Origin of the sequence: Granulicella sp. S190 (assembly GCF_009766095.1) — a bacterium.
GTDB lineage: Bacteria > Acidobacteriota > Terriglobia > Terriglobales > Acidobacteriaceae > Edaphobacter.
Map to the genome: position 1 here is coordinate 226,263 of NZ_LMUD01000014.1, position 55,425 is coordinate 281,687.

Genomic DNA, 55,425 nt, shown 5'->3' on the forward strand with positions numbered 1-55,425 from the left:
CGCGCTCATCTTTAATCTGCGCCGCCTGCGCAGAAAAGTTTGTCGCCACATGCGCCAGCACATCCACGCCCACCATATCGCCCAGCCGGAACGTTCCCGTCTTCGGCCATCCCAGTGCCGCCCCGGTCAACGTATCCACCTCTTCAATCGACAACCCCTGCTCCTGCATCAGCCGAATCGCATTCCCCATCGAGAACGTGCCGATCCGGTTCGCAATAAAGTTCGGCGTGTCGTGCGAGTGCACAATCGCCTTCCCCAACCGCAGATCGCAGAAGTGCTCCACCGCCGCAATATCCGCCGGGTCCGTATCCGGCGTAGGAATAATCTCAAGCAGCCGCATATATCGCGGCGGATTGAAGAAGTGCGTGCCAAACCAGTGGCGCCGCAGCTCCATTGGCATCCCTTCCACGATCTTGTGGATCGGCAGCCCACTCGTATTGCTCGTAAGGATCGAGTCCTTGCGGCGATGCTGCATCACCTTGTCCAGCAGCGCCCGCTTGATCTCAAGGTTCTCCGCCACCACCTCGATAATCCAGTCGCAATCCGCAATCAACGCCAGGTCATCGTCGAAGTTCCCGATCGTAATCAGCCGCGCACTCTCGGCGGCATAAAACGCTGCAGGCTTCGACTTCTTCAGTCCATCCATCGCCCCCAGGACAAACTTGTTGCGCTCCTGCTTCGACGCCCCGGCATCAATTCCAGGAGGAACGATATCCAGCAAAACCACCGGCAAACCGGCATTGGCAAGGTGCGCGGCAATGCGCGAGCCCATCGTCCCAGCCCCAAGAACGGCAACTTTATTGATCTGTCTCTGCTTGGTCGAAGGTGTTGCGGTGGTGCTGGAAGGCATGGTCGAAGGCTCCGGCGGGCAAAGTAGCCCGAACGATGCGAAGCATACTGAATGACCATTCATTTCGTCAAGTAAACAAGGGAACAACAGCCCAAACTCTTCATTTCACAGGAGAAAGCAAAAAGCCTCGATGACGCTCTAGACCATGCTTCCGTTCATCACCAGAGCCACCGCACTCCGCAGCCGAGCCGTATTACCTTCAAACGCAGGCCGCAGCCTCGGCACCTTCGAAAGAGCATTCTGCTTCAGCTCCGCCTCGACAATCGGACCAAACAGATACCACGCAGCCGTAATGTCGCCGACAATCACAATCTCACTCGGAGCCAGCGCACTCGCAATCATCCTCAGCCCGCGCCCAAGATACCCGGACATCCTCTCCAGCGCCTTCACCGCATGCCGATCGTTGTTCTGCGCCAGCTTCACCAGCGCAGCAAAGTTCACCGGAGACCCAGCGCCACCCAACTCCTCGTAGTAGCGCAGCCCCGCACGGTTCGAGCTCATCGTCTCCCAGCACCCGCGCCCACCGCAGCCGCACTGTGGCCCGTTCACCTCCATCTGCACATGGCCGAACTCACCCGCCATTCCGTTCGCCCCGCGCAGCAGCTGTCCGTTCGCAAAGATCCCCGTCCCAATTCCCTCCGAGACATTGACCACCACCAGGTCATGCAGCCCATCGCTGTCGCCAAACCACACCTCCGACAGCGCACACGCATTCGCCACGTTGTCCATCTCCACCCGCAAACCCGTAGCCTTCTGGATGCGAGACTTGATGCTCGCAATCGGCCAGTTCAGGTTCGGCGTAAAGATCGCCTCTTCGCGTAGCGGGTCCGCGCGTCCCGGCAGACTGATGCCGACGCCATCGAAAGACTTGTCGCTATGCGCCGCAACCAGCTTGCGAATCGCCGCAATAATCGGCTGAATCGCCTTCTTCGGATCGTCAGGCAGCTCCACTACATTCTGCGCCACAATCTTGCCGCCCAGATCCGTTACCGCCACCGTCGTCTGCGAAGGATGGATATCCAGCGCGATCACCGCACGCTGATGATTCAGCTCCAGAAACGTCGGCCTGCGGCCACGCGGCGGCCGGCCAGTCGACCCCTCAAGAATCCACCGCTCTTTAATCAAATCTTCCACAATCAGCGAAACCGTACTGCGTTGCAGGCCTGAGACTCGAGCAAGATCCGCACGCGACAGCGGCTGGCGCGTACGCACAAGGTTGAACACGAGATTGCGATTGATCTGGCGAGGCGTCTTATTCGATGCGCTCTGCCGGCGGGTAAACGTGAATCGAGACGATTGAGGAGTAGGCATCGTTAGCTTTCGTATCTCATAACATCACTGGTCCGAACCATAGCAAACCAAACATCGCATCCACGTTCAAGTACGTCTCGAAGCCGTTGCATTCTAATAGCTTCGCACGCGAGCCTTTATACCACCGCAATTCGGCATTTTGTAGATACTTTGAATTATTGCTGCTCAAAAAACATCTCTCATCTCGTAATGCAAAATCTTCTCCGGTGAGTTTCGTTATGTAATAACGCATGCTAGCCTTGAGCCGTGGCGACATACATAGAGCAATCGCTTACTAAATTGAAAGAGTTTGAAGGATGCGTACCGTGGATGTACTGCGACACGGTAGGCAAGGTAACCGTTGGCGTAGGCCTTATGCTACCCGACGTCAAAACCGCTCAATCTCTCCCCTTCCTCCACGGCACACGCCCCGCAACCCCGCAGGAGATCGCAGCCGAATACGCCCGCATCGACGCCATGCCGCTCGGTCGAGCCTGCGCCTTCTATCGATCTCCCACCTCCGTCGAGCTGCCGCAACAAGCCATCGACGCGAAGCTCACCTCGATCCTCCTAAGCTTCGAGGCCGATCTCCGCGCCCACCTCCCCGGCTACGACACCTATCCCGATAACGTAAGGATGGCGCTGCTCGACATGATCTACAACCTCGGCCCCACAGGCCTCTTCACCGGCTTCCCGCACCTCATCGCAGCCGTCGAAGCCGGCTCATGGTCTGAAGCAGCCATGTACTGCCTCCGTCGCGGTCCCAGCGAAGCCCGCAACGCCTGGACGCGCCAGCAGTTTCTCTCCGCTGTCGTCGTCACCATTCAGGCGGAAACAGACTCCTGGCTGAAGCGAATCCGCGATCTCGTACGTCATACAGGTGCAGTCCTGTTCGGCCCCCGGCTCTAAGCCCGGCCTCGGGCTTCGATATAGTGGAACTCTTGACTGATTTAGTCTGCGGAGGGCTTTGAGTGCAGGGAAAACGTAGAATCGCCGCGATGGCCATCTGTGCTATTGCGTTCATCGCGACAGCCGCAGAAGCGCAGGACCTCGCAAGCTTCGAAAAACGCACCACCGTCAAAGTCCTTCCCAATGGCCTCACCCTCATCGTCTGCGAGCGGCCCGAAGCCCCTGTCTTCAGCTTCTACACCCTCGTCGATGCAGGCTCAGCCGACGATCCCGATGGCGCCGGCGGCCTCGCCCACATGTTCGAGCACATGGCCTTCAAGGGCACCACCGAGATCGGCACCACCGACTACCCCGCAGAAAAAATCGCCCTCGCCAAAGTCGAAGCAACCTACGCAGCCTACGACGGCGAGTACCGCAAGCGCGTCGGTCAAAGCCCCGAAAAACTGGCGCAGCTCCATAAAGCCTTCGAGGACGCACAAGCCGAAGCGCAAAAATACGTCATTCCCAACCAGTTCTCTGAGATCGCCGAAGAGAACGGAGCCGTCGGCATCAACGCCAACACCACCGAAGACTCCACCCAATATTTTTGGAGCATGCCCTCCAACCGCCTCGAGCTCTGGGCCTACCTCGAAAGCCAGCGCATTGCCCATCCCGTCGAGCGCGAGTTCTACAAAGAGCGCAACGTCGTGCAGGAAGAGCGCCGCATGCGCGTCGACTCCTCTCCCACCGGCCGCATGGTCGAGCAGTTCCTCGCCACCGCCTACGTCGCCCATCCCTATCACCGCCCCGGTGTAGGCTGGGAGAGCGAGATCAGCCAGGTCTCCGCCACCGAAGCCACCGCCTTCCACGAGAAGTACTACGTCCCCGCCAATATCGTCATCGCCGTCGTAGGCGACCTCAAAGCCTCCGAGACTATGCCCGTCCTCGAGCGCTACTTCGCGCCCATCCCCGCCGCCCCGCGCCCCGAGCCCATGACCACCGTCGAGCCGCCGCAGGTCGCCGAAAAATCCGTCACCATTCGCGAAGCCACCCAGCCCTTCTATATCGAGGGTTACCACCGCCCCGACTACCTCGACCCGGACGACTCCGCCTACGACGCCATCTCCGATATCTTCTCGAACGGACGCACCGCCCGCCTCTACCGCTCCCTCGTTCGCGACCAGTCCATCGCAGCCGAGGCGCAGGGCTTCAGCGGCTTCCCCGGCGACAAGTACCCCGGCCTCTTCGCCGTCTACGCCGTCCCCATCCCCGGCCACTCCCCCGACGAGATGCGATCCGCCATTCACAAAGAACTAGACCGCCTCAAAAACGAAGACGTCACCGACGCCGAGCTCGAACGCTTCAAGACCCGCTCCCGCGCCGACCTCCTCCGCGGTCTGGCTGACAACGAAGGTCTCGCCCACGAGCTAGCCGAGTACCAAACCCGCTTCGGCGACTGGCGCGAGCTCTTCAATCAGCTCCACAAGATCGACGCCGTCAGCAAAGCCGACATCCGCCGCGTCGCCAACAAGATCTTCATCGACAGCAATCGAACCAGCGCACGAATCGAGTTCGTCCCCCCGCAACGCAAAGCCCCGCAAGCCTCTGAAGGCGCAGGAACAGGAACCCCAGGAACAGCCATGCTCACCGCACCCCCCGCGCAGACCACAGATAACGCCGGAGGTACGAAATGAACCACCTCTCAGAAGCTGCAAACAAACTTCGCGCCTCTTTGAACCACATTTTTTCGCCCCACCAAGAAATCGTCATTTCGACCGAAGCCGCGCAGCCTCATCGCATGCCATCGAAATCTTCTTCGTCGCCCCACCAAGAATTCGTCCTCTCGACCGAAGCCGCTCAGCCTCATCACACATCAGTGAAACTTCTGTCATCGCTTCAACAGAAATTCGTCATCTCGACCGAAGTCGCACAGCCGCATCACACGCCATTGAAATTTCTTTCGTCGCCCGACCAAGAAGTCGTCATCTCGATCGACGCACAGCCGCATCACACGCCATCGAAATTTCTTTCATCGCCCCACCAAGAAATCGTCATCTCGACCGAAGTGGCGCAGCCTCATCGCGCGACGCAGTGGAGAGACCCCCGCATTTCGTCTTTGCCTCTGCCTGTTCTAAATCTGCGTCATCCGCGAAGATCCGTGGTCAGCTGTCAGCCCTCACTCTCGAAGCTAGCCACACTCATCTTTTCATTCGCGTTAGCCAGCCTCAGCGCACACGCACAAACCCAGCCCTGGAAACAAATCCCCATCCCTCCCCTCCCGGCCTTCAAACCCGTACAGCCCCACCGCGTCGAGCTTCCTAACGGCGTAGTCCTTTTCCTGCAAGAGGACCACGAGCTCCCCTTCATCAACGGCACCATTCTAATCCGCGGCGGCAGCCGCGACGAGCCCAACGCCAAGCTCGGCCTCACCTCTCTCTACGGCGAAACCTGGCGCACCAGCGGCACCGCCACCATCGACGGCGACAAGCTCGACGACGTCCTCGAAGCCAAAGCCGCCTCCATCGAAACCAGCGGCGGCAGCGCCTCCACCTCGATGGCATGGAACAGCCTCAAAAGCGACTTCGACACCGTCTTCGCCTCCGCCATCGACCTCCTCCTTCACCCCACCTTCAAAGCCGATAAGCTTCAGCTCGCCAAGCAGCAGCTCGAAACCGGCATCGCCCGCCGCAACGACGACGCTGGCGGCATCGCCAACCGCGAAGCCATCCACATCGCCTATGGCCCGCACAACCCCTTCTCTCGCGAGCTCGAATACGCCACCGTCGACGCCGTCACCGTCGACGACCTCAACGCCTGGCACACCCGCACCATCGTCGGCAGCAACCTCATCGTCGCCCTCTCCGGCGACTTCGACTCCGCTGCCATGGAAGCCAAACTCCGCGCAGCCTTCGCGCCCATCCCTCGCGGCCAGCGCTTCCCGCCCTTCAAAGCCACCTTCACCGACCCCAAACCCACCGTCAACTTCGTCTCCAAAGATGACGTCAACCAGTCCAACGTCCTCATCGTCGGCCTCGGCACCGAGCGTAGCAACCCCGACTACTACGCCCTCTCCGTCATGAACCAGGTCTTCTCCGGCGGCTTCGGCTCGCGCGTCGTGCAGGATGTCCGTACCAAACTCGGCCTCGCCTACACCGTCGAAGGCAACTACGGCGCCTCCTACGATCACCCCGGCATCTTCGTCGTCGAAGCCGCAACCAAAAGCGCGACAACCGTAGCCGCAACCAAAGCTCTGCTCGCCGAAATCGACCGCCTCAAAACGGAACCACCCACTCCAGCCGAGCTCAGCAAAGCCAAAGACCAGGTCCTCAACTCCTTCGTCTTCCACTACGACTCGCCCGACAAAACCCTTAGCGAGCAGGTCACCCTCGCCTTCTACGGCTATCCAGCCGACACCCTCGAAAAATATAAGACCGGCATCGAACAGGTCACCTCCGCCGACGTCTCCCGCGTAGCCAACAAGTACATCGACACCAACAAGCTCGCCATCGTCGTAGTCGGCAACGAATCCCAGATCACCCCAGCACTCTCGACCCTGGGATTAGGCACCGTAAAAAACCTGGACATCACCATCCCACCCCCACCCGGCGGCAAACAACCAGCAGAGTAGTTCAAACGCACCATAAGCCTCCGCCATCCGCTGCGCTATCCTTGATAACGCAATCGTTCTGCGGAGGTTTGTCATTAGAAATTCGTCTGCGCTCCTGATCCTCGCTGCCTCTTCGCTCCTCACCGTTCTCCCCGCCTCAGCCCAGCAGCGGCCCCCGGCAACCCCGCTCATCACGCACGATCCCTACTTCAGCGTCTGGTCCACCACCGACAACCTCACCGACTCCGACACCACCCACTGGACCGGCACTCCGCAACCCATCACCGGCATCGTCCGCATCGACGGCAAGCCCTTCCGCTTCCTCGGCCACAACCCCGACACCATCCCGGCGATGCAGCAGACGGCCCACTCCGTCACGCCGACCCACACCATCTACGAGTTCCGCCAAAATGGCATCACTCTCCACTTCGTCTTCTTCACCCCCGCCATCCTCAGCGACCTCGACGTCCTCTCGCGCCCGGTAACCTACCTCACCTGGACCGCCGAATCAGCAGACGCCGCCCCGCATCAAGTCTCTGTCCTCCTCGACGTAGACCCAGTCATCGCCGTCAACGACCGCAGCCAGCAGATCAACTCCTTCCGCAATCAAACCGCAACCCTCAACGTCCTCTCCACCGGTTCGCAGGATCAAAAGCTCCTCAACCGCTCCGGCGACGATCTCCGCATCGACTGGGGCTACTTCCATCTAGCCGTCCCGAAGGACCCACACTACGCGACGTTCCTCGCGCCTCACGCAGCCAAAGCCTTTGCCGCGACCGGCCAGCTCCCCACCACCGACACCATGGACATGCCCGAGCGCGCCGACCACTCCGCCTCCGCGCTCTCCACCATCATCGACTTCGGCACCATCAACCCCCACGCCGTTACCCGCACCGAGCCAGTCACCCGCCACATCCTCCTCTCCTACACCGACGACTACGCAATCCAGTACCTCCAGCGAAACCTCCGACCCTACTGGCAGCGCAACAACATGCCCGTAGACCAGATGCTCGATCAAGCCGAACAGCAATACGCCACACTCGAAGCACGCGGCGAAGCACTCGACAAAGAGCTCACCGCCGACCTCATCAAGGTCGGAGGCGAACACTACGCCTACATCGCCATCCTCTCCTACCGTCAGGCCATCGCCGCGCACAAGCTCGTAGCCGACGCCAACGGCGACCCCATGCTCTTCGCCAAGGAGAACTTCTCCAACGGCTGCATCGCCACCGTCGACGTCCTCTATCCCTCCGCACCCATCTTCCTCTTCTTCAACCCAAAGCTCCTCGAAGCCCAGCTCCTCCCCGTCCTCGAATACTCCTCTCTCGCACGCTGGAAGTTCCCCTTCTCCCCCCACGATCTCGGCCAATATCCCCTCGCCAACGGACAGGTCTACGGCGGCGGCGAAAAGACTGAAGAAGACCAGATGCCCGTCGAAGAGAGCGGCAACATGATCATCCTCGTCGACGCCGTCGCCCGTGCCGAAGGCACGCCACAACTAGCCCAACGCTACTGGCCAACGCTCACCAAGTGGGCCGAGTATCTCAACCTCCACGGCCTCGATCCCGAGTTCCAACTCACCACCGACGACTTCGCCGGACACGTCGCCCACAACGCCAACCTCTCCATCAAGGCCATCGACGCCCTCGCCGCATACGCCGACCTCGCGCATCTCCTCAAACAGGAGACCGTCGCAAAGCAGTATCAGGCCTCCGCAAAAGAGAAAGCCGCAAAGTGGATCACCATGGCGAAGGAAGGCGACCACTACAAGATCGCCTTCAACAGCCCCAACACCTGGAGCCAGAAGTACAACCTCGTCTGGGACAAGATCCTCGACTACAACCTCTTCCCCAACAGCGTCCGCGACAGCGAAGTCGCCTTCTACCTCACCAGGCTCAACCTCTACGGCCTCCCCCTCGACAGCCGCGCCGACTACACCAAGCTCGACTGGTCCATCTGGACCGCCACCCTCGCCTCGAACCCCGTCCAGTTCAACGCCATCGTCGACCCCATCTACCGCTGGACCAACGAGACCCCAACCCGCGTCCCCCTCACCGACTGGTACGACACCAAAACCGGCAAACAAGTAGGCTTCCAGGCCCGCAGCGTAGTAGGCGGCGTCTTCATCAAAGCCCTCTCCGACAAACAGCTCACCGCAAAATGGCGCGCCAAATCCACCGCACCCGAAATAATCCAACTACCTGTAGTACGCTAAGCCCGATTTTGTTGTTGTGGCCCTTCTGTTGTTGCCTGTCCTTTGTTGTTGCCTGTCCTTTTGTCGTTGCCTGTCCTTTTGTTGTTGCCTGTCTTTTGTCGTTGCCTGTCCTTTTGTTGTCATCCCGTAGGGATCTGCGGTTGCATTTCTCTCGATGCACGAATGACCATCACCGCAAACCACCCTCATCCACAACCGCTATGAGACGATAGAACCCTATGAGCACCCCCGAATTCGCCATCGCCATCATGGCCGCCGGAAAAGGCACCCGCCTCAAGAGCAAGCGCCCCAAAGTCCTTCACGAGATCGGCGGCAGGGCTCTCCTCCTCCACGTCATCGCCGCCGCCGAGACCGTAGTCCCCGCCAACCACATCTTCTGCATCATCGGCCACGAAGGCGACCGTGTCCGCACCGCCGTCGCCTCCACCGGCGTCCAGTTCGTCCTCCAGCCAGAGCAGCGCGGCACCGGCCACGCCCTTCAGATGCTCAAAGCCGACTTCGAGCTCTCCGGCAGGCCAATCCCGCAGCACCTCCTCGTCCTCTCCGGCGACGTCCCCCTCATCCGTCCCGAAACCATCGCCGCCGTCCGCGACACCCACCTCCGCGAGCACGCCGCCATGACGATCCTCACCGCCGTCCCCGCCGACCCCACCGGCTACGGCCGCGTCCTCCGCGCATCCGCTGATAAACCCGAAGTCACCTCCATCGTCGAGCAGAAATCCCTCCGCCCCGACCAGCTCTCCGCACCCGAGATCAACTCCGGCATCTACTGCTTCGAAACCGCAGCCCTCTTCGCACGCCTTGACGCCCTCACCACCAACAACGCCCACGGCGAGTTCTACCTCACCGACGTCGCTGCCATGCTCGTCGCCGAAGGCAAACGCGTCGTCGCCGTCACAGCCGACTCAGTCGACGAGGTCCTCGGAGCCAACACCATCGCCGAGATGATGCATCTCGACGCAGCCATGCGCCTCGCCACCGCGCGCCGTCTCATGGCCTCGGGCGTCACCATCTTCCGCCCCGAAACCTGCGTCATCGACGCCCACGTCACCGTCGGCCCCGACACCACCATCGAGCCCTACGTCCAGCTCCTCGGCGACACGCACATCGGCTCCGAATCCCGCATCCGCTCCTACTCCGTCATCCAGAACTGCGCGATCGGCAACAACGTCACCGTCCTCAACGGCTGCATCTTCGACGACTCTGAGATCGCCGACAACGCCAACCTCGGCCCCTATGCACGCCTCCGTCCCGAGAGCCGCATCGGCGAAGGAGCCCACATCGGCAACTTCGTCGAAACAAAAAAAGCCACCGTAGGCAGAGGCACAAAAGCCGGACACCTCAGCTATCTTGGCGACGCCACCATCGGCGACGGCGTCAACATCGGCGCCGGAACCATCACCTGCAACTACGACGGCGTCCACAAGCACCTCACCACCATCGGCGACGGCGCCTTCATCGGCTCCGACTCCACCCTCGTCGCCCCCGTTACCATCGGAGCCGGTGCTTACATAGCCGCCGGCAGCAGCATCACCGAAGACGTCCCCGAAGGCGCACTCGCCTTAGGTCGCAGCCGCCAGACCACCAAGCCCGGCTGGGTAGCCGTACGCAAAGCCGCCGCCGAAGCCAAGAAGAGCTGCTGATCCGGACGAGATGTCATCGCTGAACGCAGCGAAGTATTCCTTCATTTGCCTCTGACGCGCTTGGCTTGCTGCCGCACTCAACAACGTCATCTCGACCGAAGCAGCTCACAGCTTTATCGTGAGCTGCGCAGTGGAGAGACCCCCGCATTTTGTCTTTGCCGTTGTCGTTCTCGCTTTAAAACAATCCGGCACCCGAAAATAAATCCGAAAGAGCTGGCACATTTTTATCATCAAATGAACGTCCACCAAGCGGCCATAATAACGACCCATTCCACCACAATCGCACCGCTCCTTCACCAACGAAAAAACACGAAACTCGCTACATACCCCTTCAACCCGCAAGCGCCCTCATGCAAACTCCACGGCTGCCGATAAACGGAAGAACCGCTCGAATCCTCCCGATGAGAGACCGCAGTTCCAAAGCCGAAAGCAGCCCATGCCGCAGCAAAGAATCCTGGTGGTCGATGACGAAGAGCCCGTCCGTGCAGTAGCAGAGGCTCTCCTTGAAAACCTCGGCTACTCCGTCGTCACCTCTTCCAGCGCCCAGGACGCCCTCACCCGTCTCCAGCAGGATCCCGACTACGACCTCATCCTCTCCGACATCATCATGCCGGGCACCGACGGCCTCACCCTCCTCGATCACCTCTGCGCCGATCACCCCGCCATCCCTGTCGTCATGTTCTCCGCCGTCAACGACGTCCACGTCGTCACCAGCGCCTTTCGCCGCGGCTCCATCGACTATCTCCTCAAGCCCTTCCAGCGCAGCGAACTCGAGAGCATCGTCCTCCGCGCCATCGAGCACGGCCGCCTGCGCAAGCAGAACGCCCTCTACCGTCACAACCTCGAAGCCATCGTCAACACCCGCACCGGTCGCCTGCGCTCCACCATGCAGGACCTCGAACGCAGCTACGACATCACCCTCGAAGCCATGGGCGACGCCCTCGATCTCCGCGACCAGGAGACCGAAGGCCACTCCCGCCGCGTCACCGCCTACACCAACGCCCTCGCTCAAGCCATGGGACTCGACTCCGAGCAACTCCGCATCATCTCCCGCGGCGCCTTCCTCCACGACATCGGCAAGATCGCCACCCCCGACGCCATCCTCCTCAAACCCGGCCGCCTCACCCCGGAGGAGACCGCCATCATGAAGCAGCACTGCGAGCGCGGCTACCGGATGGTTCGCAAGATTCCCTTCCTCCGCGACGCCGCCGAGATCGTCTACGCCCATCAGGAACAGTTCGACGGCTCCGGCTATCCCCGCGGCCTCCAGGGAGACGAGATCCCTCTCGGTGCCCGCGTCTTCGCCATCGCCGACACGCTCGACGCCATGACCTCGGACCGCCCTTATCGCAGAGGAACAACCTTCACCAAAGCCATAGAAGAGATCACGCAGCGAGCTGGAACCCAGTTCGACCCGCAGATCGTCGAGGTCTTTCTAGCCCTCCCGGTCGAAACCTGGCCACAGTTGCGCGCCGCAACTGAATCGCGCTCCCCCTCCCCGCCGTCTCCGGTTGCACAGACCCTACGAGGCAGCTAGGATCGCAAAGCGAGGAGATTCCCCCATGAAAAAGGCCATGACCGAGACTGAAATTAAGGACGCACTCAAGACCAACTCCGACTGGACCCTCAGGGGCGGCAAGCTCGTCCGCGAGTGGAGCTTTAAAGACTTTCTCGAAGCGATGGCCTTCGTCAACCGCGTAGCAGTCCTGGCCGAAACCGCCAATCACCACCCCGACATCGACATTCGTTACAACCAGGTCACCCTCGGCCTGGTCTCTCACGATGCCGGAGGAATCACGCAACGCGATCTATCCATGGCCGGCCAGCTCACCAAAGAGTTCCCACCCGCATAAATCGACACGGACTAACGCTGAACTCTTCGACTGCAACCTCTCCGGAAAAGATGGCGATGCGGCCCCGTTAGCTCATGCCAAGCGCCTGGGCAATCCTCTTTGAACTCAATGCTCGTGCCTCGGTCTGTGGCGCAGATTTCGACAGTCCATTGCGGGGTAATTGCCGTTTCGTTTTAGCCTTCAGGCTGTGGCCCGTAACTTATCCCTTTTTCCATAGTCGAATGACTACGCCATGTGGCAAAAGACGTACGTCTGCCGTAGGTTTGGGGATAGAGAGACGGCTGCTTATCCTTTATGGCAGTAGGTTTACATACAACGCACCGCGAACATAACGATCTACGTTTTAGGAGATGAATGAGCAGGATTCTTGTAGCAGTAACCCCTTTGGCTGGACATGTAAAACCAATGATGCCAGTGGCTCAGCAGCTGGTTAAAGAGGGACACCAGGTCTTCTTTCAGACAAGCGATATTTTTTCCGAGCAGATAAAGGCCGCTGGTCTGGAGTTCCTGCCGCTGATCGGCAACGCCAACTACGACTATCACCGTCTCGGGGAGTTCGTTCCCGAGTTGTTTACTGCGGCCTCCCCCATGGACCAGGCCATTCTCTATACCAAGCATCTCTTTGCGGACCGCATCGCCGACCAGTACCGTGGGCTCCAGCAAGTGATTGCGTCCAAAGATATCGATCTGGTCATGACAGATGTTCTTTTTCTAGGGGAGTTGCCCTTGCTGTTGAGCGGCGAACCTCGCCCCCCGGTCATAGCTTGCGGAGTCATCGCGCCATCGTGGATTGATTCCGCATCGTCCATCTTTTCCGGACCTGACAGTACCCCGGAGGGCCGGGTGCGCAACGTTGAGGAGAATGAGAGGTTCCTGTCCATGCGGCGCCCTGGACACAGGTATACAGACGCCGTTCTTGACGGATTGGGAGTAACGATCCCCGGCGGCTTCACCATAAACAGCATCTATCGTCTGCCTGACCTCTTCCTGCAGTTTGGCACGGAAGAGTTCGAATACCCGATGGAAGATCGGCCGTCCAATCTCGTCTATACCGGCCCGATCATCCACAAGGAATCCGGTGCGGAGGCGCCTCCGTGGATGGACCAGCTGGATCGTTCTCTGCCTATCGTCCTCGTGACTCAGGGAACGTTGGCTAACTTCGACTTCGATCAACTCATCAATCCCGCGATCAAAGGTCTTGCAGAGGAACCCGTACAGGTGGTAGTCACCGCCGGGGGCAGCAAGGAGGGAAAGACCCTGTCAGCCAAGAATGCCATCGTCGAACCCTACGTTCCTTATGAACGGATTCTGCCCATGACGAGCGTCTTCGTCACAAACGGCGGGTATAACGGGGTTCAGCAGGCGCTTAGCTATGGAGTACCCATTGTCTGCTACGGAGAGAGTGAAGATAAGCCACTCGTTTCGGCCCGTGTGCAGTGGAGTGGTACCGGGGTCTCCCTTAAAGCAGGAACTCCTATGCCGGAACAGATCCGTGATGCAGTGCGCAAGATTCTTCATGACTCCACCTACGCGGAACGCGCCAAGACCCTTGGCGCACAGATCGCAAAGAGCGACGCCTTGCAGACGATCAGTCAAGCTGTGGATGCCACGATCGAGAGACTCAGCCACCTGAAACATGAAGTCGGTACAAAAAGAGGATGATTCTTTCCTCCGCCTTCGATCAATCGGGTGAGTCAGCAACGACAAGCCTGCTGCTTCGTCAGATGAAGTTCGTATTTCGTATAAGCTGACACCTGCAAGTAGGTGCATGCAAATGCACCTGCTTGCAGGGTTGGCTGTCCTGGTCGATGCCCCGAGCTGTAGTCCCGCATTCACTAGCTGCGATCACGAGCGTCCGACAAAAGCTAACGCTTTCAGTAGAAGAAACTATTTTCCATAGACACTGAAAACCAACCTTATCTCCTGAACAAAAATTAAGTGGGAAAATAGCTTTATTTTTCAAATTACTGATAAATAAAGACTTGTATTGCTAATCCTCTACAACAAATGCTCCAAAAATCGCATTTCACCGTCAAACTTCTATGATGGAACATATTTCTGTTTCTTTTCCTCCATATTGTGGTATCTTCAATTCAACGCAAGCGTGAGTCTACCGCCCGTGAGATCTTTCAGCCCGCATCACCAACAGGCTGACACAAGTTGCGTCACTGGCCTCCCGGCACGAATCAAAACACCGTTCGTGCCGCATTTTTTTTGCCTGTTTCGCCCCATATTTTTGCCCCTTCTCGCCCCCACTCTTACTAGTTCCACGCCTAAATCCGTCATCTCGACCGAAGCAGCTCACAGCTTTATCGTGAGCTGCGCAGTGGAGAGACCCCTGTATAGCCTTTGCTCTTGCTGTGGCCTGTTCTCTTGTTTGTCATTCCGCAGCGGAGGAATCTGCGGTTGCAAATTCGTCTTCTACCGCTGTCAAGCATAGGAACACGCTAAGCCACTGCACCTACAAGAGATAACCACTGGCATATAAGCACCACCGACTCTCTATAATTAAGAGAGCGGCCACGAAAATTAAGAGAGCGGCCACGAAACTTCAAAGTCTCTTCGATCGCCGTGCAAACCATTCAAAACAAGTATTTTAGGCGTAACCCATTTAGACCTAATATTTTAGAGTGGGGCTCCGCATCCAAGCACAACAAAATAAACCATTTGCACCCAAAATACCCCACAAGGGGGAGGGGGGAGGGGTCAATACCGCTAAAACAATCGAAAAACAGCCGTAGTGATCTAAAATAGCGACATGAAGCGGATCCTCGGATGCATCGCGTTAGGCCTCGTCACCATGGTGGCCTCGGCTCAGTGGTCAAACCCAGCGGAGGATATCCCGGCCTACAACGCCTCTGCTCCGACAAAGCCTCTGCCCCCCGTACTGAGCGGAGATCAACTCACCGGAGTCTACTTCTCCCATCCTTACCAGGTCACTGCCTACAAGATGGCCGCAGCCATCCCCAAGGTCCTGCATCAACAGCCCTGTTACTGCCACTGCGACCGCGAGATGCGTCACAACAGCCTGCATAGCTGCTTCGAAGGCACCCACGGCGCCGCCTGTTCCACCTGCATGCGCGAAGCCGTCTACGCCTATCAGCAAACCAAAAAGGGGCAGACCCCAGCCCAGATTCGCGCAGGCATTGAGCACGGCGACTGGCAGCAAGTCGATCTCGTAAACGCAACCATGTAGCTTGGTGAGCGCAGTTCGCGGAAGACCTCTTCCCCGCGTATCCTGCATCTATGACTTGGCTCTTCTGGGCTGTCTTGTCGGCCATCTTCGCCGCAGCCACTGCGCTTCTGGCGAAGGTCGGCGTCTCGGGAATCGACTCCAACCTCGCCACCGCCATCCGCACCTCGGTCATCCTGATCTTCACATGGGCCATCGCCATAGCCTTCGAGAAGCACCACGCCCTCTCCCAGATCGGACGACGGAGCTGGGTCTTCCTCGTACTCTCGGGCATCTGCACCGGACTATCGTGGCTCTGCTACTTCCGCGCCCTGCAGATGGGGCCGGCCTCGAGCGTAGCACCGGTCGATAAGCTAAGCGTGGTGCTGGTTATCCTCGGCGCATGGCTCTTCCTCGGCGAACACCTCACTCCCCTCAAGATAGGCGGAGCGTCGCTGATCACCATCGGCGCCGTCATCCTCGCCTTCGCCTGACGCTGCACTTGCACTCGACGCTATAATGGAAGTAGTTCTTTGCAGCGCCCAATGCAATGTTGGTGCCAGCTCCAAGATGGGGGCGTCACGGCTTCGACGGGATTGCTTGTGGCAGAGAGGCATGCCGGGGTGTGAACACCCGTAATCGCTCACAAAACTATAAGTGCCGAACCTCAGTTCGCTCTTGCTGCTTAATTAAATAAGTAGCCGATCGCTCAAGCTTCGCCTACGGGCCTGTACCGATCGTCGCACAGTAGGCTGGTCAAAGCTGTTCCGTCTGGACGGCAATGACGAGATCAATCAGGCTGGTCGTCGTCGCATCTTCGTCCGTTCTAAGCGCCGATGACGAGACAAAGATGAACTGGAAAAAGCATGAATGCTCTCTGTTGGAAGTTTTTTCGGACGTGGGTTCGACTCCCACCGCCTCCACCATAGTTATCTTCTTCATTTACAACGACTCACGAACACCTTGAAAATGCCGCATACGAGACACGTGCTCGTGCGGATCAATACGAAAAATGATTGACTTGATTAGCGCTGATCTCTGGTAGAGGCTGCGCATGCCAGAACCTCTCGTGTGGGCGCTTCAAAGTCGCGGCGGCAGCAGCCCGCTCCCTATGGCAGGTGGGGCAGGAGTTGTTGCCCCCCATCGCAACTGAAGAGATGAGTGCATAAGTAAGCCCTTTGTTGTCCCACGTAGCTACGTGAAGTTCTCCGAGGTCCTTGGCATGGAAATTTAGCCCAGCTGAACGTGTAACCTTTCCCCCGGCGGCAGCGGCCAGCTTATCCGAGGAAACTAGCAGACTGATGCGATTGTTTGGCATTCGAAATTCTAGGAGAGCTGCGGGTTCGCCGCCAAATTTCACGAGGCGGCCGCCAGCAAGGGTGTAGTTCGCCCGGTCATCTGCGGCAACGCCCGCGTTGGGAATTCGAAACGGGAACGAGACGCGCTGCGCAAACCAGGTGGCGACCACATCTGGCGAATCGGATTGCACATCGAGCGGCCTGCCATCGCCAGCCCCACGGTGTTCGGCGACGGCTGCATCGACGAAGCTCTCTGCGCGCGCTTCACGTCGGAGATAGGAGATGGATAGAACGCCAGCAACCGTTACCAATACCATAGCGGCAGCAGCCAGCGGCCTCCAATAGGGTCGAACAGAATATCTTTTTTGTATCGGAGGGTACGAGGTCGCCTGTTGGGCGGGATTGCTCATGTGGCTCAGGATCTTTTCGCGCAGAGCTGGTGGCGCCTCGACTTGAGGACGCGCGCCTCTCACTCTCACGGAAAATGATTTCGCCTCTTCCAGCTCTTCCTGACAACGGGCGCAATCCTTGAGATGGGAGATCAGATCTTCCCGTTCCTGGCCTTTCAGTTCATCGTCAATGAAGAGTTGGATCATGATGCTGTAATCATCGTGATTTGTCATCAGCGCGAGGCCTTTCTGTAACTCAGAGGCTGACTCGACGTTTCGGCTAACAGAGTTCGCAATTTAGCGCGCGCTCTCCCCAGCCGCGACATAACAGTACCCGCTGGACAGTTCAGCACGACTGCGATCTCCTGATATGACAATTCCTCAAACTCCCGCAGCAAAATCACTTCGCGAAATTCTGCAGAGAGTCGGCCAATAGCGACCTGGACCTGTTCTGCATCTTCCTTGCCGATGAGAATCTCCTGCGAATTACGCGTATGTCCCGGTAGAAGATCAGCACCACCCTCCTCGCCGTCTACATCGACAAGGTGCGGTCCCGTCTTGCCCTTTCGAATTTCGTTAAGCCGGATATTTCGAAGAATAGTAAAAAACCAGCCTTTGATGTTGCTGTCTTCCCGGAGCCTGTGCTGAGCCTTCAAAGCTCGGACATAGGTCTCCTGCACCAGATCTTCCGCCTCAACACTATTACGAGTGAGCATAAGTGCATAGCCATAGAGCGAATCCAAGTATTCTATGCCGAAACCCTCGTTCTCACTATTTCGGCCGACTTTCTGAAACATCATTCTTGCATTCTCTACGGAATAAGATAATTAAACCAGTAGGCATATCGACCCGAGAAGGAACAATGAAATTTGACACAATGCGTCAATGACTGGCCTATCGTGACAAGACATAAAGTGCAAGCGCAACTGCTCTCGTGGTAGTTGATCGGGGAGCCCTAGTGAAAAGTTTGTGGAAGTAAGAAGGCTTTTTTGTGACGGACCTGGAGGGAACGGAATCCGGCTCATCCAAGATGTCTGAGTGCGGCGAATGGGGTGAGCTCTCTGGTGGGCATGACGATATGTTCTCGCGTCGTAGAAGCGCACTAATTATTTCGGGACCGATATAGGGAATCATGCTCTTCCTGCTTTTGCTCAAGATGGGTGCCGCAGTGCTGAAACACATCTGCTCATCTGTTGAACAAAACACGAAGCTGCTTAATTTATTCCTGGTCCGCCCGGTAGAAGGGCTATTCGAAGTCGCTGTCTCCAACAATTTAGATAAATCACTGATGCAAATGCCTTGCAGTTAGCTTTCGCAGCGCGCTGCACACTTACCGAATCGCGTGCGCCGCTCCTGTCGGTGAGAGAAGTTTAGCTGGGCGCATTCAGTGCCCTCGTCGGAAGACGATGCACTCCTTGTTGCCATAACGTTTGTCGCCTTGTGTTGCCAGAATATTCTTCTCAGAACTTTTCCCTAACAAGTCGAGCGTAGCCACGGAATAACTTAGCTATCCGCGTGTTTCTCATTGTGAGTGACCGCCGTAGCGGTCACTCACACCAATAAACCACAGACCTCCCCCTGTGGTTTATTACAGCCTTTGCCAACAACGTGTCGTTCAGAGAGGTAAAAAGCAATGGGGTTTTAGCAGTATGGAGATCTTGACATGAAGAACTTAATGCATCTTGTCGCCAGCATTTTGATGGCCTAGCTCTTGGCCCTGTCGCTCTGGGATATCTATAGAAGGCCTGTTCGCTGATCCCAACCTTCCGAATCACCTTACCACAGGCACTTCTAGCTCTGCCTACTACAACACAGCCACAATCTGCTCCACAGAAAAGCGCTTCTTCTTCATGAATCCTCCTTCATATTTTTGCCGAAGACTAACATTTGCTTTAGTTTAGTTTTACCGCAGCCCATCATGTATAAAAGGGTCACGAGCACTTCAGTGTGCCCGGATGATGTGTAGGTTGCGGTTTTAAAGGTTGTGGAAAAGTTCGACTCCCACGCCTCCGCCATTCTCCTCTTATCGACCGTAATCGACCTCGTTCGATATGGTCGAAGGGCTAAACGCACTCCCTTGCAAGCCACCTGTCCGGGTTTCTGGTAGAAGATAGAACACTCGTACGACTTAGAAAATAACACCGCAGTACTCGGGCCAGAACGGCAACCTCAAATCTCATTCAGTTCCTGATGACGAGCTAGGGAGACGCCAATGGCAGTCGGCCTCATTGCGTGGGGAAGATTCCTGCATGACGGGAATAAGGTCACAGTTCCTGCTCCACCCACAGATCCGGGCAAGCCCTGGTTGTGGGACTTTCTGCATACCGAGGCCGCCGCAATCGGCACGAGCTTCGACTTCGTGCAGCTCCCACCATGGTCGCTGGCCCAGGGCGGTGCAGCACCTGGTTGTGACGGCTACGGCGTCTTTCAGCGTCGCAATCTCAACGGAACTCGCTATGGTTCTCTCGAGAGTTTAATGGCTGCTATTGCCGCGCTCAATGTCAGCGGCTGTCTGACATATGGCGATCTCGTGTTGCACCAGATGAGCGGAGAAAATGGCGGTCCCGGCGTCTTCCGGTATCTGGGCGCAGATAACAAGACGATGAGTGGCCGCGGTCAAACCTCCCCGGGCTGGTTCCGTGGCGGCATGAAAGAAAATGACCCGATTCCTCCCTTCTGCCGGGAGGACGACGTGCCATCGCCTGCCGATGACTTTCCATTTGGCCGTGAGCTGAGTTATCAAAACTGCAATCCGCCTCACGTCACCGAGGCTGACGCCATCGACTATCTCATCTGGGCGCAGGCACACACCGGAGCAGTAGGGTTTCGCTTCGATGACACCAAAGGAACTCACGCCCCCTCTGTTCGTCGCATCATGGATGCGCTTCCTTCTGCCTCGTTCTACAGTGAGTACTTCGATGGAAATCCGGCGAATATCAACTCGTGGGCAACCTCTCCCCCAATGAGTGGACGATCGGCCGTGACCGACTTCCCACTTCACTGGCGCATTCAGGCGGCCTGCAATGGATTTGACGCAACGCAATTCGACGCAGGATCGGCAGGCTACTGGCAGTGGAACTCGGGACTCTCCGTAGGCTTCGTCGATAATCCAGACACCGATACCAGTCCGGGGCAGCAGGTTATTTCGAATAAGGGGTTGGCCTATGCTTACCTCTTATCGCTTCCTCTGCATTTGGCACTCATCTATGGAAAAGATTACTTCTCAGGCGCTGTATGGCCAGGATCTTACGGCCTCAAGCCACTCATCGACAATCTGTGCTGGATCAGCCGCACCTTTGCTATAGGTGCTTATCAGGTTCGATGGGTAGACCGGGATGTCCACGTTGCATCGCGTGACGGCAACGGTGGCCCGCTGGGCCAAAGTGGCGGGCTCCTGACCGCACTTAATTTCAATGTCTTGTCTCCACGAACTATCACCTGCTCTACGCCATTCGGACCGAACCGCTGGCTGCACGATTACACAGGCCATCATCCAGACATCTCGACCGATAGAAATGGAGACGTCACCTTCACCATCCCTTCGAATGCCTTTTCCAGCGGTCAATCGTACTTATGTTTTGCGCCAGGAGGGGTAGATCGTCCCTTTCCTCAGACTCCGCACCCCACAACTCAGACGTTCTTTGCGGCCTCTGATCTCGACATCATGCCAGCAACAAACATTTCACAGCAACTGTCTCAGCGAATCTTCTGCGCAAAAGATACAAAGATCTCTTTGAGATTATCGGCGAACCTTTCAGTAAAAGCATCACTCACTGCCTCTGTCAGTTCATCCGACAACAAACCAATCTCAAGACAGCGCATCGGCGCTAAACCCGAAGAAGCCTTTGGCATGGCTCCAGCCACAGGATGGTACACAATCTCCGTCGAGGGATCAGGCTTGCCAGAGAGCGGATCGGACTATGAGCTTGCAGTCACTTATTTAGGAGCAACCGCATGACGATTGTATGGAAGTGGATCACGCGCCGATGCATGATAGGAGCTTTGCTTAGCCTTACGCCCCTCACTCTAGCTGCGCAGACAATGGTTCCGTGGCTTACAAGATCAGTGGATAACTCAAGAAGCGGATGGAATCAGCATGAAACCCTACTAACGCAAGCCTCTGTTGCATCAAAGGGAATCCGGCGATTGACTATTATCCCCGTGACGGGCGATGCACGAGGAATGGAAGCGCAGCCCCTCATTCTGCCCGGTGTAAAAGTAGCCGACGGCACAACACACGATCTGATGGTCTTACCATCCATGGCAAATGTCGTGCGTGGCGTAGATGCTCATAGTGGCGCGGGCTTGTGGAGCGTTAGCTTAGGCGCGCCTATAAATGGCAACACGCCCACCGGCCCGAGGAAGATAAAACCTGATGGGTGCGTCGGTGACTTCCCGACGATCGATTGTCACGCCATCAATGACAAATGGGGTGTGTTGAGTACCGGTGTCATCGATGCTGAAACTCAACGTCTTTATCTCGTTGCATGGGTCTCACCCGATGGCACGCCGCAGAACGCAAAGCACTTTGTCTTTGTACTTAATGCCGCAGACGGAACTCGTGTTATCCCACCCGTCTTGGTTAGCGGTTCCAGCGGAACACAGTCCTACTCGAGTGCGATGCGCAAGCAGAGAAGTTCCCTGGTGCTAACTAATGTGAATGGTCGCAAAACCGTCTTTTGGGCTTCCGGCACTGTACAGGAGACAGGGCAAGGTGCTGCTGGTTGGGTCTTCGCTTTTGACTGCGCAACCAACTCGATCACCACACAGCTTGCACTGACACAGGGAGAGGGTGCTGGCATCTGGATGGGCGGACAAGGTCTTGCGGCAGACGAGCAAGGCTTTCTCTATGCAATCACCGGCAACGGCGACTTCGACGGTACATCTCAGTTCGGCGAGTCATTCGTTAAGATCAAATACACACCCACTTCGAGACAAACGCCTGCCACCTTGGTAGTCGTCGACCATTGGACTCCATGGGTCGACCTCGTCAGGTCCGGGCAGGCAAAGAAACCAGCAATGAAGATATCGGGCGTTAGTGCGCCCTCGGAAGCGCTTAAACCTGTTGGTGGCGGTATGAATATGTCCCTGAAAAAAGCCGCTCGGGTAACGAATGTTAATGAACGGGGAGAAAAAGTTGTTTTGGTCTTCCCGAAGATGGCCACCGGAAATTGGTCGGATGAGGATTGGGGATCGGCTGGCCCGGCATGCATCTTTGCTATAGGTGTCTGTGTTGCGGCCGGAAAGGATGGCATCGGTTACCCAATCAAGACCGCGAATCTTGGTGGAACAACTGTCGTTGATTTAGCCGACGCAAAATCCAACTGTGCAAAGCTCGCAGCGCCCCCGGTTTGGCTTACCATGAGTCCGGGCCCGGTAGATCCATGTCCGGCAAATCCACAGACGCTCAATTTTCTTCCAAATGGCGATACCGCTCACCTCCACATGACTCCCGTCCAATTCTTTGACCCTGTAATGAAGTCGTGGACTATCTTCGTTTGGGGGGAAAATTCGCAGCTGCACAAATGGGCAGTGAGTCAGACCGGAGCGTTGACCTACGTCGCGCAAGGCAACGAATTTGCAAGCGCAAACGTGCGAGGGAACAATCCCGGGGGAATGCCCGGCGGCTTCTGCTCCGGATCAAGCAATGGGACCGACCCCGACTCGGCCATACTTGTATGTACGATCTCGTACGGTGATGCCAATGCTCAAGTCGGAAACGGTCGCCTGCTCGTATACGATGCCGTGCACCTTGCCGCGGATAAATCATTGAAGGTTTTATGGGACTCGCAGAATGAAAACATTCAGTTTCTCTTCAACAAATTTGACCCTCCCGTGATTGATGGAGGGCAAATATATGTGCCTAACTACAATGGCGGAGTTGACGTCTACGAGCTCGCAATGTGAGGCCTTTTAGCTCTGCTCGTCTCTCCTAACGGAGCATTCTTGTCGAAGTTTGCAACCGTGTCACAGTAACTATTCAGACTGAACCGAAGACGCGAAGTCTTGTGAGACAACCGGCTGTCTCTGTGCAATGGCGGAATGTTATCATCCGAATACTTCCGATTTTCTAGCAGACGGTATGTGATCTCTGATGAAGCGACTTTACGTGCATCTTATCGCCACTTCGATTTTGCTAATTGCGGTGACGAGTTCCCCATCTCAGAGTGTGCCAGTCTCGCCAGAAAGGGCATGGGAGAGACCCCCTGGAACGCAGCTCGTCGTGCCGACAAGGTCGACTCCGGCTTTCGCTCCAGATCAATCGAAGATTTACACCCTCTCTGAACTGGTCAATCTAGCAGAGCAAAACAATCCCGAGACGCGTGTGGCCTGGGAAAATGCAAGGGCGCGCGCTGCCGAGCTGGGAATCTCCGAAGCAACTCTCTACCCGACTCTGGCCGCTGCCGCCGTAGCGCAAACTTCGCGCTACGATGTTCTTTTCTCCCCCCTCTTCTATCGACAGACGGTTGAGACCTTCTCCCCTACCTTTAGCCTTGATTACACAATCTTCGACTTTGGAAAACGCCTACAGGATGTAGCTATCAGTCGAAGCGATCTTTTAGCTGCAAATTTCCTCTTCAATGACACACATCGTAAGATCATCTTCCTAGTCATGCAGGCATACTACCGTCTGCTTAATAGCAAGGGACAGGAAAGCGCTGAAGAGGCAAACCTGAAAAATGCTCAAACGGTACAAGAATCTGCGGAGGCGCGCCTTCAAGAAGGTCTTTCTACTTTACCGGACGTCCTTGAGGCTCGCAGCGCCGCAGCGCAAGCGGACTATGATTTGCAGGCAGCGATAGGAGCAACGGAGATTGCGCATGGAGATCTTGCGACGGCTCTGGGTATCTCGCCGACAATCCAGTTTCAAGTGGAGAGCATTCAAGATCTGACTATTCCGGAGGAGCTTCCAAATACGGTGGAACAGTCTATTGATCGTGCGCTGGCTCAGCGACCCGACCTCATGCAACGAGTGGCGCAATTGCGCGCCGCAAGATCTGAGATCAAGGCGGCTAGAACTGACTACCTTCCCACTTTGAGCGTAAATGGAAGCGCAGGGTTAGCCCGCAGCTACGGAGAACAAGATCAATCTCATGGGGTTTACGCTCCTACTCAAGAAACATGGAGCGCAAAACTGAGTTTGAATTGGACCTTATTTGATGGGTTTGCACGCGAAAATCGTATTGCCAAAGCAAAAGCTGACCAAAAGCAGGCCGCAGCAGAGGTTGATGCAGCACGTGATCAGGTCGAGAATGATGTGTGGTCAGCATACTCGACGGCCAGGACCGCACTTCGCCAACAGAAGGCAGCTGCTGCACTGCTGGCTGCCGCATCTGAATCTTATAACGCAGCTTTGCAGTCCTATAACTATGGAGTCCGCAGTCAGATTGACGTGGTATCCGCACAGCGAGCACTTGCTGTTGCCCGTACTGCGGATGTAAGTGCACGCACTCAACTATTGACAGGGATCGCCGCTTTAGCCTTCCAGACGGGGGACTTGCTTCATGCGAAGAGACCTTGAGAGGACCACCATGACATCGCCTCATAAACGGTCCAGACTACCAGCGCCTGTAGTCGTATTTTTCTTTAGCCTAACGCTCCTGACTACTGGTTGCTCACGTGCACCGTCATTCAATATCCTCGGGTCATTTTTCCCCTCCTGGATACTATGTGGGATTATCGGCATCGTACTTGCCGTTGTCGTACGGCTAATCTTTGTACGCATCAAGCTGGAGGAGCGTCTTTCCCCTCTTATTCTTGTGTATCCCTGTTTAGCAGGATTCTTTACTTTCACGCTCTGGCTGCTGTTATTCCGCTGACTCCGAGAAGAGATACTATGCCTGAAAACGACACTGCACAGCAAAGCACGCGACTCGGCAGGATCGTGAGCATTTCGATCATCGCCGCTGCATTGATTACCGGTCTGATGGTGGTGTACGAGACAAATACAAATCCGCGCACCGATGATGCAGAAGTCTTCGCAAACTTTATCGGCATCGCTCCACAGGTAGACGGGCCTATTACGAATCTGCCGATACAGGACAATGCCTTTCTCAAACAAGGAGAGATCCTCTTTGAGATCGATCCACGGCCATACGAATATGCACTGCAAAAAGCGAAATCCGATCTTAATACACTGGAAGGCCAGATCGTAGACCAACGCAGGACTATAGCCTCCCAGGTGAGCGCAACAGGCGCTGCGCGCGCAAACACCGACAGCGCAGCCGCGAATGTTGACCGGGCCGCTGCCGCGGTTAACGAGGCAAAAGCCAACGTAGCGGCAGCCAAGGCTACCCTCGATAGCGCCAGCGCCGAACTTCTCTATCAAACAAACAACCTTCATCGCATTGAGCCGCTTTTGGCAAAACAGTTCGTCACCGTGGATCAGGTGGACCTTGCCAGAACCGCAGTAACGTCGCGGAAACAGACAGTTGATCAACAACGTGCGCAGGTAAGCCTCGCTGAGGCTCAGGTGCAATCAGCTCAGGCCCAATACGAGCAAGCAAAAGCAACGGTGGAGCAGAGTCACGCCCAGCTGGCTCAGTCGCAACATAGCGTTCTCACCATCGATCCACTAACTGCGCAACGGGAGGGACGCGCGTCAGCGATTCGGACTGCCGAATATAATCTGAATAACAGTAAGGTTTATGCCCCCTTTGACGCACGAGTGACCAACCTCACGATCTCACGTGGAGCATATGCGCACACGGGGCAGCAGGTATTCACTCTTATCGACACCCGCAGATGGTGGGTGGTGGCTAACTTCCGCGAGACTCAGCTCTGGCGTATACAGCCGGGGATGCATGCGGACGTCTACGTGCTCTCCAAGCCCTCGATAAAATATGACGGCATTGTCGACAGCGTCGGCTTCGGTGTCCAGCCTGATAGCACGCAGGTAGGAGCTTTTGCCACTGGCCTACCAGATGTTCAACGCTCTCTGAATTGGGTTCACCTTGCCACTCGATTCCCGGTGCGAATTCGTATTCTTGCACCTGAGTCAGAACCTTTTCGCCTCAGCGAGTCCGCGGTTGTTGTTATCCGTGGAAACGATGGGATGAAGTGACTATGGGTGTCCCAAGCGATACGTTGCCACGTCGCTCCACCCCGAGTGCCATCGATCAAGCTGGAACCTGGTTTTGGGATTTTCTCAAAAAAGAGCTGACACCTTATCCGGGAAGAGCTTTGGTAGTGAGCCGCGTCACCATCTCTGCGACTATCGTCATGCTTCTGGTGATGACCTTCCGTATCCCTGGCGGCTATCTGGGCGCGATCTTTACTTTCTTTCTGAGCAGAGAAAACCCAAGGGAAACGTTTCGCGCCGGACTTCGAACTATCATCGCGTTTTTGCTGGCTGCGGCCTATTTACTCGTCGGCGTCACGATGCTGATTGATGACCCGCTAACTCACTTCTTATGGGTTGCGATCAGCCTCTTTATCTCCTTCTATCTGATTCGTGTGTTCGCCGATTACGGTACCGCCGCTGCATTCGGATTCATGATTGCCGGCACGATCCCTCTATGGGACGAGGTGGCTCTCAACGTAAACGCCAGAGTTGAGAATACGTTATGGCTTGCGTATATCGTGGCGATAGGTGTGGCGGTGGCAACTTCCGTCGAGTTTATCTTCCGATGGATTCATCCAACCACCGATCTTACGGAGGGGATCGAGGATCGGATGCATACCGTGGAGAGCTTACTAAGAAGCGCAGCTGCAGACACCCCCCTTGATGATAAATCCGTAGAGATGCTTTCACTCTATGCGACTGTAGGGGTATCCAGACTCCGAAGGCTCATACTTCGATCTGAATATAATTCTCACTTCAAAGCTCAGATGAGTGCAGCAATCTCTCTTGTCGGCCGTTTAGTAGATATCGCAGACAGCTTCAGGCTTGCCCTTGATCAACGTATTGAGCCAACGGATTCAATTGATCGTGAACGGTGTCGGCTCCTCGCTGATGAAATAGCAGTGCTCGAAAAAAACTTAACATCCCGACAACTGCCTGGAGAGATCACACGGGCTTTACAGGCGGAGTCACCCCACTTCCCATTCCTCTCCACGATGGAAAAGACAGTAGCTCTTATTCCCAAAACGTTCACCGGATCTGAGTCCATACAGGAGTTCAGCTCAGCGCCTCTCGACGAAGATGCTCCAGCGCGACTATTTCTTCCCGACGCATTTTCCAATCCCGCGCACGCGCAATTCGCATTGCGGGGCACGCTTGCGGCAATGGTGTGCTACTTCACTTATACGGCGGTTGCGTGGCCTGGGATCAGTACGGCGATAGCCACCTGCTTCATTACAGCGCTTTCAACAATCGGCTCCTCACGGCAAAAGCAGATCCTTCGTCTCGGTGGAGCAATCGTCGGTGGCTTCATCTTCGGCATGGGAGCGCAAGTGTTTGTACTCCCTTACATCGACACAATTACTGGATTCACTCTCTTATTTGCGTTAGTGACGGTGATCTCAGCATGGATTGCAACTGCCTCTGCGAGACTTTCCTACTTGGGCGTTCAAATCGCGCTAGCTTTTTACCTCATCAACATGCAGGAGTTTACTATCCAGATTTCGCTCGCTACGGCGCGCGATCGCGTCGTTGGTGTTTTGCTTGGTCTCATCTCCATGTGGTTATTCTTCGACCGACTTTGGGTAAGAAATGCGCTCGATGAAATGCAGGCTCTCTTCGCACGCAACTTGGAGATGTTTGCGGAGATGGCGGAGCAGTTTCTAATAGAAGATCACCCTCAAGCAATCAAACAGATCCGACAGCTGCGAGATCAGATCAACGCTGGTTTTCAAGCCGTAAACGCGCAAGCTGATGCCGTTTTATTTGAGTTCGGCCCCTCCCGTCAACGAAAAATGGAGATTCGTGCAAACATTCGGCGGTGGCAGCCATCGATTCGCACTTTGCTTCAAGTGCAGATTACCTTTTCCCAATATCGTGCTCAGAGACCTACCAAGGATCTACCCGAAGCAATTGTGCGACCATACATTGCGTTCGAAAAAGATGTTGCCTTGGTCATGCGAGCAATGGCTACTGAAGTAAGCGGGAAACTTTCCGGCGAAGTACCAGACATTAAAAAGTCCGGGATGTCGTTCGAACAGGAAATACGAACTTATTATCGGGATCTCGGCACTCCCATACCTCCCGAGTCCTCCGATGTAATCCGGCTGACCGAAAGCCTTACATCGGTTCTTTCACCACTCTACCAAGATGTACACACCACGTTAGACGCTGCTAGAAGCAGTCACCAGTTTCAGCCCAACCTTCAAGCGAAAACTCAATTTGATTGAGTGGGATTTGCGTTCAACTGATAGTTAAATGCTACAGCTTGCAATAGTTAACCGTATAAAGCTGTATCCGTAGTCTACGGATACAGCTCTGACATTTAGTGCAAGATGAAGACCGGCGCGTTTGACGACTTCTAGTTCGAGTCACGAAACAGTGTCCTTACAGTTGCGTGATTCAATAGCTCCATGAGATTTCGCCGCGCCTTCCTCCTCTTGTTATTTTTTCCATTTTCGTTGGCTCTGGGCTGTAGTGCGCGGCCACCCTCTGCGGTAGAGACCAAAGTGGCCTACTGGACTAAACGTTATGTGACGGTTGGCGGCAAGAGAGATGTTAACCCAGAGCAAGCTTCGCCAGAAGTTATTGAAGATGGCAAGCAGATGTTCTCTTCTTATTGCATGGTGTGCCATGGTCTTGATGGGCAAAATACAGGTGTCCCCTTCGCTAAAGCCATGTCGCCGCCTATTCCATCGCTTGCCAGCCCTGAAGTTCAAGCCTACACAGACGGGCAACTAAAGTGGATCATCGAAAACGGGATCTATCCGTCGGGGATGCCGCCATCCAAAGGTGAGTTTTCAGACGACGACATGTGGAGCATGGTTGTGTATATCCGCCATCTGCCGAAAGCAGGCAGCCTGGGAGAGCCATCGATCTATGGCGGAAACGGAAGATAACTTACCCCTGAACATAGGTCTTTGGAATCTGTTCTAAACATAGTTCCGTGTAGGCAAGCTTCTCAAGCGGTAACCTTCACCGCTTTCGCCGGAGCCTAACCAGCAATGCCACTAATGGGTAATAGGGATATCAGATTTTTTCTATGGCGCATTTGAATTAGATGCGATACCTTCGTCGAGTAGTAAATGCATTGCCTGAACCGTTGGAAGCTGCAGGTCCGCTGAAATAGTGCGATGACGCTTCGTGAATCTCTTTCTCTAGAGCTCCGCCTCCAACCAAGTTTGTTTGCTGATGCTTGTAAATCAGGACCGCCTCTTCGGCGCTCTGGTGTGCAGGAACGTAGTCGCAGAGTAGTGCCTGTTCTAAGGAGAACTGAGGTTATGAAAAAAGCTTTGGCGTTGCAGCTAAGTGTAGGGCTGTTTTTCGCGACATTAGGGGGCCGCTCGGCCCTTGCAACCGATGCGACAGTCAGCGCGGATGCAACGATAAGCACCGCACATCCGACTCTGAACTTCGGGTCTCTCTCGAACCTATACGTCGGCAATGGAAGTACGACATTAGTTCAGTTCGACCTCTCCTCACTCCCAGCAGGAACCCCCGCAACGCAGATTGCTCACGCCGCTTTGAAACTCTACGTGAACCGCGTGAATACTGCGGGATCCATCAGCGTGCAGCCCGTAAGTTCGTCTTGGTCTGAACTAGCCGTGACAGGTGCGACGCTTCCTTCGCTTGGAACATCCATAACCTCGTTTACAGCGAATATCGCAAATCAATATGTGGTCATCGATATCACTGCGTTAGTACAGGCCTGGGTGACCGCTCCAGCCAGCAACTTCGGCGTGGCCCTCTCATCGGCCAATGCAAACGTGCTGTTCGATAGTAAAGAGAACGATGAGACCTCGCACGCAGCACACCTCGATATCACACTGTCTGGTCCGATAGGGCCTCAAGGTCCAATCGGGCCGGCTGGAGCACAAGGAACTCAAGGGTCCGCTGGACTGCAAGGCCCAATTGGTCCGCTTGGTGCCACCGGTCCAGTCGGAGTTACCGGCGCTCAAGGTCCCGCTGGACCGACTGGAGCAATCGGCATCACCTACAGACAACAATGGAACAACGCGACGGCGTATGTCACCAATGATTCAGTAACTTTTAACGGCACTACATATATCGCTCTTAACGCCAGCATAAACCAGCAACCTGATCTGAATCCATCGATTTGGGGCGTGATTGCCGCAGCAGGCGTAGCCGGAGCAACCGGGCCTCAGGGACCTATTGGCTTGACCGGGGCGACTGGATCTCAAGGCACGACCGGCCCTGCTGGGCCTATCGGGTCAACCGGACCCCAAGGGCCTATTGGCGTAACGGGGGCGACTGGGTCTCAAGGCCCGATTGGTCCCGCTGGCCCTACGGGAGCAACAGGCGCACAGGGCGCGACCGGCGTAGCGGGCCCAACTGGCACCTTTAACTTCGCGTCCAACTACGCGACTGCAACCACCTATACGCAAGGTCAAATTGTCTTCTGCGCAACCTGTACGACAAACGGTTCGACCTATATCTCGCTAGGCAACGGCAATCAGGGCTTCGACCCGCCAACCAACAGCAGCAGATGGGCGCTGATTGCGCAGGCTGGCGCAACCGGAGCAACTGGAGCAATTGGACCTCAAGGCGTAACTGGCACGATAGGTCCGGCAGGTCCTATTGGTCTCACAGGATCCACCGGCTCTCAGGGGCCGGCAGGAGCCACCGGAGCATCAGGTGCAACTGGTCCTGCAGGTCCGATAGGCTTAACCGGTCCCACAGGGGCGACAGGTGCGCAAGGTCTAATCGGGCCAACTGGCCCGACCGGAGCGACAGGAGCTACCGGCACCTTTAGCTTCGCCTCAAACTTCGCCACGGCTACGGTCTACGCGCAGGGGCAGGTGGTCTTCTGCGCCACGGCATGTTCGACAAACGGTTCAAGCTACATCTCACTCGTGAATGGCAACCAGGGCTTCGACCCTCCAACAAGTAATGTCAAATGGGCTTTGATAGCGCAAGCCGGCGCGAATGGAACTAACGGCGCAACCGGAGCGGCAGGTGCGACTGGTCCGGCGGGGCCGACAGGACCAACTGGCGCTACGGGAGCTACCGGTCCGGCGGGCACTGGATCGCACATCTTTATGGCGAACGTGTCGCTAGGCGAATCGAATACGACTACCGAGTATTTTTCTCCGAACAGTAGCGGTGATCCATCAGTTACCGGAACTTTTCTCAACTACAACCAGTTTGCAACCACATTACCGGTTGCCTGTACGTTCGACTCAATGTTTCTGACAAGTAGCCTATCGGCGTTTGGAAACTTCTCCTCCCCTATCACCATCACTTTATTTCATAACGGCGCGGCGACCGCTCTTTCGAAGGGTATCACCCCCACCTCAACAAATACTCTTGCGTCGGCTCAGATAACTGGTCAGTCAATCTCGATTGCAGCCGGTGACACGATTGCTCTTCAAGCGACAAGCGCGTCTTTTTCGACGAATGCTTCATTCGTGCCGTTCGCAAACGTGTCCGTCTCCCTGCATTGCCAGTGATCCGCCTTGAATCCTGAATCATTAACTTTCGAACTCATGTCTCACTGCAAGATTTTCTCCCAGTTTACGAACCACGATAAGACGGCGGGCACTCAGAGCAACGACCCTAAAAAACAATACGAAGTACAACGCAGTTAGCTAGGAGAATCAAGTGGCACAGCCATATCTCGGTCAGATCATTATGTTTGCAGGAAATTTTGCTCCTAACGGATGGGCGCTCTGCAACGGACAGCTGCTTCCCATCGCACAGAACTCCGCTCTGTTTTCCATTTTGGGTACGACCTATGGAGGAGACGGTATCTCAACCTTTGGTCTGCCAAATTTGCAGGGCCGTGTGCCCGTGCATGCAGGAAACGGACAGGGACTTAGTCCGGTCACGCTCGGTGAGTCAGCCGGAAACCAGAGTGTCAGCATTTTAGTCAACAATCTACCGCAGCACTCACATCCCGTTACGCCGCCGTGCTCCAATGTAGCCGGAACAGCCACGACGCCAGTGAACAACTATCTGGCCGTCGATGCTGCCACTGGTACGTTCACTCCTCCCACCGTTCATGGCACGATAGCAGTTAGCACCTACGCTTCAGGTGCCGTTTCCGGTCAAAACATGGCGACTTATCCGTCCGGCGTAGCGGGCGGAAATGTCCCACTCAATGTACAGTCTCCCTATCTTGCCGTGAACTTTATCATCGCACTGGTGGGTATCTTTCCATCGCGCGGCTAAACCACGTATGCCGGCGGAGCATCGCCGGCATACCTCTCTCCCGTCGAGCAAGTAGGAGATCCGGCACGTGATAGATATAGCTCAACCCGATATAACTGATCTGACCCTCCGTTCAGCTGTATCCGAAGATGAGGGCTTCCTGCTGCATCTCTATCTCGCGACTCGGACCACTGAGTCACAAGCTTGGAGCGTTGATGCCATCCAGCGGGATTTGCTGCTGCAAATGCAGTTTCGCGCACGCAAGCTAACATACGAGAGCGAATACGCTGATGCTGAAGACGCGATCATCTGTCTGGGCACCGGACCTGAAGCAGGCACCCCTGTCGGTCGTCATCTGGTCGCGCGCAGGCAGGCCGAGATCCTTGGTGTCGATCTTGCCATCCTGCCGAAGTATCAGGGGCGAGGAATCGGCACTCGCGTCCTCCAGGATATCCAACGGCAATGTGCCGCAGACCGGATTCCGTTCAGATTGCAGGTCCTTCAAACCAACCCTGCGAGCAGGCTTTATACAAGATTGGGCTTTAAGGTCGTGAGTCAAGACTCCGTGTATCTCCAGATGGAATGGAACAGCGATTGGGTTTAGAGGCGGCATTGCGAAGAAAAAAGGCGGTACAACGTACATGACGGTATGGAAACCTAAGGATCTGTTCTCCCGGTGTAATAGGCATGGTCGGTTGGCACCGGCGCTGCTCCTTTTTTTCTGTGCGTCGGTATATGCCCAGACGGCAGCACAGCGGATCGCCCTCCAGCATCTCAACAGGGCTACGCCGCTCGCCTCACCCGCCTCCCTTACTGAGGCAACCACCGCGCCTCTCTCTCTCCCTACAGGAGTGACCTACGATGCTGCAGGAAATCTGTACCTTGCGGACTCGAACGATCATATTATCCGTGAAGTGAATCTGGCAGGCGTCATCAGTACGGTGGCTGGCAGCGGTGAGCAAGGATATAGCGGTGATGGTGGCCCTGCGACCAGTGCAATGCTGGACTTTCCGACTGGCGTCGCGGTAGACGGATCAGGAACTATCTACATCACAGATACGCACAACCAACGCATTCGAAAGGTCGTCTCGGGCATCATCACGACGATCGCGGGGAACGGCTCCACCAGTTTCTCCGGCGACGGCGGCCCCGCAACAGCAGCTACTCTCAATCTACCTACCGCCGTTGCGGTCGATGCTGCGGGCAACGTATATTTTGCCGACACAGATAATCATCGCATCCGCAAGATCACCGGGACAACAATCAGCACAGTCGCTGGCAATGGCGAACAGCTCTATCTTGCTGATGGAGTTGCTGCCACGCAAACTGGGCTCGACTCTCCGGGCGGCTTGGCCTTGGATGCCAATGGCAACCTGTTTATCGCGGACACCCACAATCAGCGCGTTCGCCTCGTCACTGCTGCCACAGGCCTTATCTCTACCGTCGCCGGGAACGGTTCGAACGGCTTTGCGGGAGACGGCGGGGCGGGTGGCTCGGCTGCCCTATCACGTCCTCGTGGCGTTGCAGTCGCCGGAACGGGAAACCTCTATGTCGCCGACAGCGATAATAATCGTGTCCGCAACGTCAATCTCAATACCGATACGATCACGACTCTAGCTGGCAGCGGAAGCCAAGGCTTCTCAGGCGACACCGGACCAGCAACCTCAGCGATGTTTGATACGCCCCGCTCGGTTGCAGTAAGTGGGTTGGGTACCGTCGCGATCTCCGACACCCATAATCAACGCGTACGCGAGATTCTCGGGGCTGACATTGAAACGGTGGCTGGCCAGGGTGGATCCGGAGCAGCCTCACTTGTGCTTTCGGGTCCAGCTTCGATTGTCTTCGGCAGCGGCACGCTGATAGCAACCCTGACCAACGGAGCGCAGACCGCAAGCGGGAGTATCGCGTTCGTCGACGTAACCAATGGAGCGAATCCTTTGGGAACGGGATCACTGACTCATAACGTCGCAAGGATCAGTCTTGCTGATGTATCGGTGGGGACACATCTGTTTGCTGCGACTTATCCAGGCGACGCGAATACGCCAGCTGTTACCAGTGGCGTCTTCACTGTGGTCGTCACCTCCACACAGGGCTCCAATGACTTCGCCATTACGGCTACCCCATCGATACAAGCAGTTGCCCCCGGAGGAGTGGCAAATTATTCCATCTCCCTTACTGCGCAGGGAACTACCTTCGGCAGCGCAGTTTCATTGAGGATCGCTGGCGTGCCCAGTGGCTCAACAGCTATCTTCACTCCAGCTTCAATAGCGGCCGGCGCCGCACCGTCTGCCTCTTCTTTATTGTCGATTCAGACGAGCAAGCAGGCCACTCTTCGCAGCAGCATGACGAGGCCTTTCGCTCTGCCCTTTGCGTTGAGCCTATTTCTGCTTCCGCTGTTCTCTCAACGGCGGCTTAGAGATACGCTGCGGAAGCCCGGAGGTGGGGTGAGACTGTTGGCCTTTCTGCTCTTAATGCTGGGTACGTTGTCTCTGTCGGGCTGCGGCTCGGGGGGCTTTTTCACGCAGGCGCCGCAGACTTACACCATCACCGTAACGGCTGCAAGCGCAGCTGTTGGGCCGATGCCGGCGGTGTCCCACAGCACAACCGTAACGCTGACCATTCAGTAGGAGACGCCTTTGAGGAAGATGATATCGGTGGTTGCGGTACTCGTTGCTATGGCGCTGCCTGCGGTGGCGCAATCGCGGGTTGAGGCGGGAGTTGGCTATCAGCTGCAGCGCTCGAATGGACCGACAGGGGCCTGTGGTTGCTTCAACTTACAGGGTGCTCGCGGGGAGCTGGCTTATCAGATATTTCCGGAGTGGTCGGCTGTCTTTGAGGTTGGGGGTGGGCGGGCGGCAAATATCAATGGGCAAGGTCTTGATTTATCTCTCATTACTTACCTGGGAGGGCTGCGCTATTCGCATTCTTTGGGGCATAGGGTTCGACCGTTTGGGCAGTTTCTGGCTGGGAGGGTGCATGGCTTCGACTCGCTTTTTCCTGCTTCGCAAGGAACATTCTCATCCTCTAATTCCTTTGCTTTCAGTGCTGGGGGAGGCTTGGATTACAGGGTTTCGAAGCATGTGGGGATTCGTATCTTCCAGGTCGATTACCTGAGAACCAATCTTCCGAATAACGAGAACAGCAATCAGAACAGTCTGCGGGTGGGTGCTGGTCTGGTTTTTTGATCGTTCTTTTACGAATTTAAATTTGCGTGGTAGATGGGCTGTTTTGCAGGGGTTTTTGCGAATTTCTGCGTTTTCGACGTGGTGAAATGCTGGTCTGATCGTGGTGGATTGCGTGGCTAACATGGCGCGCTAACCGTCACTTTTTCGGGCGGCAAAGATACGCCAGATTTTTCAAGTTTATTTTGCGGCTCCCGGGCTGAAACTACTCCTGGCCAATGTGCTTCCTCACGACGATCTGAGTCCAGCCTGCGCGCTTCGCCCCGACTCTCTTATTCCACGTACCGCTTCCTGGTTAGAATGCTGCGCGGCAGTGACAGAAGATGGAAGAGAGAGATGGTTTCGCGAGCTACGGAATTACTTCCGTAGCGGTCGCGAAGCTTAGCTGGTGGATGGCCATCCAAGTCTGGGAGTAGGCGCTGAGAGCGTCGGTTTCGACTGAGCGGGACTCGCGCAGCGCGTCGAGGTAGTCGATCAGAGCGAGGCCACCGTGCTGATAGCTGAACTGGGAGATGTCGAGAACATCCTTCGCCTCGTCGAGGTAGTGGCCGTTGTAGCGATCGGAGAGAACCTTGGCGTTGGCATAGCCTGACCATGCCTGATCGACATCGGCGACGACCTGATTTCGCGTTGCCAGCTCCGTGAAGCGGCTGGCTTGAGCTGTATATTTCGCTGTCTCTTTGTTGCCCTGGTTGCGGTCGAAGATGCGAAGAGGAATGTCGATGGAAAATCCTACGGAGTTGTCCGGACCGTTGCGATCGTACTCGGCTCCGAGGGTGGGGTCGGTTGTTCCATTCGCGTAGGCTAGCTTCGTGTTGGCGTCCGCGATGGCAACTCCCAAGTGGGCTGCATGAAGATCGGGGCGCGCCGCGATCGCTTTCTGCTCGAGGCTTTCCATGGTGTCGGAGACTGCAGGCGGAACGACGTCTCCGATGACGTCGAAGTCCGTACGAGGCCTGTCGTAGCCAAGGAGAGCCTGGAGTTGAATGCTGGCTTGCTGGGCGTTAGTGACTGCGTTGGACTCGTCGGTCTCGAACTGGGCGAGCTGGAGGTCGAGACGCTCATAGTCGAGCTTTGCCAGATCGCCAGCCTTGAAGCGCTCATGGCCGATGTCGAGCTCGTGCTTGAAGTCGGCAAGATTGCCATCGGCAAGTTTCTTCGCCGCCTTGGCGATGACGAAGCTGGTGAACGCCTGACGAACTGCGAGTACGGTCTGTTGCTCCTGCAGATGATACTGGGCATCGGTCTGCGCCGTGGTGGAGCGTGCACTATCGAGACGCCAGCGGCGCTTCTGTCCTCGCTCAAAGAGACGGGAGACGCCGAAGTTATAGTCGTACGGGTTGTTGGCCTGCGCGCCTAAGGTGACGTTCGATCCAGAGATATCGAGGCTGGGATTGGCGCGAAGCCCGGCCTGAATCTCCTGGGCTTTGACCGAGAGGAGATTTTGCTGGGAGGAGAGCAGGGTCGGATTCTTCATGCGGGCGATATCCACAGCCTGTTGCATGGTGATGGCGAGAGAAGCCGAGGTAGATGGCGGAGCCTGCGAGAGTGCGGCACATGGCAGAAGCATAAGACAGGCGGCCACGAGGAGGGTCTGATGCTTTGGCTTGATCATCTTGTGCATCGTGTTTTCAGAACCTCCTTTGGTTGGATGGACGCCATTCGATCGATTGCCTGTGCAGGGAAACAGCATTAGTTCTCAAACTCCGTCTCGGGGCTGGGAAGGACATCGTCCGGTCTTGCGATCCAGACGTACAGGGTTGGCAGAAGAAAGACGCTGATGAGGAGTGCGCCGATGAGACCGCCTACGATGACCATGGCAAAGGGACGCTGCGAGTCGGAGCCGATGCCGTGCGAGGTAGCAGCGGGAAGCAGCCCGAGGGTTGCAACGAGCATCGTCATCATGATGGGACGAAGGCGGAGTACTGCTCCTTCGATAGCGGACTCTTCGATCGAGTGGCCGCGAACCCTCATCTGGTTAATGTATTCGAGCATGATGACGCCGGTTTGAACGGAGACGCCGAAGAGGGCCAGAAAGCCCACACCCGAGGAGACGCTGAAGTTCGTGTGAGTAAAGAGCAGAGCGAGCAGACCGCCGACGGGCGCCATGGAGACGTTGAGAAGAATAAGGCTGGCCCATTTGCCGGAGTGAAACATGGAATAAAGAATGATGAAGATGATGAGAATGGTGACGGGAAGCACGAGCATGAGACGACGCGAAGAGCGCTTCTGGCTCTCGTACTCGCCTGCCCAGTCGATCTTGTAGCCGGGCGGGAGCTTTACCTGCTGGTTGACTTTGGCGATTGCCTCTTCGACGGTGCTGCCGAGGTCACGGTTTCGGACGCTGTATTTGATGGCGACGAACCGCTGGCCGCCTTCGCGAGAGATGGTTTCAGCGCCATCTTCCATGGAGATGTTGGTAAGCTGCGCCAGCGAGACACGCTCGCCCGAGGGCGACAGGAGCCGAATATCATCGATCGCCTCCTGCGTATTGCGGTACCGCGGAAGATAGCGCACGACAAGATCGTAACGCGCCTCGCCCTGAAGGACCTGGCTGACTGCGTTGCCCCCAACGGCGGTCTGGATGGCATCCTGGATATCGGCGACATTGATTCCGAAGCGCGCCGCAGCCTGCCGGTTAACGGTGTAGTTCAGATTGGGCTGGCCGAGGACGCGGAAGAGTCCAAGATCGCTGACGCCTTGGATTTTGCTCATGATGGAGACGATCTGATCACCCTTCGCCTCGAGTGTCTTGAGATCGTCCCCGTAGATCTTGACAGCGAGTTCGCCTTTGACGCCGCTAACGGCTTCTTCGACGTTATCGGAGATGGGCTGTGAGAAGTTCCAAATGACACCTGGCATCTTCTCCAACTCGCGGTCCATTGCGCCGATCAGCTCATCCTTGTTTTTCTTGAAAACAGGACGCCATGCCTCCTTAGGTTTCAAATCAACGAAATATTCGGTGTTGAAAAAACCCGTTACGTCGGTTCCGTCATCGGGACGACCAGTTTGACTGACGACCTGGGTCACCTCAGGAAAAGAAGAGAGGAGGATACGTGCTTGATTCATCACGCGCAGGCTTTCCGTTGGTCCGGTGCTTGGAGCGAGCGTGCCACGTACCCAGATGGCGCCTTCGTCAAGATGGGGCAAAAACTCCGAACCGATGACGCCACTGAGGCCGAGAAAGAGTGCCAAAAGGAGCGCAAAACCCGCTCCGCTGAAGGTCACCCAGCGATGCTCGATGGCCCAGCGCACGGCGTGCCGATATCGGTCGGTGAGCCACTCCATAATCGGGTTACGCCATTCGGTAGCGCCACGAGGAAAGAGCAGGCTGGCCAGCACCGGGGCGATAACGATGGAGAAGATGAGTGCGCCGAGAAGAGCAAAAGCTACCGTCCAGGCCATGGGTTGGAAGAGACGACCTTCCACTGCCTGGAGGGTAAAGATGGGAAGGTATGCCGTGATGATGATTCCGATGGCGTAGAAGACAGGGCGCTGTACCTCGTGGGCGGCCTCTCGGATCTGCTCGGCGGCCGTCAAGGAGTCCTTACGCTGATGACTGAGGTGACGGACGATGTTTTCTACCATCACGACAGCTCCGTCGACGACCATGCCGAAGTCCAGCGCACCGAGCGAGAGGAGGTTTGCGGGGATGTGCCGAAGGTCGAGGCAGATGGAGGCGAAGAGCAGGGCGAATGGGATGGTGAGAGAGACGATGAGAGCGCCACGGACGTTTCCTAGAAACAGGAAGAGAATAATGACGACGAGGATGATGCCTTCGGTGAGGTTATGCAGCACCGTGTGAGTGGTGTAGTGAAGAAGGTCGCTGCGATCAAGAAACGGGACGATCTTGACGCCTGGCGGGAGGATATGATGATTGAGCTCATCAACCTTTTTGTGAATACCAGCCAGCGCGAACTCGGAATCGTCTCCCTTCTGCAGGGCAACAATGCCTTCCACGACGTCTCCATCATCGACGATCTTTCCATCTTCCCGCTGGATCGCCTTCGAACTGCCGGGCTTGTCCTGATGATCGACGCAAGGGTAGGTCGCGGTCCACGAACCTGGTGGGTCGGTTGGAGGCAGGGCCCCGGCACGACAGGCTTTGCCAATCTGACCGAGCCTGATCTTGGGCCCCTGAGCGACAGTCGCGATATCTTTGACACGAAGTGCTGTACCGGTTTGAGTCTTTAGAACTGTCTCTTCTATATCGTGGACACTTCGATAGAGGCCCACTTCGCGGATGTTGACCTGCTGCTGGCCTTGTTCGATGAAGCTGCCGCCAGCGTTGGTATTGTTGTTGGTGAGTTGCTGCTCGACCTGTCCAATGCTCAGCCCGTAGGCAATGAGTTTGTCGGGATCGACGCGAACCTGATATTCGCGTGTCATGCCGCCGAAGCTTGAGTCATCGACGACGCCCGGCACAGATTTAAATTGCTTCTCGATGGTCCAATCCTCGAGAGACTTGAGATCCATATTGTCGTAGAGCGGGTTGGTGCTGCGGAGGGTGTACCAGTAGATCTGGCCGACGGGGCTCCAGTCTGTGCCCATTTGCGGTTGAATGCCCGGGGGCAGAGTGATCTGGGAGAGGCGCTCAAGAACCTTTTCACGATTCCAGTCGTTGACCGAATCGTCGTCGAAGATGAGGCTGAGGCTGGAGATTCCGGCGAGCGAGGTCGATCGCAGATGGGTCATGTGGGGAATGCCCGCCATTCCGATCTCGAGTGGAATAGTGACCTGCTGCTCGATCTCTTCGGCGGCTCGCCCTGGCCACTGGGTGATGATCTGCACGTAGTTGTTGGCAACGTCCGGGTAGGCCTCTACCGGGAGGTTATGGAAGGAGACGATGCCCCACGCGAACAGCATGATCGCGAGGCCGAGTACCAGCCACCGATTGTCCAGTGCAAAATCGACGAGCTTGCGAATCATCTACTGGTCCGCCGTATTCTGCAGCGCGAGGGCATTGGAGATGACCTGCTGACCGGCTGTGAGACCAGAGAGGATCTCCTGCATATTGTTCGGCAACGAAGCGCCGCCCTGTACGGAGACTCGACGGAACTTTCCATCGCCTGCGGGAGTGTAGACCCAGTCGCGATCATGGAGATGCAACACGGCGGTCGCGGGAACCTGGAGGTGATTTTGGGGAGTGTTGCCGTGAATTGTAGCCGTTGCAAACATGCCGATACGCATCAGCGTGTTGGGATTTTCCACCTGGATGCGTATCTTGGCGGTGCGGATCTGGGGATCGAGAACGGCGCCGATGTCGCTGACGACGCCGGTGAGGACGCGGTCGGGGTAGGCGGTGAGGCGGATGTCCGCCTTCTGGCCGAGATGCACGGTGGGGAGATCGTTCTCGTAGACGTCACAGATGATCCAGACGTGCGAGAGATCGGCGATGGTGAAAGCGTTGGCCGAACCAGCGTAGGTGACTCCGGCAGCAGCGGCGTTGGTGACATTCTGCGCGATGATGTAACCAGAGGATGGCGCGTAGACTTTGACGGTTGCGGCAGGATGATTCTTGTCGACGCCGAGGACGCGGAGCTGCTCTTCAGAGGCTGAGAGCGCGGCCTTGGCGTCGTCCTCTGCGTTCTGTGCGATCTCAACCTGGCTGTTAGGGATTGCTCCCTTGTCGTTGAGAATTTTGGCGCGATCGAGCTGAATCTTTGCGAGACGCTCGTCGTTGACGGCTTTAAGGTAGGTATTGAAGGCTCCGGAGACGTCCGTGCTCTGGACGTCCATCAAGAGCTGACCCTTCTTCACGTAGTCGCCGATGCGGGCGTGCACTTCGACCACGCGGCCGGAGGCGATGGAGATCACGGGAATCGTGCGGGAGATATCGGGGTTGACCGTCCCGGTGACCTGAATAGTGGAGGTGGAGGTGTAGTTTGTCGCTGCTACCACGGTGAACTGGTCGGGGTGATCGACGTGAACCAGGTTCGGGTCGGCGTCAGGCTGGACTACGGCGGCTGGTGGAGCTTCACTCTTCGGATCGGACGGCTTGGCGTCGCAACCTGCCAGCAAAAAAGCTCCCAAGCAGAACGACATCGTGGCAGATAGCCTCAAACTGATTGGACTCATCGCGTAAACTCGTTATCCCCCATAGGATTAGACCCTGATTGTTTCATTCTAGAGATCATCCCTTACAAGCACGCGATTTAAGCAACGATCACGACCCGACTTTCTGAAAAACAGCATTCAAGAGATAGCATGCTCAGTGAAGACAAATCGTTCTGAATTCAGTTTACCGTCTGAGCGTTCTCCATGCGCGTATCTTTCGGCTAACCGATGGGCGTCTTCCGAATGTCCGCGTAGACTTGGATCAAAGTTCATCTCGTAACTGTAAAGAGGGTCTGCATGAAATGAGGGTAAATATTCCTCCTTTTCCTTTAGACACATGCCAGCTGGAGAGGTTCTTTTTTACTCTTTGAACTCTGGCCTTCCTGCTCTCGCGCCGCTAAAGCCCCCAATCCTTTATGCTCTCCGCTCTCTTTCAAGACAACTCTCGATCAGTCCTATGGCGCTCAGCTCTGCTAGTCGTTCTGATCGCAGTCGCAGACTGGCGGATTGACGCGGAGATTCCCCTCGGCTTCTTATATTTGCTGCCCATGCTTCTGCTGGGTCGAGTCCTGAGTCGATGGCAGATCGGCGCTGCCGCTGCTGTCTGCACGGTGCTCACCGAAGCCTTCAACAGTCTCAGGTGGACTCCGGCTGTCGGGCTTCCGCGAGACATTCTTACCTTCGCAGCGTTTTCGGGAATAGGTCTCTTCGTCTATGGCGTCGTTCGCAACCGGAGAGCCTCAAGCGAAAATCTGCTTCGCATCGAGAGAGAGATTGCAGCTCGTGAGGACGCCGAGGAACAACTGAAAGTCCTTATCGAAAGCAGTCCGGCTGCTATCTTTACGACAGACGCCCATGGGGTTGTCCTGCTTGCAAATGAAGCGGCTCACAAACTGTTCGGGGCTCAACCGGCGAGTCTTCCAGGAACATCCATCCATCGCTACTTCCCGTCTCTACTCAATCTTCCGTCAGCCCATCGCGAAGGCAGGACTTTTCGCACCGTGATGCAGTGTCGCGGGACTCGCCAAAACGGCGAGGTCTTTCTTGCCGATATCTGGTTTTCGACCTATCGAACAAGCGTTGGAGCCCGTCTCGCGGCAATGGTCGTGGACAACTCCGAGACGTTGAGAACGCATGAGGAGTCCAGCCTGCATCAACTGCTGACCGGCTCGCGCATCCTGGTGTCCGCCGTCTCGCACGAGATTCGCAATGTCTGTGCGGCGATCGCAGTGGTGCATCAAAATCTGAGTCGTGGATCTTCGCTCGAGAACAGCAAAGACTTTGAGGCCTTTGGCACGCTCATTCAGTCTCTTGAGAAGATCGCGGCGATGGATCTGCAGAGAAGTTCGAACCGGGCGACCAGCGTCGACTTGCACTCATTACTCGACGAGCTGCGGATCGTAGTGGAACCGGCGCTCGAGGAGAACGGCATCACCCTGAATATCTCCGTCGACACGGTTCTGCCGGAGGTTCTGGCTGACAGGCCGAGTCTGATGCAGGTCTTTCTGAACCTGATCAAGAACAGTGAGCGGGCGATGCTTCGAAGCGCGACGAAGAACCTTCACATTGTCGTTAGAACTTCCAATGGGCGTGTGCTTGTGCAGTTTGTGGATAGCGGATCGGGAGTTCAACATCCGGCTGAGCTGTTCAAGCCTTTTCAACAACGGGCGGAATCAACGGGCCTGGGGCTCTACCTCTCGCGTGCCTTCATGCGATCCTTTCAAGGCGATCTGCATTTTGAGCCAACATCAAGCGGTGCCTGCTTTGTCGTAGAACTATCTGCCTGGCAGAGAGAGGAGGCACCGGAATATGAATCCGTCCGTTCGAATTTTGATCGTTGATGACCATACGTTGTTCCGCGAGAGTCTGAGCCGGCTGCTCGAGGCCGACACGGAGTGCACCGTCGTTGGAACCTCCGCGACGGTAGAAGATGCACTTGCGCTGGTAGCCGAAGAGAAGATCGACCTTATTTTGCTTGATTATGATCTCGGCGTTGAGCCGGGTACGCGCCTGCTCAGCGAACTGAGGAAGGCCAGCTTTCAGGGTCATGTGCTGATGGTTACAGCGGGCATGAGTGATGAAACCATGCTGCGGGCTCTCGACAGCGGCGCCTCCGGCCTGTTTCTTAAAAGCAGTCCACTTGCGGAACTGACACTGGCCATTCGACGGGTCATGATGGGCGAGATATGGGTCGACTCGGGGATGGTGAAGTCGCTCATCGCAGGCGCGCGGCAGTACAACGCGGAGGCTATCCAGGGAACGCTGACCATAAGAGAGCGCAAGGTGCTTCGCTGTGTGTTTGAAGGCTTGAGCAATAAAGAGATAGGCCAGCAACTCAACATCTCCGAAGGATCCGTGAAGGCATCGCTTCAGCAACTGTTCGCGCGCACGGGTGTTCGCACAAGAAGCCAGCTGGTACGCATTGCGGTGGAGCAGCACTCGAACGACTGGCTTAACGACGAATAAAGTGAGCGCTAGAGATCCAGAAAACCGCGCTTTAGAGCGATCATCACCGCGTGGGTACGATCGCTTGCATCGAGCTTGGAGAGAATGCTCTTAAGATGCCCCTTGACCGTGTGCTCGGAGATGGCAAGGCGCATCGCAATCACTTTATTCGAACTTCCCTTGGCTACATCTCGCAGCACTTCGATCTCTCTTATGGTGAGAACATCTTCTCCCGCGTGTACTGCCATCTCCTGGGCGATCTCTGGCGGTATTCGTTTCATGCCTGCATGAGCGAGCCGTACGGTGTCGATCAGTTCGGTGCGCAACATGCTCTTCAGGAGGTAACCGACTGCTCCCGCCTTGAATGCCCTAAGCGCCTGAATATCGCCTCCGTAGGTTGTGAGAACGACGATCCGGGCGGAGGGAAACTCTTTGCGGATGGCAGAGATTGCTTCGATGCCATTGGTCTTGGGCATACGTATATCCATCAGTGTGACGTCGGGACGATGCAGTCGAAAGGAAGCGATCGCCTCGTCTCCGTCTGCCGCTTCAGCCACGACGGACATATCCGGCTGCGCATTGATCGCGCCCGAGATGCCTCCTCTGAGGAGAGGATGGTCGTCTACCGTAAGCACCTTGATGGTTGGTCTCTCAGTCATCTTGCACTCTCTTGCTTATCGTGAAGATTGCACGATCAGATGGAACGTCAGCTTCGGGGTAGGCTGCGAGTGCTACTCATTCTATCTCTGCCTACCCGTGAAAGAGAAAACTTTGCTGACAAAGCTGCGCAGGATCTCCACAGGGCAGCGGATGATTCCCGCAGGGCAGCCCCCCGAAAGGATTGCTTTTCGCACCCTCTCTTCGGGTTTGTTAGGTTGGGGCAAAGCTACTAGCCTCGCGTCTGTGCAGAGACTCTATTCGATGTTCCCGACGGGAGCGGCGGGCGTTGCATTGATTCTATTGCGGGTCTCTGTCGCGACCACCCTTATTACCAGAATTATGTCCCGTGAAGATCTAACGGGGCATACGTGGGAGTTCCTGGGTTTGAGTATGCTGGGTATCGTTATCTGTATTGGGCTCTTCACCCCTGTGGCATCCATAGGATGCTGCCTGATTGAAATTGCGATGCTGCTGAATCAGACAAGCTCCTCTGCCATTCCACTGCTCTGCTCTATGCTTGTCGCGGTTTCGCTGGCGTTGCTGGGCCCTGGCGCGTACTCGCTGGACGCGCGAATGTTTGGGAGGCGACTGGTTGTCTCCTCTTCGGACAAACGATGAATACAGATTGAATCGGCAGCTTTTGCGTCTCGGGCGAGCTAGAGATTCTGCAGTATTTTTCCCCCTCGAAAGGATGTTTCTACGGGGATACGATTTGGGCTATCTTGAGATTGGTTTTGGACTTTAGCTTAATGATAGTGATGGCCGTTCCCGAAACTCACGCTTCCAAGGCAGGATCAAGAAGGAATTTATGCCGCAGACATCCGACAACGGATTAGTTCATCTCGTTAGTCATCACTCTTTTGCAGAGACTATGGCAAGATTGATGTCGATCCTTGAGGCAAAGGCGCTGTCGGTTGCGGCGATCGTCGACCATAGCGGCGATGCGGCCAAGGTGGGGCTCTCGATGCCGCCTACGAAGTTAGTGATCTTTCAAAATCCGAAGGCGGGGACTCCGCTCATGCTTGCCGCACCCAGCATCGCCATCGATCTGCCACTCAAGGTGCTCCTCTCTGAGGGCGATGACAGCAAAGTGTGGGTTACGTACAACAGCCCGGAGTACCTGCAGGCCAGGCACAACTTTCCGCCTGATCTGCTGAAGAATATTGCGGCCATCAAAGCGATATGCGAAGAGACAGTTCGCTAGTACTTCTCTTTCGAAGTGATCCGAAATTAAGAGCGGACCACCTAGAGTGTTAGATTCTCTGCCCGACTAGGTCCCATCGTAATCGATCTGCGATCCGGTCAAAATCATAACGATCTTACGATTATCGAAATCATGTTACTGAATTTTCCAAGAAGCAGAGGCCCTCTTTAGTTCAAAGCTTCACCGAATTCATTTTAAAAAACCTCTTCGAGAAAGGATCTTCTTATGGACTCCTATTTTTCAACGGGCACCATCAGCGTACAGGCTATCCTCGAGGCTTCGAATGACGAGATGCTTGTGGCTGCAGCCAAGACCGGAGAGGATCTGGCCTTCTCTGAACTATGGAGCCGTCACTCCAAGGTCATCTTCAACACGATGTACCGTATTACGAGGAACCGGCAGGATGCGGAAGATGCGGTGCAGGACGCTTTTCTGAAGGCCTACGTCCACCTCAAGAGCTTCGACGGCAGATCGAGCTTCTCTACATGGCTCACGCGCATCGCCATCAACTCGGCACTCATGATTTTGCGCAAGAAACGCGCGCATCCGGAGGTCTCGATGGACGGTGGGTCAGAGAGCGAGAGTTGGCAGCACTGGGAGGTTCCGGACCGGCGCGCCAATACGGAAGAACACTATGCCAGAACGGAGAGAGAGCACCATCTGAAGCGAGCCATTCACCGTCTTCGGCCAGCTCTACGGTCGATCGTCGAGATTCAGCAGAAGCATGACAGCTCCATCAAAGAGATCGCTGAAATCGCGGGCATCTCGGTAGCTGCGACCAAATCGCGCCTGCTGCGTGCGAGAACGGTGTTGCGCCGATCCATGGCGTGATGAAGGAACGATCTCGCTCCTACGTGTCATCACGTTAGCCTCGGCTGGGGCTCTTTCCCAGCAGCTCGCGAGCGATGACCATTCTCTGGATCTCGCTTGTGCCTTCGCCAATCGGGCATAGCCTTACATCCCGGTAGAACTTTTCTGCGGGATAGTCCTTGATGAAGCCGTAGCCTCCGTGAATCTGCACGCCTTCATCGCAGATCCTGCAGGCAGCCTCGCTGGCATAGAGCTTTGCCATCGCGGACTCGAGCGTCACCTTCTTGCCAGCGTCCTTCATGTGCGCCGCGCGCATGGTCAATAACCACGCCGCATCGAGCTGGGTTGCCATGTCGGCGAGTTTGAACTGAATCGCCTGAAACTCACTGATGGCTTTGCCGAACTGCCGCCTCTCCTGCGCATATTTCATGGCTGCGTCGAGCGCTCCTTGCGCCATCCCCAGGCTGAGGGCAGCGATCGAGATTCTTCCTCCATCGAGCACGCGCATGGCGTCCTTGAAACCGTCTCCCTCTTTGCCTACCAGGTTTTCTGCCGGCACTTCGCAGTCTTCGAAGATCAACTCCGCCGTATCGCTCGCACGCAAGCCGAGCTTGTTCTCTTTGCGGCCAGACCGAAACCCTTTCGTTCCCCGCTCCACCACAAATGCCGAGATTCCGCCGCGAGTTCCCTTCTCCTTATCCGTGACGGCCAGCACCACCGCGCAGTTCGCATAGGTGCCATTGGTGATGAAGGTCTTGCTCCCATTCAGCACCCACTTGTCGCCCTGCTTCACCGCCGTCGTGCGCGCGCCGCCGGCATCGGAGCCCGAACCCGGCTCCGTTAGTCCCCAGGCTCCGAGCCACTGTCCGCTCGCCAGCTTTGGAATCCACCGCTGCCTCTGCTCGTCATTGCCGCCCAACATGATGTGATTGGTGCACAGCGAGTTGTGCGCTGCGACGATGATGCCGACGCTTCCATCCACACGCGACAACTCCTCAATCGCCAACACATACTCCACGTAGCCCATGCCTGCCCCGCCGAGCGACTCAGGGAAGATGACCCCTAACAGGCCCATCTCACCGAGCTTCTTCACAACCTCGTGCGGAAACTCGCTCTTCTCATCCCACTCGGAGACGTGGGGCGCAATTTCACCCTCTGCAAAGGCCCGAACCGCGCTCTGCAACTGCTTCTGCTCATCGGTCAATCCGAACATGCAACCTCCAAAACTTCATAACCAACGCTAATACATGTATCACATCCATGCATACTCTGGCTCGATCGGTTAGTCGGTAAACGAACAGAGGCGCGGGAAGTAATTCCCGCGCCTCTGAAGTGGAGTTCATCTCGAATTAAATGTGGTCCAGCGCCTGCTCCAGATCAGCGATGATATCTTCCACCTCTTCGATTCCGACAGAGACCCGCATCAACCCATCGGTAATTCCCAGGCGCGCGCGTCCCTCTGCGCCTACGGCCGCATGAGTCATGCTCGCCGGATGGCAGATCAATGTCTCCACTCCACCGAGCGACTCCGCGAGAAGTCCAAGCCGCAGCGACTTCGCGAACCTGTTCGCGAAGTCCAGCGATCCCAGCTCCATCGAGATCATTGAACCGAAGCCGTGCTGTTGCCGCTTGGCTAACTCATGCTGCGGGTGCTCGACCAACCCTGGATAAAACACCTGTTGCACCTTCGCATGGCTCTTAAGAAAGTCGGCAACGACTCGACCGTTGGCGTCGTGCTGCTTCATCCGTACCGCGAGCGTCTTAACTCCTCGCAGCAGCAGGTAGCTCTCGAAGGGAGACAGAATGCCTCCCGTGCACTTTTGTACGAATCGAAAGGTCTCTGCGTGCTCCGGTTTGGTGCAGACGAGCACACCACCCAGCCCATCGGAGTGGCCGTTCAAAAACTTTGTGGTCGAGTGCATGACGATATCTGCGCCCAGCGCGATCGGCTGCTGGAGATAAGGCGACAGGAAGGTGTTATCGACGCTCAACTCAACACCCCTGGCATGACAGATGCGAGCCACCGCGCCGATATCGGTGAGCGACATCATTGGATTCGTCGGCGTTTCGATATGTACGAGCTTGGTGGCGGGCGTGATCGCGCCAGCAACATTCTCGGCGACGCTCGTGTCGACATAGGTAAAAGTGAGCCCATAGTTCGTCAGCACCTTATCGAACAGCCGCCCTGTGCCGCCGTATACATTGTCCGAGCAGACCACATGGTCGCCCGACTTCATCATGGTACAGAGAGCTGTAATCGCAGCCATTCCGCTGCCGAAGACGTGGGCGCTTGTACCGCCTTCAAGCGAACACAGGCTCTCCTCCAGCGCGTCTCGCGTCGGGTTGGTAAGGCGGGCATACTCGTGTCCCTTGTTCTTGCCTATCTCCTCCTGCTGATAGGTGGAGGTCAGATAGATCGGCACGTTCACCGCTCCGGTAAGCTCATCCGGGGCCTGTCCGTCGTGGATCGCCCGCGTTGCAAATCCCAACTTCTTCTTCGAGTCTGCCATTTGTAACCTCTATACTCACAATCTTTTTTTGAAATGAACTTAGTTCAACAGACCCTTGGAAAGATATCGCTCCGCCGAGTCTGGAATGACGGTGATGACCCGCTTGCCTGCTCCAAGCTCCCGTGCGATCTCTATCGCCGCGCACAACATGGCTCCGGCGCTTGATCCAGCGAAGACACCTTCTTCCGCGGCAAGCCGCTTTACCATCTCCAGCGCTGGATCATCCATCACCTTGATCACGCGATCGCAGACTGTGCGGTCGAACGTAGCCGGAATAAACGAGACGCCGATTCCTTCCACCTTGTGCGGACCCGGCTCTCCACCCTCCAGCACGCTTCCCTGCGGCTCTACCGCGACGGTCAGAATTTCAGGCCGCTTCTTTTTGAGGAATCGCGCTACTCCAGTAAAGGTTCCCGCCGAACCTACACCGGAGACCCAGGCATCCACGCGGCCTTCCATCTGCTCCCATATCTCTGCGGCGGTTGTCTGCTCGTGAAAGTCGGGGTTCGCTGGGTTCTCAAACTGCAGTGCAGCAAACGCTCCCGGCGTCTCTTTCTCAAACTGCAGAGCGCGCCGAATTGCTCCCGCCATGCCTTCAACTTCAGGCGTCCGCACCACGGTGGCGCCGAGCCCGCGCATCAGCTTGCACTTCTCCTCCGCAAACTGCTCCGGCACGTACAACATCACCTTGTACCCGCGGTTGACGCCGATAAGCGCCAGCCCAACACCTGTGTTTCCGGCTGTCGCTTCGACGATTGTTCCGCCAGGCTGCAAGACGCCGCGACGCTCAGCATCCAAGACGATGCCCAACGCTGCCCTGTCCTTGATGCTTCCACCGGGATTTAAAAACTCCAGCTTCGCCCAGATCTCTGCGCAGTTCTCACTTCCGCTTCCCCGTTCGAGCCGGCGCAGACGCACCATCGACGTATTGCCCACCAGCTCCAAAACACTCTCTACAACCTTCATTACCAATCCTCATCTTTCCAACGGTTTCATGCAGACCTTCGACATCCTCTGCTTCAAACCGCGCCTCTTCCCGTTTTGAGATCTCTCTCAGGTGCAGGGTTGAGCGCAATCGCATTCGAACCCAGGCTATTCTACGTAGCGGACCATATCAGTTCGGCGAAGGGACGGGCAAACGGCGCCGGGTACGGCCCACACTCCAGCATGATCCAGAGAGGGGAGTGGCTTCTGAGATAGTTTAACCAGTCTAAAGGATTATTACCTCGGGATTATTGCTTCATGGTTTGCTGCCGGAGCTAAAACCGGCGTTGCCGTCTTTGCTTGCACCCGCTACCACTCTCGGATAGTACCCAGTCCTCGTCCGCACAGATAAACGTCCGAAGCTCTTCGACTTCGCCTCGACGTGCACCTCACGATAACCGCCGAGGGTTGGCGACTTCGTGGAGTGATACGAGATCGTGTACTGCGTGCGGATGTCCTGCGCGACCTCAGCGGCGATAGCGTCAACATCTTTCACAGACTTGGGGAAGTAGGCGGCTCCGCCTGTCTGCTCGGATAGCGTCTCCAATACCCTGCGAGCATGGCGCGACTCGCGCTTGTCAGTGTCATCGCCGAACAGCAGGCCTACACAGTAGATAACAGGTCCATCGAGATCCTGAATCCTTCGAATCGTCTGCTCCAGCGTGGCGCTTGAAGCGTTGTCTTCGCCGTCGGTGATCACCAGCAGCACCTGCTTGGGGTGCTTCGCGTTCTTGCTCAGGTAGTCGGCTGAGGCGACCAACGCATCGTAGATTGCCGGACCGCCGCTCGACTTGATGTAACCCAAGCCTTGCTGCAGCTTGTCGATGTTGTTGGTAAAGTCCTGATCGATGAACGCCTCCCAGGAGAAGTCCACCAGGAACTCTTCATCCTCAGGATTCGATAGCTTCACAAAGTCCAGCGAGGCCTTGTCCACCGCGACCCGCTTGTCGTACATTGAGCCGGAGCTGTCGATCAGAAGTCCGATTGATACCGGCAGATCTTCGTGCCGAAACGAAGCGATGGTCTGCGGCACTCCGTCCTCATAGACATGAAAGTCGTCCTTGCCCAGCGTCTGGATAGAACGGCCGCTTCCGTCGAGAACTGTCGCGTTCAGGCGGACCTCGTACGCATCCTGGCGCAGCGTGTACTTGCCGCCCTCGCGCTCAATCGTTCCCGGGCTGACGCCTTGGGGTGTGCCGGTCTGAGCCTGTGGCGACGGATCGGGGTCGGGAGACGCCACCGGATCGCGATCGATCGTGAGAGAGGGCTGTTGCGAAGCGGGCGGTTTCGACGGTGCATGCGGAGGAGCGGCCTGCTGGGCCCATCCGCCTACCCCACCGGCCATCAACATCAACCATCCTGCGGCGGCCATCCCCGGCCGAAAGCTTTTACTGCGAAGGTGCATAGTACCCCTGGCGATTGTGTACCGTCAGGCTCGGAAGCCCCGGTGGTGGAACGAGTCGTATCTTCAATTTACGCCAGTTCCCATCCTGCTTCACCTCGGAAGGCCTATATCCGATCACATATTCATTGCGCAGCTCCGCGCTGATCCTCGAGGCGATATCGCTGAGGTCCCCAAGCTCGGAGACCCGGAACAACCGTCCGCCGGTCATATCGCAGATGTCGTTCAGCAGAACCGGCCCTAACTGCTCCTCGGTCGTCGGCGCATATTGATCGAAGATTCCGATGGAGTAGATCTGCAGATCGCTCTCTCGGACGACCCGGCGCAACTCGCCCTCGGTGTAGCGGCTGCGGTTGTCGCCGCCGTCGGAGATGATGAGCAACGCCTTGCGCTCATACTTTGCCTGCTTCAACTTATCCACGCCGAGGTAAATCGCATCGATCAGAGCGGTTCGATTCTCCGGCTTCAACATCACCATGCGCGCCTCCACGTCATCGACATCCGAGGTGTAGTCGACGATGACGGCAGGACGATCGTTGAAGCCCACTACAAAAAATTCGTCCTGGGGATTTGATGTGCGCAAAAACTCGCTGAGCGCCTTGCGAGCGCGTACAAACTTGGACGACATGCTGCCGCTCAGGTCGAAGATGATGCCGATCGTCACGGGTGCGTCCTGGGTGGAGAAGCTCTTGATAACCTGGCCGATGTTGTTGTCGTAGACCTCGAAGTTTTCGCGCTCCAGTCCCGTCACCAGGCGATTCATGGGATCAGTAACGGTTGCAGGGATCAGCACAAGATTCACGTCCACGCGAATGCGTGCATCTCGTCTTGAGGTCGCCAATTTTGCTGCATTCGCCGCTCCTTCGATGACAGGCTTCTTCTCCTCTGTAGTCTTCGGCGGCGGCGGGGGCGTAGGGGTATGCACTACATCCAGGGGATTCTCCTGCTCCTGCGCGTAGCAGACTCCACTCGCTGACGAAAACATCGCAGCGCAGAGCAGCAGCGCAACGCCGCACATCCCCCTGCGCGTCATCTGCCACACCAGACAATTCCCTCGCCTTCCCTGACCAGCCAGCCTGACCCGCGTGTTGAACTCCATCTCGGCACCTATGCGCTACTCGCAACAACCGCCGTTGCAACCTTCAGCGGAGGTCTTTCAGCATCTCCACTACCGGCCATTCGATCACAACCCGCAAAGTCCCTCGGATGCTGTGTTCTGAAGATAATAGACCCCGTGTCAGATGCTTTTGTCACCATTTCGTTACAAAGGAGCTACCCCTGTCTCCTCAACGTTCTTCGTGCTCTTCCGGATTCGCCGCAGCCCTTCTAACCCTGCGGGGATGCCCCAACCCGTACAATCACTTCATATTTCACGTCTGGAGAAACCTCACAGCATGGCCCGTCTCTACCCCTTCCGCGCCTTCCGTTACGATCCCTCCCGCGTTCACATGGAAGACGTCGTCACCCAGCCCTACGACAAGATCACCCCGGCCATGCAGCAGCTCTACTACGAGGCCAGCCCCTATAACCTGATCCGCGTCATTCTGGGCAAACACGAGCCAGGCGATACCGATCCGCAGGAGTTCCTGCCCGCAGGCGAGCAGGCGCACAATGTCTATACCCGGGCCGCCGAGACCCTTCGTGACTGGCGCAAGGAGCGCGTCCTGGTCGAAGAGGCCGAGCCGGCCGTCTATGGCTACTCCCAGACCTATACTGTCCCCGGGACGACCGAAACCCGCGAACGCCGAGGTTTTATCGCCCTCGGCCACCTCTACGACTACGCCGACAAGGTCGTCTACCGGCACGAGCAGACCTTCCCCAAGCACAAGTCCGACCGCCTCGCGCTCTTCAAAGCGACTCGCGCCTACTGTGAGCAGATCTACATGCTCTACTCCGATCCTGCCTTCACAGCCGAAAAGCTGATCTTCGGTGCCAGCGGGCCCGGGCAGGCTGTCAGCGGCATGATCGGACCCGACACCACCCCGGCCGACCTGGCCATCACCGACGAGTACGACGTTGTTCACCGCCTGTGGAAGATCACCGATCCTCACATCATCAACCTTCTCCTCACCGCCATGGCCGATAAGAAACTGATCATCGCCGACGGCCACCACCGCTACGAGACCTCCGTCGCCTACGCCAAGGAGCGGTCCGCCCAGCTCAAACTCCCCTTCAAGCAGCCTATCCCCGGCGACGAACACGGTTCTCCGTCCGTCATCGCCGACGGCGACACCCGCACCACCCTGCCGACGCCGGCCTTTCCCGAAGCGGCGATGATGATGACCTTCGTCAATATGGACGCCCCAGGCATCACCATCCTGCCTACCCATCGCGTTGTCCACGGGCTACCGGCCTTCAGTTCGCCAGACTTCATCACCAAGGCGAGCGCTTACTTCAACGTCAAGGAGCTGTCCAGCCCGGATCTCGCCGTGCTCACTGCTACTCCAGGCACTGCCTTTCTCGCGGCGACCGGCGACGGCAACTACCTGCTTACCCCAAAGACTGACGTCATCGCAGCGGCGCTCGAGGGGATCTCTCCCCGGCAGGCGCAGCTCGATGTCGTGCAGCTTCACTCAATCATCCTCGACAAGCTCCTCGGCCTCGATCAGGAGACCATCACCCGCCTCGGCAACGTCCGCTACCTCCGCGAAGCCTCCGAGGCCACCGCTCTGGTCTCCAATGGACAAGCCGATATCGCCTTTCTCATCAAACCAATCACCCTCGACCAGCTCCGCGACATCAGTCTTTCAGGCGATGTGATGCCCCAGAAGTCCACTGATTTCTACCCCAAACTCCTCAGCGGCCTGGCTATTTACGCCCTCGACTAACTCTGCAAAATAGATATGAAGCCGACTGATATCAAAGTTGAAATCGATGCCAATGGTTTTGCCATTCAAGAGGCCGTCCTCTCGTCTAAGGACGTTAGCAACCTACTGCTTTCGCTCGAAAGAATCGGAAAAGATGGACCTGTAAGAAAGCGGGGGGGAGTTTTTGCCATCCGGAATCTTTTGGACGCATCCTCGGAAGTCCGGGACGTCGCTTACTCCCCCTCTGTCCGCAAGTTGGTAGAACCCATCTTAGGATCTAAGTTCTTTCCAGTCAGAGGCATCCTCTTCGATAAAATCCCCGATGCCAACTGGAAGGTACCGTGGCATCAAGATGTAACAATTGCTGTCCAGGATAAAGTTGAAGCCGAAGGGTTCGGACCATGGTCAGTTAAGGCCGATGTACTTCACGTTCAACCACCGGCCTCAATCCTAGAAAGCATGGTCTCTGTCCGGCTTCATCTCGACAATTGTGGCGAAGAAAATGGAGCATTGCGAGTCATCCCCGGTTCACATAAACGAGGTCGGATTCCCGAGGACCAGATCCAATCAATTCGAGATCTCTCCGATGAAGCAGTCTGCAGCGTGAAGACCGGCGGAGCTTTGCTCATGAGGCCTCTTTTGTTACATGCTTCTTCTCCATCTCAATTTCCAGGGCATCGTCGCGTCGTTCACCTGGATTTTGCGGCCGCTTCCCTGCCATCTGGAATGCGATGGTTTTCCGAAGCGGTGCCAGCTGAAATGAGCATTTTAACGGGCGAAACCACTAGCTGATTTATCCATTTACAATCAAACGCGCGACCACTCACTTGCTTTGACTCTCCCCCATAAATCCATCGCCGCGCGTCTTCTCCTCGTCCTGCTGACGGGCTTGCTCTCTGCGGCCGCAACCGCCCAGCAGGCTATTCC

The 55,425-nt window shown here is 56.4% G+C and carries 42 protein-coding genes, 1 other RNA gene and 1 pseudogene (1 of these 44 cut by a window edge); 30 read left to right on the forward strand and 14 right to left on the reverse strand.

The window, feature by feature from the left end; all coding sequences use genetic code 11:
* Both GSQ94_RS07410 and GSQ94_RS07415 read right to left on the reverse strand, forming a co-directional pair.
* Positions 1–850, reverse strand: the start of a protein-coding gene (locus tag GSQ94_RS07410; RefSeq protein ID WP_158942934.1) for a 3-hydroxyacyl-CoA dehydrogenase/enoyl-CoA hydratase family protein. 1,640 nt of this gene lie to the left of the window's left edge; only the first 850 of its 2,490 coding nucleotides appear in the window; its start codon is at positions 848–850; its stop codon lies off the left edge, out of view.
* 138 nt (positions 851–988) lie between these two features.
* Positions 989–2,161, reverse strand: coding sequence for an ROK family transcriptional regulator (locus GSQ94_RS07415; RefSeq protein WP_158942935.1), 1,173 nt, complete (start codon positions 2,159–2,161; stop codon positions 989–991).
* A gap of 309 nt (positions 2,162–2,470) precedes the next feature.
* Here GSQ94_RS07415 and GSQ94_RS07420 point away from each other — a divergent pair, with 309 nt between their 5' ends.
* The 11 genes from GSQ94_RS07420 (at position 2,471) to ssrA (ending at position 16,444) form a co-directional block, all read left to right on the forward strand.
* The gene (locus GSQ94_RS07420; protein WP_158942936.1) at positions 2,471–3,049 is read left to right on the forward strand and encodes a hypothetical protein; all 579 of its coding nucleotides are present in this window, start codon (positions 2,471–2,473) and stop codon (positions 3,047–3,049) included.
* Between the two features lie 89 nt (positions 3,050–3,138).
* Positions 3,139–4,722 (forward strand): pitrilysin family protein, encoded by a 1,584-nt coding sequence (locus GSQ94_RS07425; protein ID WP_158943279.1) that lies wholly within the window; start codon positions 3,139–3,141, stop codon positions 4,720–4,722.
* A gap of 464 nt (positions 4,723–5,186) precedes the next feature.
* Entirely contained in the window at positions 5,187–6,656 is a 1,470-nt protein-coding gene (locus GSQ94_RS07430; protein ID WP_254063714.1) for a pitrilysin family protein, read from the forward strand.
* 94 nt (positions 6,657–6,750) lie between these two features.
* Positions 6,751–8,850 (forward strand): glutaminase family protein, encoded by a 2,100-nt coding sequence (locus GSQ94_RS07435; RefSeq protein WP_158943281.1) that lies wholly within the window; start codon positions 6,751–6,753, stop codon positions 8,848–8,850.
* 218 nt (positions 8,851–9,068) lie between these two features.
* Positions 9,069–10,493 (forward strand): bifunctional UDP-N-acetylglucosamine diphosphorylase/glucosamine-1-phosphate N-acetyltransferase GlmU, encoded by a 1,425-nt coding sequence (gene glmU, locus GSQ94_RS07440; RefSeq protein ID WP_158942938.1) that lies wholly within the window; start codon positions 9,069–9,071, stop codon positions 10,491–10,493.
* A gap of 436 nt (positions 10,494–10,929) precedes the next feature.
* Entirely contained in the window at positions 10,930–12,030 is a 1,101-nt protein-coding gene (locus tag GSQ94_RS07445; RefSeq protein WP_158942939.1) for an HD domain-containing phosphohydrolase, read from the forward strand.
* 25 nt (positions 12,031–12,055) lie between these two features.
* Positions 12,056–12,346: a 4a-hydroxytetrahydrobiopterin dehydratase gene (locus GSQ94_RS07450; protein ID WP_158942940.1), complete on the forward strand. Its 291-nt coding sequence runs from the start codon at positions 12,056–12,058 to the stop codon at positions 12,344–12,346.
* A 354-nt stretch (positions 12,347–12,700) separates the two neighbouring features.
* The gene (locus GSQ94_RS07455) at positions 12,701–14,008 is read left to right on the forward strand and encodes a glycosyltransferase (RefSeq protein ID WP_158942941.1); all 1,308 of its coding nucleotides are present in this window, start codon (positions 12,701–12,703) and stop codon (positions 14,006–14,008) included.
* 1,096 nt (positions 14,009–15,104) lie between these two features.
* Complete coding sequence (locus GSQ94_RS07460) at positions 15,105–15,542, forward strand: CYCXC family (seleno)protein (RefSeq protein ID WP_254063715.1); 438 nt, start codon at positions 15,105–15,107, stop codon at positions 15,540–15,542.
* Positions 15,543–15,592: 50 nt separating this feature from the next.
* Entirely contained in the window at positions 15,593–16,012 is a 420-nt protein-coding gene (locus GSQ94_RS07465; RefSeq protein WP_158942942.1) for an EamA family transporter, read from the forward strand.
* Positions 16,013–16,090: 78 nt separating this feature from the next.
* Positions 16,091–16,444: a transfer-messenger RNA gene (gene ssrA / locus GSQ94_RS07470) on the forward strand.
* Positions 16,445–16,518: 74 nt separating this feature from the next.
* On the opposite strand, the gene GSQ94_RS07475 is transcribed toward ssrA, so the two are convergent.
* The 3 genes and pseudogenes from GSQ94_RS07475 to GSQ94_RS07480 all read right to left on the reverse strand — a co-directional run bounded on the left by GSQ94_RS07475 (position 16,519) and on the right by GSQ94_RS07480 (position 18,005).
* Entirely contained in the window at positions 16,519–17,226 is a 708-nt protein-coding gene (locus GSQ94_RS07475) for a hypothetical protein (RefSeq protein ID WP_254063716.1), read from the reverse strand.
* Between the two features lie 111 nt (positions 17,227–17,337).
* Positions 17,338–17,439: pseudogene (locus GSQ94_RS21805) on the reverse strand (zf-HC2 domain-containing protein); the annotation flags it as partial.
* Complete coding sequence (locus GSQ94_RS07480) at positions 17,439–18,005, reverse strand: sigma-70 family RNA polymerase sigma factor (protein ID WP_158942944.1); 567 nt, start codon at positions 18,003–18,005, stop codon at positions 17,439–17,441. The gene GSQ94_RS07480 and the pseudogene GSQ94_RS21805, both read right to left, overlap by 1 nt.
* Before the next feature lie 1,412 nt (positions 18,006–19,417).
* On the opposite strand from GSQ94_RS07480, the gene GSQ94_RS07485 reads away from it, so the two are divergent.
* The 12 genes from GSQ94_RS07485 to GSQ94_RS07540 all read left to right on the forward strand — a co-directional run bounded on the left by GSQ94_RS07485 (position 19,418) and on the right by GSQ94_RS07540 (position 35,622).
* Complete coding sequence (locus GSQ94_RS07485; RefSeq protein WP_158942945.1) at positions 19,418–21,163, forward strand: hypothetical protein; 1,746 nt, start codon at positions 19,418–19,420, stop codon at positions 21,161–21,163.
* Positions 21,160–23,112, forward strand: a complete 1,953-nt coding sequence (locus tag GSQ94_RS07490) for a hypothetical protein (protein WP_158942946.1) — start codon at positions 21,160–21,162, stop codon at positions 23,110–23,112. Before GSQ94_RS07485 ends, GSQ94_RS07490 begins: the two co-directional genes overlap by 4 nt.
* Positions 23,113–23,314: 202 nt before the next feature.
* A complete protein-coding gene (locus tag GSQ94_RS07495) occupies positions 23,315–24,727 on the forward strand; it encodes a TolC family protein (protein ID WP_254063717.1) in 1,413 nt (470 codons plus the stop codon).
* Positions 24,728–24,737: 10 nt separating this feature from the next.
* The gene (locus tag GSQ94_RS07500; RefSeq protein WP_158942948.1) at positions 24,738–25,025 is read left to right on the forward strand and encodes a YtcA family lipoprotein; all 288 of its coding nucleotides are present in this window, start codon (positions 24,738–24,740) and stop codon (positions 25,023–25,025) included.
* A gap of 17 nt (positions 25,026–25,042) precedes the next feature.
* A complete protein-coding gene (locus GSQ94_RS07505) occupies positions 25,043–26,269 on the forward strand; it encodes an efflux RND transporter periplasmic adaptor subunit (RefSeq protein WP_158942949.1) in 1,227 nt (408 codons plus the stop codon).
* 2 nt (positions 26,270–26,271) lie between these two features.
* A complete protein-coding gene (locus GSQ94_RS07510) occupies positions 26,272–28,497 on the forward strand; it encodes an FUSC family protein (protein ID WP_158942950.1) in 2,226 nt (741 codons plus the stop codon).
* Between the two features lie 279 nt (positions 28,498–28,776).
* Positions 28,777–29,166, forward strand: a complete 390-nt coding sequence (locus GSQ94_RS07515) for a cytochrome c (protein ID WP_254063718.1) — start codon at positions 28,777–28,779, stop codon at positions 29,164–29,166.
* 381 nt (positions 29,167–29,547) lie between these two features.
* Positions 29,548–31,737: a DNRLRE domain-containing protein gene (locus tag GSQ94_RS21700; RefSeq protein WP_216843044.1), complete on the forward strand. Its 2,190-nt coding sequence runs from the start codon at positions 29,548–29,550 to the stop codon at positions 31,735–31,737.
* Positions 31,738–31,888: 151 nt separating this feature from the next.
* Positions 31,889–32,458 carry a phage tail protein gene (locus tag GSQ94_RS07525; RefSeq protein WP_158942952.1) on the forward strand — a complete coding sequence of 190 codons (570 nt, stop codon included), beginning with the start codon at positions 31,889–31,891 and terminating at the stop codon, positions 32,456–32,458.
* Between the two features lie 67 nt (positions 32,459–32,525).
* Positions 32,526–33,041, forward strand: a complete 516-nt coding sequence (locus GSQ94_RS07530; RefSeq protein ID WP_158942953.1) for a GNAT family N-acetyltransferase — start codon at positions 32,526–32,528, stop codon at positions 33,039–33,041.
* A gap of 91 nt (positions 33,042–33,132) precedes the next feature.
* Positions 33,133–35,064 carry an Ig-like domain repeat protein gene (locus tag GSQ94_RS07535; protein ID WP_158942954.1) on the forward strand — a complete coding sequence of 644 codons (1,932 nt, stop codon included), beginning with the start codon at positions 33,133–33,135 and terminating at the stop codon, positions 35,062–35,064.
* 18 nt (positions 35,065–35,082) lie between these two features.
* A complete protein-coding gene (locus GSQ94_RS07540; protein ID WP_254063760.1) occupies positions 35,083–35,622 on the forward strand; it encodes an outer membrane beta-barrel protein in 540 nt (179 codons plus the stop codon).
* A 346-nt stretch (positions 35,623–35,968) separates the two neighbouring features.
* Here the strand turns inward: GSQ94_RS07540 and GSQ94_RS07545 are convergent, their stop codons facing one another.
* From GSQ94_RS07545 to GSQ94_RS07555, 3 genes are all read right to left on the reverse strand, one after another.
* Positions 35,969–37,243, reverse strand: a complete 1,275-nt coding sequence (locus GSQ94_RS07545; RefSeq protein ID WP_158942956.1) for a TolC family protein — start codon at positions 37,241–37,243, stop codon at positions 35,969–35,971.
* Positions 37,244–37,311: 68 nt separating this feature from the next.
* Complete coding sequence (locus GSQ94_RS07550; RefSeq protein ID WP_158942957.1) at positions 37,312–40,548, reverse strand: efflux RND transporter permease subunit; 3,237 nt, start codon at positions 40,546–40,548, stop codon at positions 37,312–37,314.
* On the reverse strand, positions 40,549–41,664 hold the full coding sequence (locus GSQ94_RS07555) for an efflux RND transporter periplasmic adaptor subunit (RefSeq protein WP_254063719.1): 1,116 nt from the start codon (positions 41,662–41,664) through the stop codon (positions 40,549–40,551).
* 428 nt (positions 41,665–42,092) lie between these two features.
* On the opposite strand from GSQ94_RS07555, the gene GSQ94_RS07560 reads away from it, so the two are divergent.
* The gene (locus GSQ94_RS07560) at positions 42,093–43,517 is read left to right on the forward strand and encodes an ATP-binding protein (RefSeq protein ID WP_158942958.1); all 1,425 of its coding nucleotides are present in this window, start codon (positions 42,093–42,095) and stop codon (positions 43,515–43,517) included.
* Positions 43,486–44,142 carry a response regulator transcription factor gene (locus GSQ94_RS07565; RefSeq protein ID WP_158942959.1) on the forward strand — a complete coding sequence of 219 codons (657 nt, stop codon included), beginning with the start codon at positions 43,486–43,488 and terminating at the stop codon, positions 44,140–44,142. The genes GSQ94_RS07560 and GSQ94_RS07565 overlap by 32 nt, the downstream gene beginning before the upstream one ends.
* 8 nt (positions 44,143–44,150) lie before the next feature.
* Here GSQ94_RS07565 and GSQ94_RS07570 read toward each other — a convergent pair whose 3' ends face one another.
* A complete protein-coding gene (locus GSQ94_RS07570; protein ID WP_158942960.1) occupies positions 44,151–44,780 on the reverse strand; it encodes a response regulator transcription factor in 630 nt (209 codons plus the stop codon).
* A 112-nt stretch (positions 44,781–44,892) separates the two neighbouring features.
* Here GSQ94_RS07570 and GSQ94_RS07575 point away from each other — a divergent pair, with 112 nt between their 5' ends.
* From GSQ94_RS07575 to GSQ94_RS07585, 3 genes are all read left to right on the forward strand, one after another.
* The gene (locus tag GSQ94_RS07575; RefSeq protein ID WP_158942961.1) at positions 44,893–45,399 is read left to right on the forward strand and encodes a hypothetical protein; all 507 of its coding nucleotides are present in this window, start codon (positions 44,893–44,895) and stop codon (positions 45,397–45,399) included.
* 253 nt (positions 45,400–45,652) lie between these two features.
* Positions 45,653–45,985 (forward strand): DUF302 domain-containing protein, encoded by a 333-nt coding sequence (locus GSQ94_RS07580; protein ID WP_254063720.1) that lies wholly within the window; start codon positions 45,653–45,655, stop codon positions 45,983–45,985.
* Positions 45,986–46,210: 225 nt separating this feature from the next.
* Entirely contained in the window at positions 46,211–46,816 is a 606-nt protein-coding gene (locus GSQ94_RS07585; RefSeq protein WP_158942963.1) for an RNA polymerase sigma factor, read from the forward strand.
* Positions 46,817–46,850: 34 nt separating this feature from the next.
* Here the strand turns inward: GSQ94_RS07585 and GSQ94_RS07590 are convergent, their stop codons facing one another.
* The 5 genes from GSQ94_RS07590 to GSQ94_RS07610 all read right to left on the reverse strand — a co-directional run bounded on the left by GSQ94_RS07590 (position 46,851) and on the right by GSQ94_RS07610 (position 52,790).
* Positions 46,851–48,008 (reverse strand): acyl-CoA dehydrogenase, encoded by a 1,158-nt coding sequence (locus GSQ94_RS07590; RefSeq protein WP_158942964.1) that lies wholly within the window; start codon positions 48,006–48,008, stop codon positions 46,851–46,853.
* 136 nt (positions 48,009–48,144) lie between these two features.
* Positions 48,145–49,305, reverse strand: a complete 1,161-nt coding sequence (locus GSQ94_RS07595; RefSeq protein ID WP_158942965.1) for a PLP-dependent aspartate aminotransferase family protein — start codon at positions 49,303–49,305, stop codon at positions 48,145–48,147.
* Positions 49,306–49,344: 39 nt separating this feature from the next.
* Positions 49,345–50,271: a cysteine synthase A gene (gene cysK / locus GSQ94_RS07600; protein WP_158942966.1), complete on the reverse strand. Its 927-nt coding sequence runs from the start codon at positions 50,269–50,271 to the stop codon at positions 49,345–49,347.
* Between the two features lie 274 nt (positions 50,272–50,545).
* Positions 50,546–51,694, reverse strand: a complete 1,149-nt coding sequence (locus GSQ94_RS07605) for a VWA domain-containing protein (RefSeq protein ID WP_254063721.1) — start codon at positions 51,692–51,694, stop codon at positions 50,546–50,548.
* The gene (locus GSQ94_RS07610; RefSeq protein ID WP_158942967.1) at positions 51,678–52,790 is read right to left on the reverse strand and encodes a VWA domain-containing protein; all 1,113 of its coding nucleotides are present in this window, start codon (positions 52,788–52,790) and stop codon (positions 51,678–51,680) included. The genes GSQ94_RS07605 and GSQ94_RS07610 overlap by 17 nt, the downstream gene beginning before the upstream one ends.
* 295 nt (positions 52,791–53,085) lie before the next feature.
* Between GSQ94_RS07610 and GSQ94_RS07615 the strand changes: the two genes are divergently transcribed.
* Entirely contained in the window at positions 53,086–54,519 is a 1,434-nt protein-coding gene (locus GSQ94_RS07615; protein WP_158942968.1) for a DUF1015 domain-containing protein, read from the forward strand.
* A 15-nt stretch (positions 54,520–54,534) separates the two neighbouring features.
* On the forward strand, positions 54,535–55,290 hold the full coding sequence (locus tag GSQ94_RS07620) for a phytanoyl-CoA dioxygenase family protein (protein WP_158942969.1): 756 nt from the start codon (positions 54,535–54,537) through the stop codon (positions 55,288–55,290).
* Positions 55,291–55,425: the final 135 nt, after the last annotated feature.

Excerpts from the sequence above, each read along its gene's own strand:
- GSQ94_RS07415 (WP_158942935.1), bottom strand. The coding sequence starts at position 2,161 with ATGCCTACTCCTCAATCGTCTCGATTCACGTTTACCCGCCGGCAGAGC.
- GSQ94_RS07420 (WP_158942936.1), top strand. The coding sequence starts at position 2,471 with ATGTACTGCGACACGGTAGGCAAGGTAACCGTTGGCGTAGGCCTTATG.
- GSQ94_RS07425 (WP_158943279.1), top strand. The coding sequence starts at position 3,139 with ATGGCCATCTGTGCTATTGCGTTCATCGCGACAGCCGCAGAAGCGCAG.
- glmU (WP_158942938.1), top strand. The coding sequence starts at position 9,069 with ATGAGCACCCCCGAATTCGCCATCGCCATCATGGCCGCCGGAAAAGGC.
- GSQ94_RS07445 (WP_158942939.1), top strand. The coding sequence starts at position 10,930 with ATGCCGCAGCAAAGAATCCTGGTGGTCGATGACGAAGAGCCCGTCCGT.
- GSQ94_RS07450 (WP_158942940.1), top strand. The coding sequence starts at position 12,056 with ATGAAAAAGGCCATGACCGAGACTGAAATTAAGGACGCACTCAAGACC.
- GSQ94_RS07455 (WP_158942941.1), top strand. The coding sequence starts at position 12,701 with ATGAGCAGGATTCTTGTAGCAGTAACCCCTTTGGCTGGACATGTAAAA.
- GSQ94_RS07460 (WP_254063715.1), top strand. The coding sequence starts at position 15,105 with ATGAAGCGGATCCTCGGATGCATCGCGTTAGGCCTCGTCACCATGGTG.
- GSQ94_RS07465 (WP_158942942.1), top strand. The coding sequence starts at position 15,593 with ATGACTTGGCTCTTCTGGGCTGTCTTGTCGGCCATCTTCGCCGCAGCC.
- GSQ94_RS07475 (WP_254063716.1), bottom strand. The coding sequence starts at position 17,226 with ATGAGCAATCCCGCCCAACAGGCGACCTCGTACCCTCCGATACAAAAA.
- GSQ94_RS07480 (WP_158942944.1), bottom strand. The coding sequence starts at position 18,005 with ATGATGTTTCAGAAAGTCGGCCGAAATAGTGAGAACGAGGGTTTCGGC.
- GSQ94_RS07485 (WP_158942945.1), top strand. The coding sequence starts at position 19,418 with ATGGCAGTCGGCCTCATTGCGTGGGGAAGATTCCTGCATGACGGGAAT.
- GSQ94_RS07490 (WP_158942946.1), top strand. The coding sequence starts at position 21,160 with ATGACGATTGTATGGAAGTGGATCACGCGCCGATGCATGATAGGAGCT.
- GSQ94_RS07500 (WP_158942948.1), top strand. The coding sequence starts at position 24,738 with ATGACATCGCCTCATAAACGGTCCAGACTACCAGCGCCTGTAGTCGTA.
- GSQ94_RS07505 (WP_158942949.1), top strand. The coding sequence starts at position 25,043 with ATGCCTGAAAACGACACTGCACAGCAAAGCACGCGACTCGGCAGGATC.
- GSQ94_RS07510 (WP_158942950.1), top strand. The coding sequence starts at position 26,272 with ATGGGTGTCCCAAGCGATACGTTGCCACGTCGCTCCACCCCGAGTGCC.
- GSQ94_RS21700 (WP_216843044.1), top strand. The coding sequence starts at position 29,548 with ATGAAAAAAGCTTTGGCGTTGCAGCTAAGTGTAGGGCTGTTTTTCGCG.
- GSQ94_RS07540 (WP_254063760.1), top strand. The coding sequence starts at position 35,083 with ATGATATCGGTGGTTGCGGTACTCGTTGCTATGGCGCTGCCTGCGGTG.
- GSQ94_RS07545 (WP_158942956.1), bottom strand. The coding sequence starts at position 37,243 with ATGCACAAGATGATCAAGCCAAAGCATCAGACCCTCCTCGTGGCCGCC.
- GSQ94_RS07550 (WP_158942957.1), bottom strand. The coding sequence starts at position 40,548 with ATGATTCGCAAGCTCGTCGATTTTGCACTGGACAATCGGTGGCTGGTA.
- GSQ94_RS07555 (WP_254063719.1), bottom strand. The coding sequence starts at position 41,664 with ATGTCGTTCTGCTTGGGAGCTTTTTTGCTGGCAGGTTGCGACGCCAAG.
- GSQ94_RS07560 (WP_158942958.1), top strand. The coding sequence starts at position 42,093 with ATGCTCTCCGCTCTCTTTCAAGACAACTCTCGATCAGTCCTATGGCGC.
- GSQ94_RS07565 (WP_158942959.1), top strand. The coding sequence starts at position 43,486 with ATGAATCCGTCCGTTCGAATTTTGATCGTTGATGACCATACGTTGTTC.
- GSQ94_RS07570 (WP_158942960.1), bottom strand. The coding sequence starts at position 44,780 with ATGACTGAGAGACCAACCATCAAGGTGCTTACGGTAGACGACCATCCT.
- GSQ94_RS07580 (WP_254063720.1), top strand. The coding sequence starts at position 45,653 with ATGGCAAGATTGATGTCGATCCTTGAGGCAAAGGCGCTGTCGGTTGCG.
- GSQ94_RS07585 (WP_158942963.1), top strand. The coding sequence starts at position 46,211 with ATGGACTCCTATTTTTCAACGGGCACCATCAGCGTACAGGCTATCCTC.
- GSQ94_RS07590 (WP_158942964.1), bottom strand. The coding sequence starts at position 48,008 with ATGTTCGGATTGACCGATGAGCAGAAGCAGTTGCAGAGCGCGGTTCGG.
- GSQ94_RS07595 (WP_158942965.1), bottom strand. The coding sequence starts at position 49,305 with ATGGCAGACTCGAAGAAGAAGTTGGGATTTGCAACGCGGGCGATCCAC.
- cysK (WP_158942966.1), bottom strand. The coding sequence starts at position 50,271 with ATGAAGGTTGTAGAGAGTGTTTTGGAGCTGGTGGGCAATACGTCGATG.
- GSQ94_RS07605 (WP_254063721.1), bottom strand. The coding sequence starts at position 51,694 with ATGCACCTTCGCAGTAAAAGCTTTCGGCCGGGGATGGCCGCCGCAGGA.
- GSQ94_RS07610 (WP_158942967.1), bottom strand. The coding sequence starts at position 52,790 with ATGGAGTTCAACACGCGGGTCAGGCTGGCTGGTCAGGGAAGGCGAGGG.
- GSQ94_RS07615 (WP_158942968.1), top strand. The coding sequence starts at position 53,086 with ATGGCCCGTCTCTACCCCTTCCGCGCCTTCCGTTACGATCCCTCCCGC.
- GSQ94_RS07620 (WP_158942969.1), top strand. The coding sequence starts at position 54,535 with ATGAAGCCGACTGATATCAAAGTTGAAATCGATGCCAATGGTTTTGCC.